At 60.9% G+C, this 55,685-nt stretch carries 54 protein-coding genes (2 of these 54 only partly in view); 20 read left to right on the forward strand and 34 right to left on the reverse strand.

Annotated features, from left to right (window positions below; all coding sequences use genetic code 11):
* The 15 genes from ACE3SE_RS02595 to gatC form a co-directional block, all read right to left on the reverse strand.
* Positions 1-708: the 5' portion of a D-alanine--D-alanine ligase gene (locus ACE3SE_RS02595; protein WP_045846488.1), read on the reverse strand. Its footprint begins 204 nt before the window's first position; the window shows 708 of its 912 coding nt (coding positions 1-708); it begins with the start codon at positions 706-708; its stop codon lies beyond the left edge, outside the window.
* Between the two features lie 53 nt (positions 709-761).
* Entirely contained in the window at positions 762-2,156 is a 1,395-nt protein-coding gene (gene murC / locus ACE3SE_RS02600) for a UDP-N-acetylmuramate--L-alanine ligase (RefSeq protein ID WP_131356402.1), read from the reverse strand.
* A gap of 39 nt (positions 2,157-2,195) precedes the next feature.
* A complete protein-coding gene (gene murG, locus ACE3SE_RS02605; RefSeq protein ID WP_374553733.1) occupies positions 2,196-3,284 on the reverse strand; it encodes an undecaprenyldiphospho-muramoylpentapeptide beta-N-acetylglucosaminyltransferase in 1,089 nt (362 codons plus the stop codon).
* 120 nt (positions 3,285-3,404) lie between these two features.
* Positions 3,405-4,562 carry a putative lipid II flippase FtsW gene (ftsW, locus tag ACE3SE_RS02610; protein ID WP_045846490.1) on the reverse strand — a complete coding sequence of 386 codons (1,158 nt, stop codon included), beginning with the start codon at positions 4,560-4,562 and terminating at the stop codon, positions 3,405-3,407.
* Positions 4,559-5,935, reverse strand: a complete 1,377-nt coding sequence (murD, locus tag ACE3SE_RS02615) for a UDP-N-acetylmuramoyl-L-alanine--D-glutamate ligase (RefSeq protein ID WP_374553736.1) — start codon at positions 5,933-5,935, stop codon at positions 4,559-4,561. Before murD ends, ftsW begins: the two co-directional genes overlap by 4 nt.
* A 12-nt stretch (positions 5,936-5,947) precedes the next feature.
* A complete protein-coding gene (mraY, locus tag ACE3SE_RS02620) occupies positions 5,948-7,033 on the reverse strand; it encodes a phospho-N-acetylmuramoyl-pentapeptide-transferase (protein ID WP_045846492.1) in 1,086 nt (361 codons plus the stop codon).
* A 1-nt stretch (position 7,034) separates the two neighbouring features.
* The gene (locus tag ACE3SE_RS02625) at positions 7,035-8,411 is read right to left on the reverse strand and encodes a UDP-N-acetylmuramoyl-tripeptide--D-alanyl-D-alanine ligase (RefSeq protein WP_062788746.1); all 1,377 of its coding nucleotides are present in this window, start codon (positions 8,409-8,411) and stop codon (positions 7,035-7,037) included.
* Positions 8,408-9,886: a UDP-N-acetylmuramoyl-L-alanyl-D-glutamate--2,6-diaminopimelate ligase gene (locus ACE3SE_RS02630; RefSeq protein ID WP_374553738.1), complete on the reverse strand. Its 1,479-nt coding sequence runs from the start codon at positions 9,884-9,886 to the stop codon at positions 8,408-8,410. The genes ACE3SE_RS02625 and ACE3SE_RS02630 overlap by 4 nt, the downstream gene beginning before the upstream one ends.
* A gap of 11 nt (positions 9,887-9,897) precedes the next feature.
* Complete coding sequence (locus tag ACE3SE_RS02635; protein WP_374553740.1) at positions 9,898-11,649, reverse strand: peptidoglycan D,D-transpeptidase FtsI family protein; 1,752 nt, start codon at positions 11,647-11,649, stop codon at positions 9,898-9,900.
* Entirely contained in the window at positions 11,649-11,921 is a 273-nt protein-coding gene (gene ftsL, locus ACE3SE_RS02640) for a cell division protein FtsL (protein WP_045846495.1), read from the reverse strand. The genes ACE3SE_RS02635 and ftsL overlap by 1 nt, the downstream gene beginning before the upstream one ends.
* On the reverse strand, positions 11,918-12,880 hold the full coding sequence (gene rsmH / locus ACE3SE_RS02645) for a 16S rRNA (cytosine(1402)-N(4))-methyltransferase RsmH (protein WP_045846496.1): 963 nt from the start codon (positions 12,878-12,880) through the stop codon (positions 11,918-11,920). The genes ftsL and rsmH overlap by 4 nt, the downstream gene beginning before the upstream one ends.
* The gene (gene mraZ, locus ACE3SE_RS02650) at positions 12,877-13,323 is read right to left on the reverse strand and encodes a division/cell wall cluster transcriptional repressor MraZ (protein WP_374553743.1); all 447 of its coding nucleotides are present in this window, start codon (positions 13,321-13,323) and stop codon (positions 12,877-12,879) included. Before mraZ ends, rsmH begins: the two co-directional genes overlap by 4 nt.
* A 371-nt stretch (positions 13,324-13,694) precedes the next feature.
* Positions 13,695-15,122 (reverse strand): Asp-tRNA(Asn)/Glu-tRNA(Gln) amidotransferase subunit GatB, encoded by a 1,428-nt coding sequence (gatB, locus tag ACE3SE_RS02655; protein ID WP_374553744.1) that lies wholly within the window; start codon positions 15,120-15,122, stop codon positions 13,695-13,697.
* Between the two features lie 64 nt (positions 15,123-15,186).
* On the reverse strand, positions 15,187-16,638 hold the full coding sequence (gene gatA, locus ACE3SE_RS02660) for an Asp-tRNA(Asn)/Glu-tRNA(Gln) amidotransferase subunit GatA (RefSeq protein ID WP_374553745.1): 1,452 nt from the start codon (positions 16,636-16,638) through the stop codon (positions 15,187-15,189).
* Positions 16,639-16,764: 126 nt separating this feature from the next.
* The gene (gatC, locus tag ACE3SE_RS02665) at positions 16,765-17,052 is read right to left on the reverse strand and encodes an Asp-tRNA(Asn)/Glu-tRNA(Gln) amidotransferase subunit GatC (protein ID WP_045846500.1); all 288 of its coding nucleotides are present in this window, start codon (positions 17,050-17,052) and stop codon (positions 16,765-16,767) included.
* A gap of 296 nt (positions 17,053-17,348) precedes the next feature.
* On the opposite strand from gatC, the gene ACE3SE_RS02670 reads away from it, so the two are divergent.
* The 5 genes from ACE3SE_RS02670 to rodA are packed head-to-tail and all read left to right on the forward strand — an operon-like array spanning position 17,349 to position 22,876.
* Positions 17,349-18,392: a rod shape-determining protein gene (locus ACE3SE_RS02670; RefSeq protein WP_374553747.1), complete on the forward strand. Its 1,044-nt coding sequence runs from the start codon at positions 17,349-17,351 to the stop codon at positions 18,390-18,392.
* Between the two features lie 53 nt (positions 18,393-18,445).
* Positions 18,446-19,351, forward strand: a complete 906-nt coding sequence (gene mreC / locus ACE3SE_RS02675; RefSeq protein WP_062788758.1) for a rod shape-determining protein MreC — start codon at positions 18,446-18,448, stop codon at positions 19,349-19,351.
* A 2-nt stretch (positions 19,352-19,353) separates the two neighbouring features.
* Positions 19,354-19,857: a rod shape-determining protein MreD gene (mreD, locus tag ACE3SE_RS02680; protein WP_045846502.1), complete on the forward strand. Its 504-nt coding sequence runs from the start codon at positions 19,354-19,356 to the stop codon at positions 19,855-19,857.
* 3 nt (positions 19,858-19,860) lie between these two features.
* Positions 19,861-21,801: a penicillin-binding protein 2 gene (mrdA, locus tag ACE3SE_RS02685; protein WP_374553749.1), complete on the forward strand. Its 1,941-nt coding sequence runs from the start codon at positions 19,861-19,863 to the stop codon at positions 21,799-21,801.
* Positions 21,776-22,876: a rod shape-determining protein RodA gene (rodA, locus tag ACE3SE_RS02690; RefSeq protein ID WP_197077158.1), complete on the forward strand. Its 1,101-nt coding sequence runs from the start codon at positions 21,776-21,778 to the stop codon at positions 22,874-22,876. Before mrdA ends, rodA begins: the two co-directional genes overlap by 26 nt.
* Positions 22,877-23,008: 132 nt before the next feature.
* Here rodA and ACE3SE_RS02695 read toward each other — a convergent pair whose 3' ends face one another.
* From ACE3SE_RS02695 to ACE3SE_RS02715, 5 genes are all read right to left on the reverse strand, one after another.
* Positions 23,009-23,329, reverse strand: coding sequence for an AzlD domain-containing protein (locus tag ACE3SE_RS02695; RefSeq protein ID WP_045846504.1), 321 nt, complete (start codon positions 23,327-23,329; stop codon positions 23,009-23,011).
* On the reverse strand, positions 23,326-24,042 hold the full coding sequence (locus ACE3SE_RS02700; RefSeq protein WP_374553750.1) for an AzlC family ABC transporter permease: 717 nt from the start codon (positions 24,040-24,042) through the stop codon (positions 23,326-23,328). Before ACE3SE_RS02700 ends, ACE3SE_RS02695 begins: the two co-directional genes overlap by 4 nt.
* The gene (locus tag ACE3SE_RS02705; RefSeq protein ID WP_045846506.1) at positions 24,039-24,434 is read right to left on the reverse strand and encodes a GFA family protein; all 396 of its coding nucleotides are present in this window, start codon (positions 24,432-24,434) and stop codon (positions 24,039-24,041) included. Before ACE3SE_RS02705 ends, ACE3SE_RS02700 begins: the two co-directional genes overlap by 4 nt.
* Before the next feature lie 73 nt (positions 24,435-24,507).
* Complete coding sequence (locus ACE3SE_RS02710) at positions 24,508-25,335, reverse strand: AraC family transcriptional regulator (RefSeq protein ID WP_131356433.1); 828 nt, start codon at positions 25,333-25,335, stop codon at positions 24,508-24,510.
* Positions 25,336-25,407: 72 nt separating this feature from the next.
* Positions 25,408-26,052 carry a MarC family NAAT transporter gene (locus ACE3SE_RS02715; RefSeq protein WP_045846508.1) on the reverse strand — a complete coding sequence of 215 codons (645 nt, stop codon included), beginning with the start codon at positions 26,050-26,052 and terminating at the stop codon, positions 25,408-25,410.
* A 182-nt stretch (positions 26,053-26,234) separates the two neighbouring features.
* Between ACE3SE_RS02715 and ACE3SE_RS02720 the strand changes: the two genes are divergently transcribed.
* The 3 genes from ACE3SE_RS02720 to dinB all read left to right on the forward strand — a co-directional run bounded on the left by ACE3SE_RS02720 (position 26,235) and on the right by dinB (position 28,490).
* On the forward strand, positions 26,235-26,708 hold the full coding sequence (locus ACE3SE_RS02720; protein WP_131356436.1) for a copper chaperone PCu(A)C: 474 nt from the start codon (positions 26,235-26,237) through the stop codon (positions 26,706-26,708).
* A gap of 398 nt (positions 26,709-27,106) precedes the next feature.
* Positions 27,107-27,415, forward strand: a complete 309-nt coding sequence (locus ACE3SE_RS02725) for a SelT/SelW/SelH family protein (protein WP_374553752.1) — start codon at positions 27,107-27,109, stop codon at positions 27,413-27,415.
* 10 nt (positions 27,416-27,425) lie between these two features.
* Entirely contained in the window at positions 27,426-28,490 is a 1,065-nt protein-coding gene (dinB, locus tag ACE3SE_RS02730; protein WP_374553754.1) for a DNA polymerase IV, read from the forward strand.
* A gap of 12 nt (positions 28,491-28,502) precedes the next feature.
* On the opposite strand, the gene ACE3SE_RS02735 is transcribed toward dinB, so the two are convergent.
* The 7 genes from ACE3SE_RS02735 to bioB all read right to left on the reverse strand — a co-directional run bounded on the left by ACE3SE_RS02735 (position 28,503) and on the right by bioB (position 37,260).
* Positions 28,503-29,156, reverse strand: a complete 654-nt coding sequence (locus ACE3SE_RS02735) for a glutathione S-transferase family protein (protein ID WP_374553756.1) — start codon at positions 29,154-29,156, stop codon at positions 28,503-28,505.
* 153 nt (positions 29,157-29,309) lie between these two features.
* Entirely contained in the window at positions 29,310-30,200 is an 891-nt protein-coding gene (locus ACE3SE_RS02740) for a patatin-like phospholipase family protein (protein ID WP_199103609.1), read from the reverse strand.
* A gap of 152 nt (positions 30,201-30,352) precedes the next feature.
* Entirely contained in the window at positions 30,353-31,267 is a 915-nt protein-coding gene (gene bioC, locus ACE3SE_RS02745) for a malonyl-ACP O-methyltransferase BioC (RefSeq protein ID WP_199103608.1), read from the reverse strand.
* The gene (gene bioH / locus ACE3SE_RS02750) at positions 31,264-32,028 is read right to left on the reverse strand and encodes a pimeloyl-ACP methyl ester esterase BioH (RefSeq protein ID WP_045846516.1); all 765 of its coding nucleotides are present in this window, start codon (positions 32,026-32,028) and stop codon (positions 31,264-31,266) included. The genes bioC and bioH overlap by 4 nt, the downstream gene beginning before the upstream one ends.
* A 74-nt stretch (positions 32,029-32,102) precedes the next feature.
* The gene (locus ACE3SE_RS02755) at positions 32,103-34,949 is read right to left on the reverse strand and encodes a putative bifunctional diguanylate cyclase/phosphodiesterase (RefSeq protein WP_374553759.1); all 2,847 of its coding nucleotides are present in this window, start codon (positions 34,947-34,949) and stop codon (positions 32,103-32,105) included.
* Positions 34,950-35,013: 64 nt separating this feature from the next.
* Positions 35,014-36,168 carry an 8-amino-7-oxononanoate synthase gene (bioF, locus tag ACE3SE_RS02760; protein ID WP_374553761.1) on the reverse strand — a complete coding sequence of 385 codons (1,155 nt, stop codon included), beginning with the start codon at positions 36,166-36,168 and terminating at the stop codon, positions 35,014-35,016.
* Positions 36,169-36,276: 108 nt separating this feature from the next.
* Positions 36,277-37,260, reverse strand: coding sequence for a biotin synthase BioB (bioB, locus tag ACE3SE_RS02765; RefSeq protein ID WP_045846519.1), 984 nt, complete (start codon positions 37,258-37,260; stop codon positions 36,277-36,279).
* Positions 37,261-37,388: 128 nt separating this feature from the next.
* Between bioB and ACE3SE_RS02770 the strand changes: the two genes are divergently transcribed.
* The 3 genes from ACE3SE_RS02770 (at position 37,389) to ACE3SE_RS02780 (ending at position 39,666) form a co-directional block, all read left to right on the forward strand.
* Positions 37,389-38,099 (forward strand): ComF family protein, encoded by a 711-nt coding sequence (locus ACE3SE_RS02770; protein WP_374553763.1) that lies wholly within the window; start codon positions 37,389-37,391, stop codon positions 38,097-38,099.
* 40 nt (positions 38,100-38,139) lie between these two features.
* Positions 38,140-38,604: a tRNA (cytidine(34)-2'-O)-methyltransferase gene (locus ACE3SE_RS02775; RefSeq protein ID WP_045846520.1), complete on the forward strand. Its 465-nt coding sequence runs from the start codon at positions 38,140-38,142 to the stop codon at positions 38,602-38,604.
* Between the two features lie 264 nt (positions 38,605-38,868).
* The gene (locus ACE3SE_RS02780) at positions 38,869-39,666 is read left to right on the forward strand and encodes a septal ring lytic transglycosylase RlpA family protein (protein WP_231588850.1); all 798 of its coding nucleotides are present in this window, start codon (positions 38,869-38,871) and stop codon (positions 39,664-39,666) included.
* A gap of 225 nt (positions 39,667-39,891) precedes the next feature.
* Here the strand turns inward: ACE3SE_RS02780 and yihA are convergent, their stop codons facing one another.
* Positions 39,892-40,515 carry a ribosome biogenesis GTP-binding protein YihA/YsxC gene (gene yihA / locus ACE3SE_RS02785; RefSeq protein WP_374553765.1) on the reverse strand — a complete coding sequence of 208 codons (624 nt, stop codon included), beginning with the start codon at positions 40,513-40,515 and terminating at the stop codon, positions 39,892-39,894.
* A gap of 90 nt (positions 40,516-40,605) precedes the next feature.
* On the opposite strand from yihA, the gene ACE3SE_RS02790 reads away from it, so the two are divergent.
* From ACE3SE_RS02790 to ACE3SE_RS02810, 5 genes are all read left to right on the forward strand, one after another.
* On the forward strand, positions 40,606-41,217 hold the full coding sequence (locus tag ACE3SE_RS02790) for a c-type cytochrome (protein ID WP_045846523.1): 612 nt from the start codon (positions 40,606-40,608) through the stop codon (positions 41,215-41,217).
* A 73-nt stretch (positions 41,218-41,290) separates the two neighbouring features.
* On the forward strand, positions 41,291-43,315 hold the full coding sequence (locus ACE3SE_RS02795; protein ID WP_374553767.1) for a cytochrome c biogenesis protein ResB: 2,025 nt from the start codon (positions 41,291-41,293) through the stop codon (positions 43,313-43,315).
* Positions 43,315-44,457 (forward strand): c-type cytochrome biogenesis protein CcsB, encoded by a 1,143-nt coding sequence (gene ccsB / locus ACE3SE_RS02800; RefSeq protein WP_374553769.1) that lies wholly within the window; start codon positions 43,315-43,317, stop codon positions 44,455-44,457. Before ACE3SE_RS02795 ends, ccsB begins: the two co-directional genes overlap by 1 nt.
* Positions 44,458-44,577: 120 nt before the next feature.
* Positions 44,578-46,164 carry a TerC family protein gene (locus ACE3SE_RS02805; protein ID WP_374553771.1) on the forward strand — a complete coding sequence of 529 codons (1,587 nt, stop codon included), beginning with the start codon at positions 44,578-44,580 and terminating at the stop codon, positions 46,162-46,164.
* Complete coding sequence (locus ACE3SE_RS02810; protein WP_374553773.1) at positions 46,151-46,477, forward strand: GIY-YIG nuclease family protein; 327 nt, start codon at positions 46,151-46,153, stop codon at positions 46,475-46,477. The genes ACE3SE_RS02805 and ACE3SE_RS02810 overlap by 14 nt, the downstream gene beginning before the upstream one ends.
* On the opposite strand, the gene ACE3SE_RS02815 is transcribed toward ACE3SE_RS02810, so the two are convergent.
* On the reverse strand, positions 46,471-47,292 hold the full coding sequence (locus ACE3SE_RS02815; RefSeq protein ID WP_131360880.1) for a class I SAM-dependent methyltransferase: 822 nt from the start codon (positions 47,290-47,292) through the stop codon (positions 46,471-46,473). The genes ACE3SE_RS02810 and ACE3SE_RS02815 overlap by 7 nt on opposite strands.
* A gap of 123 nt (positions 47,293-47,415) precedes the next feature.
* Here ACE3SE_RS02815 and ACE3SE_RS02820 point away from each other — a divergent pair, with 123 nt between their 5' ends.
* From ACE3SE_RS02820 to ACE3SE_RS02830, 3 genes are all read left to right on the forward strand, one after another.
* Positions 47,416-48,066, forward strand: a complete 651-nt coding sequence (locus ACE3SE_RS02820; RefSeq protein ID WP_374553776.1) for an MBL fold metallo-hydrolase — start codon at positions 47,416-47,418, stop codon at positions 48,064-48,066.
* Positions 48,066-48,401, forward strand: a complete 336-nt coding sequence (locus ACE3SE_RS02825) for an MGMT family protein (RefSeq protein ID WP_045846528.1) — start codon at positions 48,066-48,068, stop codon at positions 48,399-48,401. The genes ACE3SE_RS02820 and ACE3SE_RS02825 overlap by 1 nt, the downstream gene beginning before the upstream one ends.
* A 178-nt stretch (positions 48,402-48,579) precedes the next feature.
* Positions 48,580-49,329 carry an outer membrane protein OmpK gene (locus ACE3SE_RS02830; protein WP_374553778.1) on the forward strand — a complete coding sequence of 250 codons (750 nt, stop codon included), beginning with the start codon at positions 48,580-48,582 and terminating at the stop codon, positions 49,327-49,329.
* 81 nt (positions 49,330-49,410) lie between these two features.
* Here the strand turns inward: ACE3SE_RS02830 and pgi are convergent, their stop codons facing one another.
* The 5 genes from pgi to zwf form a co-directional block, all read right to left on the reverse strand.
* On the reverse strand, positions 49,411-51,060 hold the full coding sequence (pgi, locus tag ACE3SE_RS02835) for a glucose-6-phosphate isomerase (RefSeq protein WP_374553780.1): 1,650 nt from the start codon (positions 51,058-51,060) through the stop codon (positions 49,411-49,413).
* Between the two features lie 5 nt (positions 51,061-51,065).
* Positions 51,066-51,917: a transcriptional regulator HexR gene (gene hexR, locus ACE3SE_RS02840; protein WP_045846531.1), complete on the reverse strand. Its 852-nt coding sequence runs from the start codon at positions 51,915-51,917 to the stop codon at positions 51,066-51,068.
* A 3-nt stretch (positions 51,918-51,920) separates the two neighbouring features.
* On the reverse strand, positions 51,921-52,898 hold the full coding sequence (locus ACE3SE_RS02845; protein WP_045846532.1) for a glucokinase: 978 nt from the start codon (positions 52,896-52,898) through the stop codon (positions 51,921-51,923).
* Positions 52,879-53,556: a 6-phosphogluconolactonase gene (gene pgl, locus ACE3SE_RS02850; RefSeq protein WP_131356482.1), complete on the reverse strand. Its 678-nt coding sequence runs from the start codon at positions 53,554-53,556 to the stop codon at positions 52,879-52,881. The genes ACE3SE_RS02845 and pgl overlap by 20 nt, the downstream gene beginning before the upstream one ends.
* Positions 53,557-53,688: 132 nt before the next feature.
* The gene (gene zwf, locus ACE3SE_RS02855) at positions 53,689-55,167 is read right to left on the reverse strand and encodes a glucose-6-phosphate dehydrogenase (RefSeq protein WP_045846534.1); all 1,479 of its coding nucleotides are present in this window, start codon (positions 55,165-55,167) and stop codon (positions 53,689-53,691) included.
* A 249-nt stretch (positions 55,168-55,416) separates the two neighbouring features.
* On the opposite strand from zwf, the gene edd reads away from it, so the two are divergent.
* Positions 55,417-55,685 carry the beginning of a phosphogluconate dehydratase gene (gene edd, locus ACE3SE_RS02860; RefSeq protein WP_045846535.1) on the forward strand. The gene runs 1,567 nt beyond the window's last position, so only the first 269 of its 1,836 coding nucleotides appear in the window; it begins with the start codon at positions 55,417-55,419; its stop codon lies off the right edge, out of view.

Consider the following 55,685-nt stretch of genomic DNA (forward strand, 5'->3'; position numbering starts at 1 on the left):
GCACAGTGCGCGGGCGCGCTGTTCCACTTCTTCACTCAGGCCGGACGGGCAGCGGTATACCGTGTCGTCGCGGAAATACTTGGCCTGGTAGTCGTAATACTCGGTGGCCGGTTCGATCTTGATGGTGGGATAGGCCTGACCATCAATCACGGCACAGGTGTATTCGCCACCACCGACAAAACGCTCGGCCAGCACCAGCGGGTCGTACTTGCGGGCTTCCTCAAACGCTGCTTTCAGTTCGCCCGGCTGCTTGACCTTGGTCACGCCAATGCTGGAGCCTTCGGTCGCCGGCTTCACGAACAGCGGCAGGCCCAGTCGTGCTTCCACGGCGGCAAAGTCGCTGTTTTCGTCCAGCAGTTCGAATTCCGGAATCGGCAGGCCGGCACCGCGCCACAACAGCTTGGTACGCCATTTGTCCATGCAGATGGCCGAAGCCATCACACCGCAGCCGGTATACGGAATACCCAGTGTTTCCAGTGCACCTTGCAGAGTGCCGTCTTCGCCAAACGGGCCGTGCAGGATGATGAACACACGCTCGAAGCCTTCTTCTTTCAGCGCTGCCAGCGGTTTTTCGGCCGGGTCGAAGGCATGGGCGTCCACACCGCGCGAACGCAGCGCGTTCAATACGCCGTTGCCGCTCATCAGCGAGATTTCACGCTCGGCGGAGCTGCCGCCCATCATCACTGCCACTTTGCCGTACTGCTTCATTTCTCTTCCTTACTGGGAGGGCCTGTCCCCTCCCGCCAAAATTCGCCTGCCGCTTACAGCTTGCCGGCCACCAGCTTGCCCGGCACCGCACCGATGGAACCCGCACCCATGGTGATCACCACATCGCCATCGCGGGCGATGTCCATGATGGTGCGCGGCATGTCGGCAATCTGCTCGACAAACAGCGGCTCCACCTTGCCCGACACGCGCACCGCGCGGGCCAGTGCACGGCCATCGGCGGCCACGATGGGCGCTTCACCGGCGGCATACACTTCGGACAGCAGCAGCGCATCCACACCGTTCAGCACTTTGACAAAATCTTCAAACAGATCGCGGGTACGGCTGTAACGGTGCGGCTGGAAAGCCAGCACCAGCCGTTTGTCCGGGAAGGCACCGCGTACTGCGGACAGCGTGGCGGCCATTTCCACCGGATGGTGGCCGTAGTCGTCCACCAGGGTGAAGCTGCCACCGGCAGGCAGGGCGACTTCGCCATAACGCTGGAAGCGACGGCCCACGCCGGCAAACTCGGCCAGACCACGCTGGATGGACGGAATATCCGCACCGCATTCCAGACCGATGGCAATGGCCGACAAGGCATTCAGCACGTTGTGACGGCCCGGCAGGTTGAGCACCACCGGGAAACGCTGTTGGCTGCCGTTGTTGACCACCACGTCAAAATGCATCTGGCCACCGGCCGCAACCACGTTGTCGGCATAGATGTCGGCAGAGTCATCCAGACCGTAAGTGGTGACCGGCTTGGTGATGCGGCTGCGGATTTCACGCACGTTCGGGTCATCCACGCACAGCACGGCACGGCCATAGAACGGCAGGCGGTGCAGGAAGTCGACAAAAGCCTGTTTGAGCTTGTCGAAGCTGTGGTCGTAGGTGTCCATGTGGTCGGCGTCGATATTGGTGACCACCGCCATCACTGGCGTCAGGTGCAGGAAGGATGCGTCCGATTCGTCGGCCTCGGCCACCAGGAACTCACCGGAACCCAGCTTGGCATTGGTGCCAGCCGCGGTCAGCTTGCCGCCGATCACGAAAGTCGGGTCCAGCCCGGCTGCCGCCAGCACCGATGCCGTCAGGCTGGTGGTGGTGGTTTTGCCGTGGGTACCAGCAATGGCAATACCCTGCTTGAAGCGCATCAGCTCGGCCAGCATCATGGCGCGCGGAATCACCGGGATGCGGCGCTCGCGGGCGCGCAGGACTTCCGGGTTGTCTGCCTTCACTGCGGTGGAAGTCACCACCACATCGGCACCTTCCATATAGGTTGCATCATGGCCAAAGAACACGCGTGCGCCCTGGCTTGCCAGGCGCTGGGTGGCGGCACCATCGGCCATGTCCGAACCGGACACGGTGTAGCCCAGGTTCAGCAGAACCTCGGCGATGCCGCACATGCCGACACCACCGATGCCGACGAAGTGAATGTGTTTGACCCTGTGTTTCATGTTCTTTCTCGTTGCTTCCGGCCGCTTGTGGCTGCCGTATTACTGTTCGTCCGCCAGCGCCTGGCACAAATCGGCCACCCGGGCAGCTGCGCCGGGCCGGGCCAATGCATGGGCATGGCTGGCAAGTTCCAGCAGACGGGGCCGGTCAAGACCAGCCAGAACGTCTGCCAGCTTTTGTGCTGTCATTTCCTGCTGCGGCAAATGGATGGCCGCGCCTTCCGCTGCCATCCACTTGGCGTTGTCACGCTGGTGCGCGGTGGTGGACACCACCAACGGCACCAGAATGCTGGCCACGCCAGCTGCGCACAGCTCGCTTACCGTAATGGCACCGGCGCGGCAGATGATCAGGTCGCAGTCGGCCAGGCGGCTGGGCATGTCATCGATAAACGGCAACAGCGTCACATCCTGTTCCAGACCGGCTGCACGATAAGCTGCCTGCACCTCGGCAAAGTTGGCCTCACCGGTCTGGTGGGTCAGCTGCGGCCGCTTGTCCTCTGGCAGCAGTGCCAGCGCCTGCGGCAGGGTCTGGTTCAGCACCCGCGCACCCAGGCTGCCACCCACTACCAGCACGCGCAGCGGGCCGCTACGACCGGCCATGCGCTGTGCCGGAGCCGGCAGGGCTTCGATTTCCTGGCGTACCGGGTTACCCGTTACCAGCGCCTTGGACCCGCTCTTGGCGGCGCTGCCGTCAAAACCGCACACCAGCTTGCGGGCAAACGGCAGCAAGGCCTTGTTGCTCAACAGCAGGCTGGCATCGGCATTCACCAGTACCAGCGGCTTCCACAGCAGGCCGCTCATCACGCCACCGGGCAGGCAGACATAGCCGCCCATGCCCAATACCACATCCGGGCGATGACGCAGCAACAGCTGCGCCGAACGCACGAACGCGCCGCACAGCTGCAGCACGCCCTTGAGCGAGCCGATCAGGCCCTTGCCGCGCACACCATGGAATGCAAGGCGCTCCAGCGGGATACCGGTGGGCGGCACCAGCTTGTTTTCCATGCCGCGCTCGGTACCCAGCCACACCACTTTCCAGCCGCGCGCTTGCAGCGCTTTGGCCACGGCAAGGCCGGGGACAATGTGTCCGCCCGTACCTGCTGCCATTACCATGACCGTTCTGTTCGTCATCTTCATCAAACCTTGTAACCGCGCATGATGCGCTGATTTTTGCTTCGTCCTGCAGCCTCGCAGAAACCGCCACCACCCGGCTTGCGCCCTTACGCGCCTGTCGGCGCTTATCCTGCGCGACTACACTTTGTAGCCGCGCATGATGCGGCGGTTTTCATAATCAACCCGCAGCAGCACGGCCATGGCGATGAGGTTCATCAGCATGGCCGAACCACCAAACGACATCAGCGGCAGGGTCAGGCCCTTGGTGGGCAGCAAGCCCATGTTCACGCCGATGTTGAAAAACACCTGAATACCCAGCCAGATGCCCATGCCCTGCGCCACCAGCGCCTGGAAGAACCGTTCCAGCTTTTTCGATTCCACGCCGATGTGAAACGCACGCCGCACCACCCAGGCATACAGGCCGATCACCACGCAGATGCCGACAAAGCCGAACTCTTCCGAAATCACCGCCATGATGAAGTCGGTATGGGCCTCGGGCAGGTAGAACAGCTTTTCAATGCTGGAGCCCAGTCCCACGCCATACCACTCACCCCGGCCAATGGCGATCAGCGAGTGCGACAGCTGGTAACCCTTGCCATACGGGTCGTCCCACGGGTCCATGAAACCCAGTACCCGCTTGAGCCGGTATGGCGAGGAGATGATCAGCAGCACGATGGCCACCGCCGCCATCACCGCGAGGCCCGAGAAAATGCGCATATTGATGCCGCCGAGGAACAGCACGCCCATGGCAATGGACATCACCACCATCAAGGCACCGAAGTCCGGCTCGCGCAGCAACAGGAAGGCCACCATCACCATGGCGGCAAACATCGGGGCAAAGCCTTCTTTCAGGCTGTGCAGCTTGTGGGTTTTGCGCACGGTGTAATCGGCGGCGTAAATCACAGTGGCGAACTTCATGATTTCCGACGGCTGCAGGTTGAGCACGAACAGGTTGATCCAGCGGCGCGAACCGTTCACCACCCGGCCGATACCGGGAATCAGCACCAGCACCAGCAGCACGATGCCCAGCAGGAACAACTTGCCGGCGTATTTCTGCCAGATGCGGGTAGGTACCTGGAACATCACGTAGGATGCGGAAAGGCCGATCACCATGAAAATGATGTGGCGGATCAGGTAGAAATAACGGTTCTGCGTGGCAACATCGGCCTCGGCATAGGCAATCGACGCCGAATACACCATCACCAGGCTGATGGACAGCAGCAGGGCCAGGGCCCAGGCCAATGCCTCGTCAAACGGTTTGATGGCGGTGTAGCGGCGCGCCGAGTGCACGATCATGGCTGCCCCTTTCCGGTTGCGGCCTTGATCTGTGCCACGGTGTCGATAAACACCTGGGCGCGATGGGCGTAGTTGCGGAACATGTCCAGACTGGCGCAGGCGGGCGACAGCAGCACCACATCACCCGGCTGAGCCAGTTCAGCTGCGGCGCGGGTGGCTTCTTCCAGCGTGGCGTAGTCGTGCAGCGCAACGCCGCTGTCGGCCAGTGCGGCACGGATGCGACCAGCATCGCGGCCAATCAGCAATACGGCGCGGGCAATGCGCTGGCAAGCCGGTGCCAGCGGGCTGAAATCCTGGCCCTTGCCATCGCCACCGGCAATCAGCACCACCTTGCGAGTCATGCCATTGAGGGCGGCCTCGGTAGCACCGACATTGGTGCCTTTGGAATCGTCAATCCAGGCGATGCCGTCAAATTCGTCCACCAGCTCCACGCGGTGGGCCAGGCCCTCAAAGCTTTGCAAGCCTTGCAGCAGGGCAGTGCGGTCCAGTCCGATGCTGTCGCACAAGGCCAGCGCGGCCAGGGCGTTGGCGGCATTGTGCAGGCCTTGCAGTTGCAGGCTGGCTTGCGGCAACACGGCCTCGCCCTGTGCGCTGAGCCAGTATTGACCGTCCTGCTGGGTGAGGCTGTATTCCACCGGCTGCTTGAGCGAGAACCACTTGACCACATGGCCGGGGCGCACCATGGCCGGGGCCAGGATGTCGTCACGGTTCAGCACCTGCACACCCTGGCCGTTAAACACGGCGGTCTTGGCGTGAGCGTAGTCCAGCAGGTCGTTGTAGCGGTCCAGATGGTCTTCGGAAATATTCAGCACGGTGGCGGCATCGGCCGCGAGGCTGTACGTGGTTTCCAGCTGGAAGCTGGACAGCTCCAGCACCCACACGTCCGGCTGCTTGCCGGACTGTTCGCGTTCCAGCAGGGCTTCCAGTACCGCCAGTCCGATATTGCCGGCCACGATGGTATCCAGTCCGGCCTGCTGGCACAGATGGCCGACCAGGCTGGTGACGGTGGTCTTGCCATTGGAACCGGTAATGGCAATTACCTTGCTGCCATTACCCTTGATGGCGCGGGCCAGCAATTCCACATCGCCCACCACTTCGCCACCGGCGCGACGGAAAGCATCCACCGCCGGGTTTTTCAGCGGCACGCCGGGGCTGAGCACCAGCATGTCGACACCGGCAAAGGTGCTGGCATCGAATGCGCCGGCGCGCAGTTCGGCATCCGGCACATGGCGCTGCAGTGCGGCCACGCGCTCGGGCGCGGGCTTGCTGTCGGCCACCACCACGCGTGCGCCGTGGGCAGCCAGATAGCGCGCGGCAGCCAGCCCCGAGCCTCCCAGCCCCACTACCGCGATGTGTCGATCAGCAAAGTTCATGAGCCCTTGTCCTTAACGCAATTTCAGTGAAGCCAGGCCAGCGAGCACCAGCATCATGGTGACAATCCAGAAGCGCACCACCACCTGGGTTTCCTTCCAGCCCTTCAATTCGTAGTGGTGATGCAGCGGTGCCATGCGGAACACGCGCTTGCCGGTCAGCTTGAACGAAGCCACCTGGATCATCACCGACAGTGCCTCCATCACGAACAGACCGCCCATGATGAACAGCACGATTTCCTGACGCACGATCACCGCCACGGTGCCCAGTGCCGCTCCCAGCGCCAGTGCGCCGACATCGCCCATGAACACCTGTGCCGGATAGGCGTTGAACCACAAGAAGCCCAGGCAAGCCCCGCAGATGGCGGCACAGAACACAACGACCTCATGCGCGCCGGGAATGAAGGGCAAGCCCAGATATTTGGAAAACACCACGTGGCCGGCCACGTAAGCGAAGATGGACAGGCCGGAGGCCACCATCACCACCGGCAACGCTGCCAGGCCATCGAGACCATCGGTCAGGTTGACCGCATTGGAGGTGCCGACAATCACCAGATAGGTCAGCACGCAGAAGCCCACCACGCCCAGCGGGTAGGCCACGGTCTTGAAGAAGGGCACGATGAACTCGGTGGAGGCCGGCAGCTTGGCGGTGGCAATCAGGAAAATACCCGCCGCAATGGCGATGGTGGATTGCCATACCATCTTGAATTTGGCCGACACGCCTTTCGGGTCCTTGTACACCACCTTGCGCCAGTCGTCGTAAAAGCCCAGCGCACCGGTACCCAGCATCACACCCAGCAGCAGCCAGACATATTTGTTGGACAGGTCAGCCCACAACAGGGTGGTGATGGTGATGGACAGCATGATCAGCGAACCGCCCATGGTCGGCGTACCGGCCTTGACCAGATGGCTTTGCGGACCGTCGTTGCGCACGGCCTGGCCGACTTTCAGCTCGGTCAGTTTGCGGATGACCCACGGCCCCATCATCAGCGAGATGGTCAGCGAGGTGAGCGCAGCCATCACCGCACGCAGGGTGACGTAGTAGACAACGTTGAAAGTCCGGATATGAGAACCCAGCAGATCGGCTAGCCAGAGCAGCACCTTACACTCCCTCTTCTTGTTGTTTTGCGGTCGTCAGGTGTTCCACCACCCGTTCCATACGCATGAAGCGCGAGCCTTTCACCAGCACGGAAGCTCCCGCTTGCAAATTGGCGTCCAGCCAGCTGGCCAACGCCGTGAAATCATCAAAACTGTGTGCGCCGTCGCCAAAGGCGGCGGCAGCGTGATGGCTGAGTTCGCCCAGCGTCACCAGCTGTGCAATGCCGCGCAGGCGGGCGTGCTCGCCCACCTCGGCATGCATTTGCGCTGCAGTCTCGCCCAGCTCGCCGATGTCACCCATGACAAAGCAGTGCGGTGCGGGCAAACCGGCCAGCACGTCGATACCGGCTTTCATCGAATCCGGATTGGCGTTGTAGCTGTCGTCAATCACCACGCCGCCGTGACGGCCGGTTTTCTGTTGCAGACGGCCCTTGGCATTACCGAACACCGCCAGACCGGCAGCAATGGCCGCCAGCGGCACGTCCAGCGCCAGGGCCATGGCCGCTGCGGCCAGCGCATTGCGCACATTGTGTTCGCCCGGTGCCGGCAGGCTGATGGCCTGCTCGCCTTGCGGGCTGCACAGGGTAAAGCGGCTGCCCAGTGCCTGCAGGCTGATGTCACGCGCGCTGATGTCCGCCTGCTGCTGCAGGCCGAAGCTGCAGATACGGTGCGTACCGGCGGCAGCACGGAACAGCGCAATATTGGCGTCATCGGCATTGACGATGGCCACGCCGTCCGCGGGCAGGCCGGAGAAGATTTCCGCCTTGGCACGGGCGATGTCGGCGGTATCGGCAAAATGGCCGATGTGGGCACGCATGGCATTGTTGACCAGTGCCACTTGCGGACGGGCCAGGCTGCTCAGATAAGTCAGCTCGCCGTGGTGGTTCATGCCCATTTCCAGCACCGCATAACGGTGGGCGGCAGTCAGCCCCAGCAAGGTCAGCGGCAGGCCGATGTCGTTGTTGAAGTTGCCGGCGGTAGCGTGCACCGCCTGCTCTCCGGCATGGGCCTTGAGAATGGCGCTGAGCATTTCCTTGACCGTGGTCTTGCCGTTGGAGCCGGTAATGCCCACGCGCAGTGCCGGCAGGGCGGCGGCCCAGCCTGCGGCCAGACGACCCAGCGCCAGCCGGGTGTCGTCCACCTTGATCAGGCTGGCGTTGTCGAGCGCAAAGTCCTCTGCCACCAGTGCAGCGACGGCACCGCGCGCCAGTACATCGGCCACAAAGTCATGTGCATCAAAACGCTCGCCCTTGAGCGCGACAAACAAATCGCCCGGCTGTACGGCACGGCTGTCGGTCACCACGCGGCTCAAACGGGCTTGCCCGTCTGCGCCCGACAGGGTGCCAACTGCCCAATGCGCAGCCTGCTGCAAGGTCATCATGCCTTGTCTCCCCAGGCCGTCAGCGCTTCTTCGGCAATGCGGAAATCGGAGAACGGGTGTTTCACACCGCCGATATCCTGGTATTCCTCGTGCCCCTTGCCGGCAATCAGCACGATATCGCCCGCCTGCGCCTGACTCACCGCCCAATGAATGGCGGCGGCGCGATCGGCTTCAACATGACCGGGATGGCTCATGCCGGCCAGAATGTGGTCGATGATGGTTTGCGGATTTTCGGTACGCGGATTGTCGCTGGTCACCACCGCCACATCGGCGATGCGCTCGGCGATTTCGCCCATCATCGGGCGCTTGCCCGGATCGCGGTCGCCACCGCAACCAAACACGCAATACAGCTTGCTGCCTGCGGGGCGGATATCGGCCAGCGTGGCCAGTGCCTTTTCCAGCGCATCCGGGGTATGAGCGTAATCAATCACCACCAGTGGTTCGTGACTGCCGCCAATGCTCTGCATGCGGCCACGGGCCGGCTGGATGCGCGCCATCACGGCCGCAGCATCAGTCAGGCTGATGCCGTTGACACACAGGGTGGCGAGACAGGCCAGCAGGTTGCTGGCATTGAACCGGCCTACCAGACCGGTGCGTACCTCTACCTCGCCCCATGGCGTGGTGACCCGCAGTTGCAGGCCATCCAGATTTGCCGTCAGGCTGAGCGGGCGCACATCGCCCTGGGTCAGGCCGTAGCTGACTACCTGGGTAGCGCTGGCATCGATGTCCTGCGCCAGCTGACGACCAAACGGGTCGTCCACATTGATGACCGCATGCTTGAGGCCTTCCCAGTGGAACAGCTTGGCCTTGGCCGCGCCGTAGGCTTCCATGCTACCGTGGTAGTCCAGATGGTCGCGGGTCAGATTGGTGAACACCGCGGTGGCAAAACTCACACCGTTCACCCGTGCCTGGTCCAGGCCATGGCTGGATACTTCCATGGTCACCACATGCGCGCCCTGACGACGGTATTCGGCCAGTTTTTGCTGTACGGTGACCGGGTCCGGTGTGGTGTGCGTGGTTTGGGTCAGTTCGCCATAAAAACCGTTACCCACGGTGCCGATCAAGGCGGCTTTCTGGCCCAGCAAGGAAAACGCCTGCGCCAGCCAGTGGGAAATGGAAGTCTTGCCATTGGTGCCGGTAATGCCGATCACCGTCATCGCCTGGCTGGGCTGGCCATAAACATGTGCTGCCACCATGCCGGCCCGCTCGCGCAGGGCGGGGACAGGCAGGTTGGGGATTTGCCAGTCCGGATTCCAGCTGAATCCGTCGGCGGCATCCCACAGTACGGCAGCCGCACCTTTTTCCAGCGCGGCAGGGATGAAGTCGCGGCCATCGGTGTATTCACCGCGGCAGGCCAGGAAGACATCGCCGGGCAATACACGGCGGCTGTCCGCTTCTACCCGTTTGATGGGGAAGCCCAGCTGGTTCAGTTCTGCCGGATCCCAGTCCGGCAAGCTTGTCAGGCGACTTTTCATGTTCTGTTTCTTCAAAAATCCGCAGGGACCGGAGTGGAATCCGGCAGCAAGCTGTTATTGGACGGCTCGTCCGGCTGCACATTCAGCACGCGCAGCGCGCCGCCAGCCACCTGGGAAAACACCGGTGCGGAAATGGCACCGCCGTAGTATTTGCCGGCCGTGGGTTCGTCAATCATCACGGCCACGATCAGTTTGGGGTTCTTGCCCGGGGCAAAGCCGATGAACAGTGCGCGGTGCTTGTTGGCCACATAGGTGCGGCCTTCCAGCTTGCGCGCGGTACCGCTCTTGCCGCCGATGCTGTAACCGATGATGCGGCCACCAACAGCACCGCCACCCGGTTCGCTGTTGGCAACCAGCAGGTCATGCATTTCGTGGGCGGTTTTTTCGCTCAGCACCCGCTTGCCCGGCATCGGGTTGTTGGTCTTGTACAGCGAGATGGGCAGCATCACGCCATCATTGGTAAAGATGGTGTAGGCACGGGCCATCTGGATCAGGCTGACCGATACGCCATAGCCAAAGGACATGGTGGCCTGTTCGATGGGCCGCCAGTTCTTCCAGTCGCGCAGGCGTCCAGCCGCCTCGCCAGGAAAGCCGGTATTGGGGGCACGGCCAAAGCCCAGCGAGTCGTAGTAGGTCCAGAAATCCTGCGGGCTGCTCAACAGCGCCAGCTTGCTGGTACCCACGTTGGACGACTTCTGGATGATGCCCAGGATGTTCAGGCTGGCTTGTGGCGACACATCACGGATGGTGGCCGGGCCAATCATGTAGGTGTGGGTATCCAGCACCGAGTTGACTGTGGTCTTGCCGTGTTCCAGCGCCAGCGAGATCGACAGCGGCTTCATGGTGGAACCCGGCTCGAACAAGTCGATCACCGCGCGGTTGCGCAGCATTTCCGGCGTGGTGCCAACCCGGTTATTGGGGTTGAACGAAGGGTAATTGGCCAATGCCAGCAGCTCGCCGGACTTGGCATCCAGCACCACCACACTGCCGGCCTTGGCCTTGTTCTCTTCCACGGCTGCCTTGATTTCGCGGTAAGCCAGGTACTGGATGCGGTGATCCACCGCCAGAGCCAGGGTCTGCCCGTCCTTGGGCGGTTCAATGGCGGCGACATCTTCAATGATGTGGCCACGGCGATCCTTGATCACCACGCGGCGACCATCCTTGCCAGCCAGCATTTTTTCGCGTGCCAGCTCTACCCCTTCCTGGCCTTTGCCATCCACCCCGGTGAAACCGATGATGTGGGAGATGATTTCGCCAGCCGGGTAAAAACGGCGGTATTCCTGTTGTTTGGCAATGCCGGGAATGCCCAGCGCCATCACCTTGTCAGCCAGCTCCGGGCTGATCTGGCGCTTGATGTAGACGAATTCCTTCTTGCGGTCGGACAGTTTGGTAGCCAGCTCTTCCGGGCTGATGTCCAGCATGCTGCCCAGCTCGCGCAGCTTGGCCGGGGGGATGGGCTCCATGTCGGCCGGGCTGGCCCAGATGGTTTGCACCGGCGAGCTGATGGCCAAGGGTTCGCCATTGCGGTCGGTAATCACCCCGCGGTTGGCTTCCAGCGTCATCGCGCGGCGGAAACGGGCCTCGCCCTGGCCTTGCAGGAAGTCCTGCTGCACCACTTGCAGGTAAATGGCGCGGCCGATCAGCGCCAGAAACAGCATGCCAAGCATCAGCAATACAAAACGCACACGCCCTGCCGTCATTTTCAGGGCAGGGCTGGCATCCGCAATGCGTTCACGCTGGTGGGCCGAGTAGCTGGTGCGCATCAGGCTCCTCCCCGCGGGGTAATGACCTGGATCTGGCGCGGGTCTGGCGTGTGCATGCCCAGACGGGTGCTGGCGGCTTTTTCAATCACCGCATGGGCACCCCAGGTACTTTGCTCCAGTTGCAACTGGCCATACTCCACTTCCAGCTGCTGGGCGGATTTCTGCTCTTTCTGCAGGTCGCTGTACAGCCTGCGCGACACGTGCTGGGACGTGACCACCGACCAGGCGGACACCACCACAAGAGTCAGGAGAATCGCGCACAGACGGTTCATGCATCCCCCTCACGCCACGGCGCAGCCGTGCGTTGGGCAACACGCATGATGGCACTGCGCGAACGGGGGTTTTCACGGATCTCTTCTTCGCTGGCGCGCACGGCCTTGCCTACGCTGTTGAGTGGGGGCTGGGCCATGTCTTCGGCCCGCACCATCACCCAGCTGGGCAGCTTTTCCACACTGCTGGCATCGCGCAGGTATTGCTTGACGATGCGGTCTTCCAGCGAGTGGAAGCTGATGATGGCCAGACGGCCGTCTTCAGCCAGATGGCGCGCCGCCTGCGGCAGGACGGCCTTGAGCTCGTCCAGCTCGCGGTTCACAAAGATCCGGATCGCCTGGAAGGTACGCGTGGCTGGGTCCTGACCCGGTTCCCGAGTACGGACGTTTTTCCCAACGAGCAAGGCGAGCTCACGCGTGGTCTGGATGGGAGCGAGCTCCCGTTGCGCAACAATGGCTGCTGCGATCTTGCGAGCAAACCGCTCTTCACCATAAGTCTTGATGACCTCTTTGATTTCGTCTTCTTCCGCACTGGCCAGCCACTGGGCGGCGGTAATGCCGCGGGTGGTGTCCATGCGCATGTCCAGCGGCGCGTCGAAACGGAAACTGAATCCGCGACGGCCATCGTCGATCTGTGGCGAGGACACGCCCAGATCCATCAATACACCATTCACCGTGGCCACACCCAGGCGGGCCAGTTCCTGACCCAGGGTCTCGAAACCGTTGTGGACAATGGTGAAACGGCTGTCTTCTGCCGCCAGCCGTTCGGCTTCGGCGATGGCTTCCGGATCCTTGTCAAAGGCAATCAGCCGGCCTTCGGGGCCCAGCCGTGACAGGATCAAGCGGCTATGACCACCTCGGCCAAAGGTGCAGTCGACGTACACGCCATCAGGCTTGATGGCGAGTGCTTCGACAGCCTCGGCAAGCAGCACCGTGCGATGCACGAACGGGGTGGGGTTCACAGCGTAAAGTCTCCAAGATGTTGTGCCAGGTCGGCTTGGTCTATTGCCAGGGCGTCATTGGTCTGGCTGTCCCATTCCTCGGCATTCCACAGCTCGAAGCGGTTACCCATGCCCACCAGTGCCACGTCCTTGTCGAGGCCGACCAGATCGCGCAGGCGGGAGGGAAGCAGGATGCGTCCGGCGCTGTCCATTTCCAGCGTTTCTGCGTGGCCAAGCACGAGGCGCTGGTAGCGTTTCAGCGTGGGATTGCCGGTGGGAAGGGCGAGAAGGCGGGCTTCGACCGGACGCCAGTTGGGTTCGGGGTAAATCAGCAGATGATCGGGAGATTCGAGGGTCACCACCAGCTTGTGGCCAAACGCGGACAGCAGTGTCTCACGGTGTTTGGCCGGAATGGCCAAACGACCCTTGCTATCAAGAGAGACAATGCTGACGCCACCAATCATGAGCTGGAAACCACCGCTGAAAGTTGAGGGGCCGTCGCCCCACTTTTACCCACTTCACCCCACTTTCCGCCACTATAAGAAAGAACTGCACTACGGTCAACATCACTTGGTGCTAATTCACCTTTTGCGACAATGACTTAGCGGCACGGTGAAAATGTGCTTTCCGTGTCAAATCAGTGAGTTAATAAGCACTGTCAAAGTGAGCTATGAACTGGAATGGTGCAGGAAGGCAACACAATGATTTTTAATGACAAGAACATCAGACAGCGTGCGATGATTGCGCAGCACCTGAAAGAAATGATTGAAAAAGAAAAAACGGAACGGCATGCACTGTACATGCCGTTCCGCTTGCTGAAGCTCAAAGGCCCGGATCAGGCCAGTTTCTGCTTCAGGATTTCCTGCACCTGGGCCGGGTTGGCCTTGCCCTTGGAAGCTTTCATCACCTGACCGGCCAAGGCATTCAGTGCCTTTTCCTTGCCGGCGCGGAATTCCTCCACCGCCTTGGGGTTGGCGGCAATGGCTTCTTCCACCATCTTCTCGATGGCACCCACGTCAGACACCTGTTTCAGGCCGTCACGCTCGATGATGGCATCGGCAGACAGATCGCTATCCCACAAGGCATCGAACACTTGCTTGGCCAGCTTGCTGGACAGGGTGTTGTCGGCAATGCGCTGGATCAGGCCGGTCAGGCGTTCGGCCGAGATCGGGCAATCGCCAATGTCCTTGCCTTCGCGGTTCAGGCGGGCGGCGATTTCACCATTCACCCAGTTGGCGGCCAGCTTGCCCTGACTGGAGGCCTGGGCAACGGCTTCGAAATATTCTGCCGTGGCGCGGTTGCCGGTCAGCAGGGCCGCGTCGTAGGCTGATACGCCGAAGGCTTCGACAAAGCGGGCCTTCATGGCGCTGGGCAGTTCCGGCATTTCGCTGCGGATGCGGGCGATCTGCTCGTCGCTGATGCGTACCGGCAGCAAGTCCGGATCGGGGAAGTAGCGGTAGTCGTGCGCGTCTTCCTTGCTACGCATCATGCGGGTTTCGCCGCTGTCCGGGTCGAACAGCACGGTTGCCTGCTCCACGCGGCCGCCATCTTCCAGGGTGTCGATCTGCCACTGGATTTCATACTTGATGGCCTGCTCCAGGAAGCGGAAGGAGTTCAGGTTCTTGATTTCACGGCGGGTGCCGAATTCCTGCTGACCGAACGGGCGCACCGAAACGTTGGCGTCCACACGGAAGCTGCCTTCCTGCATGTTGCCGTCGCAAATGCCCAGCCACATCACCAGACTGTGCAGGGCGCGGGCATAGGCCACGGCTTCTTCCGGCGAGCGCATGTCCGGCTCGGATACCACTTCCAGGAGCGGGGTGCCGGCGCGGTTGAGGTCGATGCCGGTCATGCCGCTGAAGTCTTCATGCAGCGATTTGCCGGCATCTTCTTCCATGTGGGCACGGGTCAGCTTGACCAGCTTTTCTTCCTCGCCCACCAGAATCGGCAATACGCCGCCTTCGACGATAGGCAGCTCCATCTGGCTGATCTGGTAGCCCTTGGGCAGGTCGGGGTAGAAGTAGTTTTTGCGCGCAAATACGTTCTTCTGGTTGATCTTGGAACCCAGTGCCAGGCCCAGGCGGATGGCTTTTTCCACCACGGCCTTGTTCATCACCGGCAGCACGCCGGGAAAGGCCAGTTCCACGGCCGAGGCCTGGGTGTTCGGCTCGGCACCAAAGGCGGTGCTGGTGCCGGAAAAAATCTTGGTAGCGGTGTTGAGCTGCACATGCACCTCAAGACCGATGACGACTTCCCATTTCATCGCGGAGAAATCCTTTTGCTATGCCGACAGGGGCGGACGCTGCGCCGCCCCGCTACGGTCTTGATTACAGGGCGGGAGCGCGGGTGTGCCAGTCGGTAGCCAACTGGAACTGGTGCGCCACATTCAGCATTTTTGCTTCGCCAAAATAATTGCCGATGATCTGCAAACCCACCGGGCGGCCCTGACGGTCGAAACCGGCCGGCACGCTCATGCCGGGCAGGCCGGCCAGGTTGACCGACAGGGTGTAGATGTCGGACAGGTACATCTGCACCGGATCGCCGGATTTCTCGCCGATATTGAAAGCGGCAGTCGGTGCCACCGGCCCCAGGATCACGTCACACTGCGCAAATGCGGCGGTGAAGTCGTTGGCAATCAGGCGGCGGATTTTCTGCGCTTTCAGGTAGTAAGCATCGTAATAGCCGTGCGACAGCACATAGCTGCCCACCAGAATGCGGCGCTTGACCTCGGCGCCGAAACCTTCGGCGCGGGTCTTCTCATACATGTCCACCAGATCTTTGTAATCCGCCGCACGGTGGCCGTAACGCACGCCATCGTAACGCGACAGGTTGGTGGAGGCCTCGGCCGGGGCAATCACGTAGTAGGCCGGGATGGACAGCTCGGTATTGGGCAAGCTGATGTCCACCACCTGTGCGCCCTGCTTTTTCAGCTCGGCCACCGCGTCTTCAATCACCTTGGCCACATCGGCATCCAGGCCGTCGGCAAAGTACTCGCGCGGCAGACCCACGCGCAAACCGGCCAGCGGCTGGTTCAGGTCGCGGGTGTAGTCTTCGCGGGCACGTTCCAGGCTGGTGGAGTCACGCTCGTCGAAACCGGCCATCACGTTCAGCATCAGCGCGCAGTCTTCGGCGGTCTGGGCAATCGGGCCGCCCTGATCCAGCGAGGAGGCATAAGCCACCATGCCGTAGCGCGATACCACACCATAAGTGGGCTTGATGCCGGTGACGCCACAGTGGCTGGCCGGCTGGCGGATAGAACCGCCAGTGTCGGTGGCGGTGGCCACCGGCGTCAGGCGTGCAGCAACAGCAGCGGCGGAACCACCGGACGAGCCGCCAGGAATGGCGTTCAGGTCCCACGGGTTTTTCACGGCACCGTAGTAGCTGTTTTCATTGGACGAGCCCATGGCGAATTCGTCCATATTGGCGCGGCCCAGCGTCACCAGCCCGGCGGCATTGCACTGTTCCACCACATGCGCACTATAGGGCGAGATGAAGTTGTCCAGCATTCTGGAGCCACAGCTGGTTTTCCAGCCCTGCTGGCAGAAGATGTCCTTGTGGACCATGGGCACACCGGTGAGCAGGCCGGCATTGCCAGCCGCACGGGCAGCGTCGGCCGCCGCGGCATCGGCCAGGGTGCGGGCGCGGTCCACGGTGATGAAGGCGTTCAGCTGCGGGTTCAGCGCCTCGATGCGGTCCAGGTATTGCGTGGCCAATTCCACGCTCGACACCGCACCCGCCGCCAGTTGTTGCGACAGTTGCTTGAGGGTGGCGTTCGTCATTTTGTCTTGATATCCGGTTAAGCTGGGATCAGTGAGCAGAAGCACCCGGCCTGCAGGACGGGTTTCGCACTTCGGAAAAAAGCGATTCCCAGGCGGGAACCATCCGAACAGCGATTGCTCTGAAACTCACTCGATTACCTTGGGAACGAGGAACAAACCCTTTTCCACCTGCGGGGCAATGGCCTGAAAAGCCTCCCGCTGATTGGTCTGGGTCACGATGTCTTCACGCAGGCGCAGGCTGACATCCTGCGGATGCGCCATCGGTTCGATGCCATCGGTGTTGACGGCCTGCATCTTCTCGATCAGGCCAAAAATATTGTTAAGCTGGTTGCCAACCGCGACGATTTCTTCGTCGCTTACGTTGATGCGGGCAAGCTTGGCAATCCGCGCGACATCCTGGTGCGTCAGAGACATGGCGTCCTCGTTAAAACCTTTAATATTTCAAGCTTTATAGGGTATCATAAGGGGTTTGATTCTCCCAAGATCGACATCACACATCGCAGCAGGAAAAACGCAGCTGACAACAGGGTTTTCTGTCTGTCATGCCTGTTGTTCATTTCCGTGTTGCAATGCAACAATGATGTCCCCGGAATGCCGCCGTCCGCTGCCTCAGGCCTGCGCCGCGACGGGCCCGGGAAGCCAAGCCCATGCTAAGAATTTGCCGGACGCGCATCGCGCCCGACTGACGGAAACTGAACCAGGACCGCCCAATGTTTCGTTCGCTCACCGGATACTTCTCCAACGACCTTGCCATCGACCTTGGCACGGCCAACACCCTCATTTACATGCGTGGCAAGGGCATCGTGCTTGACGAGCCGTCGGTGGTCGCCATTCACAGCGACGCGCCCACCAACAAGAAATCCATCCTGGCCGTCGGCCTGGAAGCCAAGAAGATGCTGGGCCGCACGCCCGGTTCCATCCAGGCCATCCGCCCGATGAAGGACGGCGTGATTGCCGACTTCACCGTGACCGAGCAGATGCTCAAGCAGTTCATCCGCATGGTCCACCCGCGCAGCACCTTCCGCCCCAGCCCGCGCATCATCATCTGCGTGCCCTGCGGCTCCACCCAGGTCGAGCGCCGCGCGATCCGCGAATCCGCGCTTGGAGCGGGCGCTTCCGAGGTGTACCTGATCGAGGAACCCATGGCCGCCGCCATCGGTGCAGGCCTGCCGGTGTCCGAGGCCTCGGGCTCCATGGTCGTTGACATCGGCGGCGGCACCACCGAAGTGGGCGTGATCTCTCTGGGTGGCATGGTCTACAAGGGCAGTGTGCGCGTGGGTGGCGACAAGTTCGACGAAGCCATCATCAATTACATCCGCCGCAACTACGGCATGCTGATTGGCGAAACCACTGCCGAAGAAATCAAGAAGACCATCGGCTCGGCCTTCCCCGGTGCCGAAGTACGCGAAATGGAAGTCAAGGGCCGCAACCTGGCTGAAGGCATTCCGCGCGCTTTCACCGTGTCGTCCAATGAAATCCTGGAAGCACTGACCGAACCCCTGAACCAGATCGTTTCCGCCGTGAAGATCGCGCTGGAACAGACTCCGCCGGAACTGGGTGCCGACATTGCCGACAAGGGCATGGTACTGACCGGTGGCGGTGCACTGCTGAAGGATATCGACCGCTTGCTGGCCGAAGAAACCGGCCTGCCGGTATTCGTGGCCGAAGAGCCGCTGACCTGCGTGGTTCGCGGTTCGGGCAAGGCGCTGGAAAAAATGGACAAGATCGGCACCATTTTCACCAACGTACCCTGATTGTTGCCTAAACGGAGTTGCTGCCGCCCCGTCAAGGGGTGGCATACCGCCTGATGGACTTCGCCAACACCCCCAGCTTTTTCCGCTCCGGGCCCAAGCCCGGCACGCGCCTGTTCCTGTGCGCGCTGGCCTCCATCGCGCTTCTGGTGGGCGACAGCCGTTACGGACTGATGGAGCAGGCCCGCGATGGCATGTCCCTGGTGCTCTATCCCTTGCAGCGGGTGGTCAACATGCCGCTGGGCATGGTGCGCCATTTCGGTGACTACTTCACCGTCCAGGCCGATCTCAAAAACGAAAACGACCAGCTGCGTACCCGCCAGCTGGAAATGTCCGCCCGGCTGGCCAGGCTGGAAACGGTGGAACGGGAGCTGAACGAGTTGCGTCAGCTCAACAGCATCAAGGCCACGCGCACTGATGCACCGCAGCTGGCCGAGACGTTGTACACCGGCCGCGACCCCTTCTCTTACAAGATCATCATCGACAAGGGTGCCGATGCCAATTTGCAGCCGGGACAACCGGTGGTGGATGCACGCGGCCTGCTGGGCCAGATTACCCGCGTACAGCCGCTGACAGCGGAAGTCACGCTGATCATCGACAAGAACCAGATGGTGCCGGTGATGATTGCCCGTACCGGCGAGCGTGCCATCCTGTACGGTTATGGCGGCGGCGTGGAAATCCGCTACCTGCCCTTGCATGCCGACGTGCGTGAAGGCGACAGCATTGTCACTTCCGGCATTGACGGCCTGTATCAGGAAGGAACCCCGGTGGCGCGAGTCAGCAAGGTAGAACGCAATGCCGGCGCGGCATTCAGCCGTATCACCACCGAGCCGCTGGCCGGGGTGCAGCAAACCCGCTATGTGCTGGTATTGCAGCAAAAGGGCCAGACACCGCCACGCCCGGCCGAACCGGTCGTGCCTGTGAAAAAGACCAAGGGCAAGAAGCCCGCCGATTCGGAGTAAGCATGTCGTTCGACCGCCCCAAGGAATTGCTCAAGCCGGTCAAGCGCCGCTTCATTTTCATGACCTTTCTGCTGGCAGTGCTGGTGGAAATGGTGCCGCTGCCGCATGGCTCCACCCGCTGGCTGCCGGACTTCATCAGCCTGGTGCTGCTGTACTGGGTGATCAACCAGCCGCGCCGGGTGAATGTAGGCCTGGCCTTCCTGATGGGGCTGGTGGCCGACATTGCCACCGCCGGCATGCTGGGCCAGCACGCGCTGGCCTATTCGGTCACCGCCTATCTGGCACTGAGCCGTCAACGCCAGCTGATCATGTTCAACCTTGGCCAGCAGGCCTTGAGCGTGCTGGCGCTGATGCTGTGCAACCAGAGCATCATGGTGGTGGCGCGCATGCTGACCGGCTCGGCCTTTGTCGGCTGGAGCTATTTCCTGCCGCCGCTGATCGGTGCCCTGTTGTGGCCGCTGCTGACCAAGCTGCTGCTGTTGCCCTACCGTCATCATTCGGTGTAAGTCGTGCGCCCTACCCGCTTCAAGAACCCGCAGGCTGAAGATGGCCAGTTCCAGCTTCGGCTGGTTGTGGCTTATGTCTTCATGCTGCTGATGTTCTGCCTGCTGATTGCCCGTTTTGTCTGGCTGCAGGTGTACCAGTACGAGCACTTTTCCACGCTGGCGCAGAACAACCGCATCTCGCTGCTGCCCATCCTGCCCAACCGCGGCCTGATCATGGACCGCAACGGCGTCATCCTGGCGCAGAACTATTCGGCTTACACGCTGGAGCTGGTGCCCAGCAAGATGCCGGACATGAATGCCACCATTGCCGAACTGGCCAAACTGGTGAACATCACCCCGCGTGACGAAAAGCTGTTCAAGAAGCTGCTGGGCGAATCCAAGGATTTCGAATCCATCCCGCTCAAGGTGAAGCTGACCGAGGAAGAAGCCGCCCGCGTGGCCGCGAATGCCTGGCGCTTTCCCGGCGTACAGGTGAAGGCGCGGCTGTTCCGCGACTACCCGTACAAGGAACTCACCAGCCATGTGCTGGGTTATATCGGCCGCATCAACCAGAAAGACCAGGAGCGGCTGGACGACGAAGACAAGAGCACCAATTACAAGGGCACCAATTACATCGGCAAGACCGGCCTGGAAGCGGTGTACGAGGATGATCTGCACGGTCAGGTGGGCTTTGAAGAAGTGGAAACCGACTCCGGTGGCCGCGCCATCCGCAGCCTGCGCCGCACGCCGCCGGTCAACGGCAACAACCTGAAGCTGGCGCTGGACATCCGCCTGCAGGAAGTTGCCGACAAGCTGTTCGGCAACCGCCGTGGCGCGTTGGTGGCCATCGACCCGCAAACCGGCGGTGTGCTGGCCTTCCTGTCCAAGCCGGGTTTCGACCCCAATCTGTTCATCGACGGCATCGACAGCCAAAGCTGGGCGGCGCTGAACAACGACTGGCAAAAGCCGATGATCAACCGTGCGCTGCGCGGTACCTATCCGCCCGGCTCCACCTTCAAGCCCTTCATGGCCATGGCGGCGCTGGAAACCCACTCCATCGGCATGCATGATGTACGCCCGGCACCGGCCTTCTTCACCCTGCCCGGCTCCAGCCACCAGTTCCGCGACAGTAACAAGAACGGCAATGGCTCGGCCAACCTGGCCAAGGCCATCCAGGTGTCCAGTGATACCTTCTTCTACAAGCTGGCCTGGGACATGGGCATCGACAAGATTGCACCCACCGTCGGCCAGTTCGGCCTTGGCCGTCCCACCGGCATCGACCTGGATGGCGAAGCCAGTGGCGTACTGCCTACCAAGGAATGGAAAGCCAAGCGTTTTGCCCGCTACAAGGAAGAATTCCGCCGCTGGTACCCGGCTGACGTGGTGAGTATCGGCATCGGCCAGGGTTTCAACTCCTACACCCCGCTGCAAATGGCGAATGGCATCGCCACGCTGGCCAATGACGGCGTGGCCTACAAGCCGCACCTGGTACAGGAAGTGGTGGATGCGCGCAGCGGCAAGAGCCGGCTGATTGCCCCCAAGCCCGACCATGTACTGCCCTTCAAGCAGGAAAACTTCGAGTACGTGAAAGCCGCCATGCAGTCGGTGCTCAAGCCCGGCGGCACCGCCTGGCGGCTGGGTGTGGGCCTGCCGTATACCATGGCGGGCAAAACCGGTACCGCCCAGGTGGTGGCCATCAAGCAGGGTGCCAAATACAACGCCTCGGCCCTGGCCGAGCAATACCGCGACCATTCCTGGTTTGTCGCCTTTGCCCCGGTGGAAAAACCACGTATTGCCGTGGCCATCATCGTGGAAAACGCGGGCTTTGGTGCCGCTGCTGCCGCGCCGATTGCCCGCGGCCTGTTCGACTACTACATCACCGGCAAGGTGCCGGGTTCCATCAGTGGGGACCTGAAAACCGTGCCCATGGATACTGCCGATGACGCTGCAGCCGCATCTGATTAAACGCCTGTGGCTGGCCATCAAGGCCCCGCTGGACGGCCCGCTGATGATCATTCTGGGCCTGATCTTCGCCCTGAGTCTGGTGGTGCTGTATTCGGCCAACAACCAGGGCCTGGACAAGATCGACAACAAGCTGGTCTACACCCTGCTGTCACTCAGCATCATGTGGCTGCTGGCACGCAGCCGGCCACAAAGCATCATGAACTTTGCCCCGCCCATTTACGGCATCGGGGTGGTATTGCTGCTGGCCGTGCATTTCAAGGGCGTGACGGTGAACGGTTCCACCCGCTGGCTGGAGCTGGGCATCACCCGCATCCAGCCGTCGGAAATCATGAAGATTGCCCTGCCGATGATGCTGGCCTGGTTCTTCCAGAAATACGAACTGTCGATGCGCTGGTGGCATTACCTGGTGGCGGCGGTGATGATTGCCATTCCCTGCGCGCTGGTGCTGAAGCAGCCCGACCTTGGCACCACCATGCTGATTGCGGCTTCCGGCTTTTTTGTGTTGTTCTTTGTCGGCCTGCCGTGGAAAGTGATTCTGGGCGGGATGATTGCCGCCGGTGCCAGCATGCCGGTGGTGTGGAACATGTTGCATGACTACCAGCGCCGCCGGGTAATGACCATGATAGACCCGATGGAAGACCCGCTGGGCGCGGGTTACCACATCATCCAGTCCATGATTGCCATCGGTTCCGGCGGTCCCTGGGGCAAGGGCTGGCTCAATGGCACCCAGACCCATCTGGACTACATTCCGGAACGCACCACCGACTTCATCTTTGCCGTGTATTCCGAGGAATTCGGCCTGGTGGGCAATATCGTACTGGTGATTCTTTATACTCTGGTGCTCAGCCGCGCCATGATGATCACAGCCGGGGCGCAAACCCTGTACGGCCGCGCCATGGCCGGTGCCATCACCCTGTCCTTCTTTGTCTATGCCTTTGTCAACATGGGCATGGTGGCGGGTATCCTGCCGGTGGTGGGCGTGCCGCTGCCCTTTGTTTCCTATGGCGGCACCGCCACCGTCACCCTGTTTGTCGGCATGGGCATGCTGATGAGCATAGGCAATGCCCGACGCTAAGCGGTCGCCAGACCGTCCACACCGGTCTGGCCATCACACGTTACCTGACCCTACTGACCAAACCGCGTAGACCATCCGCGCCAAGGTGCGCCGATGCAGACTGTGCGGCTAGCAAGGCTATGTCAGCCGGTCTTACAGCCCCAGCCCCCAGCGCCACACCCCGTACACCACAAAGCTGATCACAATCGCCAGCAGGGTCTTGCCGCTTTTCCATGCCACCAGTGCCGCCACGATGATGCCCGGCAAATAGGCATTGTGCAGGCTGATGTCCACCGTGCCGGCCGGTGCCAGCGCCATCGGCACCACCAGTGCCGACAATACGGCAGCCGGCACATAATGCAGCGCACGGTTCAGCCAGTCGGGAAATGCCAGTCGCTGGCCGAACACCAGAAAACTGGCACGAATCAATACAGTCAGCAGCATCATGCCGCCGATGGCAAGCCAGTGATTCATGCTGTCTGCTCCTTGCCCTTGTGCCACTGCTCCAGCAGCAGGCCGGTGGCCACGCCCACCACCGCCGCCAGCATCAGGTCCAGCTTGTAGGGCAGGCCACGCGCCAGCATGGCCACGGCACTGGCGGCCAGTGCCGCACCCAGTGCCGGGCGGCGTTTGAGCTGCGGAGCCACGATGGCGGCAAAGGTCGCTCCCATGGCAAAGTCCAGCCCCAGCATGGCCAGACCTGGCAAGGACTGACCCAGGCTCACCCCCACCATGGTCCAGAACAACCAGTTGCCATACATGGCGAGTGACGAGGCCAGCCAGTACCACTGGCCTCCATCCGTACCCTTGGTGCGAAAGCGGTGCTCCACCACGGCAAAGGTTTCATCGGTCAGCCAGAAAGCCAGCGGCCAGCGCCAGCGCAAGGGCCAGTCACGGGCATAGGGCAGCAAGGTGGCGCTGTACAGCGCATGACGCAGGTTTACGACAAAGGTGGTGAGCCACAACACCGGCAAGGCAGTGCCGGCACCGATCAGGCTGACGCCGATGAACTGGGAAGAACCGGCAAACACCAGCACCGACATGCCAAGCGCAGTGGCCGGGGACAAGCCGGCCGCAATGGCAAGCGTGCCGAAAATCACCCCGAACGGGGCTGCCCCCACCAGCATGGGCACGGTATCGCGCGCGCCTTCCAGCAGCAGCGCGCGACGGTTGACGGCATGCATCATGATGCCTCCCGCGGGCCTGGCCATACCGCACGCAGGCTGTCGCCATGCAGGCTCATGCTGGCCCCTTCTGTAGCACGCACCGGCAAGTGGCGGTGATCGAAATCATCCAGACAATGAATGTTCACGCCGTAGTGATCCGGCATCGCCCGCTTGCGATGGAAGGTGTAGATACCGCAGTGCTGGCAAAAGAAATGGCGGGCAATGCCGGTATTCCAGCGGTACTCGCTCAGTGCATCGCTACCGGACAGGATCTCCAGCTGGCTTTCATGCACCCGTGTCATCAGCGCATTCTTTTTCACGCACAGCGAACAATCACAGGTAGTCAGTTCTTCGGGTTCGGCATGCAGGCGAAAGCGCACTGCGCCGCAATGACAGGAGCCGGTATAAGACATGGGCAGGGAATCATGATTGGGAACAGTCCTACCCTACCATGCCAATTGCTTGCCAGCTTGAACGATATTGCGCTCAGCGCCGGAGGCTGCGCTGGTAGGCCGCCGGGGTGATGCCCAGCGCCTGACGGAAAATACGGGTGAGGTGTGGCTGGTCGGCAAAGCCCAGTGCCTGCGCCGCAGCCGCCGGACTATGACCGCCAGCCAGCATTTGCCTGGCACGTACCACGCGCAACTGATTGCGCCAGGCTACCGGTGGCAAACCCAGATGCCGGGAGAACTGCCGGTTGAGCTGCCAGGGCGACAGGCCCACGGCCGCTGCCAGCGTGGCCAGCGACAGATTGTCCGCCACACAGTCGGCCAGCATCTGCCGGGCCCGCTCCACCGCCTGTGGCCATGGCCGTTGCGGACGCTCGGCAATCTGCATATGGCGTAATACCACCTGACTGAACACGGCATACAGGGCAGATTCGCGCTGCAAGGTGTCCCGGCTGTCACGCAGCAGGGCATGCAGCTGGTTCAGCTGCGCGGCCAGCTGCGGGTCCAGCACCACGGTGTCGCGAAAATAGGGCGTAGCAGCCGGCTGGCCGCTGATTTCGGCCGCCAGCTGGCAGATCAGGCTGGCTGACGGATAAAAGCCGCGATAGGCCCAGCCTTGCTGGTGCGCACACTCGCCGGTGTGGACTTCGCCGGGGTTCATCAACACCAGCGCACCCACCCCGGCAATATGATTGCCCCCGCGGTGGCGGTAAGCCTGTGCCCCGGCCAGCAGGGCATTCACCACATATTCTTCGTGAAAATGCGGTGCAAATACCTGTTCGCGGTAAAAGGCATCCAGGCATTCCAGCGGCGCGATGTCATCGGCGCGGAAGAAACGTGAAAATTCGTGCTCGGATTGGGGCATGGCAGGGGGCGGGACAAACAATGTCCCTTGCATTCTGGCATAGCCCCGGACAGAAAACTTGAACGATCTTGCTCAGGAACCGGCCATGAAGGTACGGATGCCGGAACCGACAAACTGCACGCCAACGCAGATCAGCAAGAAGCCCATCAGCCGGGTGGTGACTTCCCGGCCACCGCGCCCTAGCCGGGCGGAAATCATGGCCGAGGAGCGCAACACCAGCCACATGCCCAGGCTGGTAGCGGCAATGGCGACAAAGGTCATGCCGAAGGCCAGTGTCTTGGCCGTCCAGCCCGACAATTCGGCGATTTCGGTGGAAATGCCGATCACCACCGCAATGGTCCCCGGCCCGCTGATGCCGGGCATGGCCAGCGGGAAAAAGGCATAGTCTTCCCGCTCGCCGGTTTTGGGTGCCATGCCCGGATCCTGCGACAAGAACAGCATGCGGTAACCCAGCACCGCCACCACCAGCCCGCCGGCAATGCGCAGCGCGCCATAGGAAATGCCGAAGGCCGCCATGATGAGGTTACCGGCCAGCAGGCTGACCAGCATGATGGCTGCGGCAAACAGGCAGGCACGACGCGCCTGGTTGGCCCGCCCGGCTTCGCTCATGTCCTGGGTCAGGGAAATGAACAGCGGAATCTTGGACAGCGGGTTGGTAATGGTGATCAGGCTGAGCAGACCACCAAACAGGAATTTCAACGACAGGGTTTCCAGCATGATGCCAATACCATTAAATATAAGCCGACGATTATAGTCATCTGCCCGGCAAATGATAGCCCGGCGTCGTGTCTGTGCCTGTGCCGTGTCGCATCCTCTTTGCACCCGCCTGCGGCACTTTGTCGCAGCCTGTGCGGTCTGAACTGTGCTAATTTGCCCGCAACCCAATTCAGGAGAAGCTCATGTCCCTTTCCCGTCTGTTCGCCTTGCTGGCCGGCCTCATGCTGGCGGCAACCGTTTCTGCCCACGGTTTCAAACTGGGTGCACTGGAACTGGGTCATCCCTGGAGCCGGGCCATGCCGGAAGCCAGCCCCACCGGCGCGGCCTACCTGAGCATCAAGAACACCGGCAAACAGGCCGACACGCTGATTTCTGCCAGCACACCACGGGCGGACAAAGCCGAGCTGCATGTGCACATCAACGACAATGGCGTAATGCGCATGCGTGAAGTCAGCGGCGGTGTTGCTGTTGCCGCTGGCAGCGAGGTGAAATTTGCCCCCGGTGGCTATCACATCATGCTGATGGGCCTGAAGCAGCCGCTCAAGGCCGGCGACCATTTTCCGCTGACGCTGAAGTTTGCCAAGGCAGGCAGCATCACCGTGGAAGTTCAGGTTGAAAAGGATGCGCCGATGGAGATGGAACACAGCAGCCACTAAGGCCTTGGCCAGTGAAATTCACTGCCGGAGTAGCGAATTTCACTGACCAAATCAGCCACTTGCCCGCGAAAGCGGGCATTTTTCTGCCCAACGTTGCGCCAATGTGACATCGTGCAATGCAGCATCCGCTACTTGTTAGAGTATTCGCTTTACCGTTGCACCAAGCTTGGGCAAACTGGCGTCCGGAAATTGAGTTGAACAACGCTCTGTACTGCTCAGTCCGCCGGTTACCCTACACAGTAGTAAGCGCCAAGTCTGCACCAAGGAAGAGTCAACACGATGGAGGAGCGGACCTTGCTCAGCGAGGCCCGTCAAATAAATAGATCGACTCAGGGAACCGGCGGATTTTTCCTCATTCTGCGTTATGCTATCCGGCATTGTTCCATTGCCAGCCTGCCATGACCGCCACCACGCACTCCCCCTCTGCATTGTCCCGTATCAGCATCGAATACTGCACCGGTTGCCGCTGGATGCTGCGCGCCGCCTGGATGGCGCAGGAACTGCTCACCACCTTTGAAAAAGAACTGGCCGAAGTGGCGCTGCGCCCCGGCAGCGGTGGCGTATTCCGTGTTTGTGTCGATGGCGAGCAAATCTGGGACCGCAAGCAGGACGGCGGCTTTCCCGACATCAAGCAACTGAAGCAGCTGGTACGCGACCGGGTGGCACCGGACAAGTCACTGGGCCACAGCGAGCGCGCTGCCGACTGATAGCCGCTGCATGACCGGCCAACGCAAGATCATCCACGTCGATTGCGACTGCTTTTATGCCGCCATCGAAATGCGCGACAACCCGGCGCTGCGTGATATTCCGCTGGCGGTGGGCGGGCAGCCGGACAGCCGCGGGGTGATTGCCACCTGCAACTACATCGCCCGTCGCTTTGGCGTGCACAGCGCCATGTCTTCGGCACGCGCACTGCGCCTGTGCCCGCAATTGCTGATCCTGCCGCCGGACATGGCCCGCTACCGCGCGGCCAGCCAGCAGATCATGGCCATCTATGAACGCTACACCCCGCTGATCGAACCGCTGTCGCTGGATGAGGCCTATCTGGATGTCAGCACCCAGCCGCACGAGCAAGGCAGCGCCACCCTGATGGCCGCAGCCATCCGCCGCCAGATCCAGGCCGAAGTCGGCATTACCGCCTCGGCCGGCATTGCCCCCAACAAGTTTCTGGCCAAGATTGCCAGTGACTGGAACAAGCCGGACGGTCAATTCGTGATCCGCCCGCAGGATGTCGACGCCTTTGTGCTGCAACTGCCGGTAGAGAAGATTCATGGCGTGGGCAGGGTGACGGCGGCGCATCTGAAAAAGCTGGGCATTCACCGCTGCAGCGAGCTGCGCCAATGGGAAATGAGCGACCTGATGCGGCATTTCGGCCGCTTTGGCGAGCGGCTGTACGAGTTGGCACGCGGCCGTGACGAGCGGCCGGTCAGTACCGACCGCAGCCGCAAATCCATCAGCGTGGAAGAAACCTATGCGCAGGACCTGCCGGACCTCACCGCCTGCCTGGACAAGCTGCCAGCGCTGATGGCCAAGTTGCAGGGCCGCATTCAACGGGCGGGCAATCCGCCATTCAAGGGTTTGAGTGTGAAGCTGAAGTTTGCCGATTTCAGCCAGACCACCGCCGAGCATGTCGGCCAGCAGTTGAGCAGCGCCGCCTACACCGACTTGCTGGGCGTGGCATTTGCCCGCGGCAACAAGCCGGTCCGGCTGGTGGGGGTGGGGGTCAGGCTGGCCGACGAGGCCGACCAGCCACAGCAATTACCGCTGTTTGAGGAAATGTAGACAGCCTTCAGCCTACTGCTTGCTGGCTTCCAGATAGGCTGCGCGGGCGGCGGCACTGTCCTGCCACATGCGGGCCACGCTGGCACGCTTGCCCAGCAAGGCCAGGTATTCTTCAATGCCCGGAATGATGGTGGTGAGGTCCTCGCCATACACTTCGCGGGTAGACCAGGCCACCAGCGGCAATACACAGGCTGCGGAAATATCGGCGAAGCTGAAATACTCGCCTGCCAGCCATGGGCCATACTGCACCAGACGCGACACGGCCAAGAGGCTGCGCTCGATGGCGGCCTTGGCCGTCGCCTTGCCGGCTTCATCCAGCGCGGCACCAAACAGCAGGTGGCGGTACAAGGGCGCGGTGGCCGGCATCAGGTACAAGTCCAGCATGGTCATCAGCTCGCGCGCACTGGCCCGGCCATTCGGCGTCGGCGGCAGCAAGGCGGCGGTCGGGTAGGCATCTTCCAGCCATTCCAGAATCACTGTCGATTCCGACAAGGCATGGCCGTTGATATCGACATAGGGAATCTTGCCCATCGGGCTTTGTTCCAGCATGGCCGGTTCCTGCGAGGGACGGGTCGGCACTTCCTGGAAGTTGACGCCCTTTTCCAGCAAGGCAACCTTTACCTTGTTGTAGTAGGCAGACAGCTGCACGCCGTAGAGCTTGATCATGCGGATTTCCTTGCGGGCCTGGCCCTGAAGTGAACATGGATGCTTTGCCTTGCAACGCACGCGGCACAAGGCAAAACAGGCGCTGACAAGCCTCATGGCCGGACAACGCCTGCATTATGCCAGTTTTCGGCCGGACAGCCAGCCGGGCCGGATTTAACGGGCCAGCGCCTGCGCCTTTTGCTGCAAACGGCTGCGAATCAGCGGAATCAGCTGCTGCGCGGCTTTTTCGCCTTCCAGAATGGCCTGATGGCGGGCTTCGAAATCGGCCGAGCCGATATTCAGCACATTGGGCCGCACCACGACATCAGCCTGTTTCAGTTCGGCGGCCAGCGTGGGGCCGCTCATGATGTTGAAGCTCTGGTCCAGCATGGAGAACAGGCCGGTGGCCTTGCCCGGCTTGGGCTTGGCGGAAATATCCACCGCAATGACAAAGTCGGCCCCCATCTCGCGCGCGGCCGATACCGGCACCGGGCTGACCAGCCCGCCATCTACATAGCGTTTGCCGCCAATCACCACCGGCAGGAAGACATTGGGAATGCTGGCCGAAGCCCGCACGGCCTGACCGGTGTTACCCATGCGGAATACCACTTTCTGGCCGGAGTCCAGTTCGGTGGCGACAATGCCCAGTTTGCGCGGCAGTTTTTCGATGGGCCGGTTGCCCAGCTGGGTGTTGATGTAGTTTTCCAGCTTCTCACCCTTGAGGAAGCCCTTGGTGGACAGCGTCCAGTCGGTCAGTTCGGATTCGTCCAGCTGCATGGCCTTGGCTTGCAGCTGCATGCCATTCAGGCCGGAAGCATACAGGCTGCCCACCACGCTGCCGGCGCTGGTGCCGGTGATGATGTCCGGCACGATGCCGTTGGCTTCCAGCACCTTGATGACGCCAATATGGGCAAAGCCCTTGGCGGCACCACCACCCAGGGCCAGCGCAACACGCGGCTTGACCGGGGTTTTGGGAATGCTGATTTCGGTTGGAGCTTGGGTAATGGTACAGGCGGCCAGCAGGACCAGCAGGCTGGCCGGCATCAGGCGGCGAAGAAGCGTCATGATAGCGGGTACGGGTAGTGACGGGGTTGAATGCGTAATGGGCTCATTCGATTATTGCGGCGCAACATGGTTCCCGGCAACGCTCAGAAATCTGCCTGCCGGTGCAGGAAGTGGCTTCCCTGACCGGCCTGGCAACCAAGCATCCTTAACAGCTAAACCTTGCCCGGCCAGCTGCCCGGTTTGACGAATTCAATCACCTGACGGCCATCCGGCAGGGTATTGCCCTTTTTCTTCAGCGTGCTTTTCCAGGCATGGCCATACACCACTTCATAAGTGGCAGGCAGCTTGCCATCGCGGCGGCGGGTTTCATAAGCCGCTTCCACCCGTTGCCAGGCCTGCTTGCCCATCAGGCCGCGGCTGCGGTCACGCGTGGCATTGTGCGCGCCGATGGCCTTGAGGTCGTGCATCACGTCGCGCACCTTGTCGTAGGTCAGCACGATCTTGTCCATGTCCATCACCGGCTCGGCAAAGCCTACCCGCATCAGCGCATCGCCCAGGTCGTGCATGTCGATGAACTGGTTGACGTGGGTAGCCTTGTCCACGCCGCCAAAGGCCTCGCGCAGCTCGAACAGGGTATCGGGGCCGAGGGTGGAAAACATCAGCATGCCGTCCGGCTTGAGCACGCGCTCGAATTCGCTGAACACGCTGTCCGGAATGTTCACCCATTGAATGGTGAGGTTGGACCAGATCATGTCCACGCTGTTATCGGCCAAGGGCAGTCTTTCCACATCGGCACACACTTGCCAGGGCTGGCTGCGCTTGAACAGCTTTTTCAGCAGGCCGTCACCGGCGCGCTGACGCTCGCGCGAGGCACACAGCATGGCGTGGGCCAGGTCCAGCTCGACAATCTGGGCATCCGGGTATTGGGCGCGCAGCTGGGCGGCACCATAGCCGGTGCCGGTGCCGGCATCCAGAATCACTTGCGGCTGGTGCTTGATGTAGGACAGGCGCTCGGCCATGCGGTCGGAGACTTCACGCTGCAACACGGCGGCAGCGTCATAACTGGCGGCCGCGCGCTCAAAAGAGGCACGGATTCGGTCTTTGTCGGTATAAAACGCTTCGCTCATGCAGAGGCTTCCAGATGCGGGGCCAGCTTGGCGACAAACTCGTCCTGATGGGACAAAAATGGCGCATGCGAAGCCTGGGTGAATTCATGCAGGGTGGCATCGGCCAGCGCGGCTTGCAGCCAGCGGCCTGCGCCTATCGGGGTAATGGCATCGCGCACGCCGTAAAACAGCGCCACCGGACAGCGGATCTGCCCGGCCAGTGCACGGGCGTCGGCGTCCAGCAGCAATTGCAGCGCAGGCAACAAGCCTTGCGGACGGCCATGGGCAAACAATTGCTCGCGCACGGCTTTGACCGTGTCGCGTGCCGCCGGGGCTCCCATCATCTGCAAGGCCAGAAAGCGCTCCAGCGTTTGCTCGAAGGCACCATCCAGGCTGGCACCCACCGCTTCGATGGCGGCACGTTGCTGGGCATGCGGCCAGGAGTCGTCACGCACAAAGCGCGGGCTGGTGGCCACCAGCGCCAGGCTCTTTACCTTGTCCGGGTGACGGGCTGCCCAGTGCTGGGCAATCAGCCCGCCCAGCGACCAGCCGACAACTTGTACCGGAAAGGGGAATTGGGCATCGACCAGGTCGGCCACTTCGTCAGCATCAAAGCGCGCCAAGGGGGCGGATGCACCATGGCCGGGCAGGTCGACCAGATGGACGCAGTAATGGTCGGCCAGCTGGCTGGCGACGCGGTCGAACACTCCGCCATGCAGGCCCCAGCCATGCAGCATGACCACATCCGGGCCACGGCCACGGCTTTCAACAAACAGATTCATGGGCATTTAAATGGGGGAACAGGGCCTGTTTCGCAAGCCCTGCCGGTAAAAGAAAAGCCACTGCCTGGCAAAACTCAGGCAGCACGGCGGAATTCCTGCACAAAGCGCGCCAGCCGTTCCCAGTCGATGGCTTCTGCCGGGCTGGGGGTGGCAAAGTAATAGCCCTGCAATTTGGCGCAGCCCATTTCCTGCAGGCGGGCCAGCTGGGCGGCGGTTTCCACGCCCTCGGCCACCACATCCAGCCCCAGCGCCTGGGCCAGCGCCAGAATGGCACGCACGATGGCGACGGATTCTTCCTTGCGGTCCAGATCAAACACAAAGCTCTGGTCGATCTTGAGGACATCAAAGCGGTAACGATGCAGGTAGGACAGCGCAGAATAACCGGTGCCAAAGTCATCCAGTGCCAGCTTGACCCCCAGCTGATGCAGCGCGTGCATCACCGTGGCGGCAATTTCCGGCACGTCGATCAGCGCACTTTCGGTGATTTCCAGATGCAGGATGGCTGCGGGCAACTGATAGCCCTCGATGATGCTGCGCACCCAGCTCACCAGTTCCGGGTCGTGGAAATTGGCCGACGACAGATTGAGGTGCAGTGCAATGTCGCTACCCACCAGGCCGGCATCCAGCCATTGGCGCAACTGGCGGCAGGCGGCATTGATCATGTAGCGGTCCACCCGGGTGATCAGCCCGCTTTCTTCGGCAACCGGCAGGAACAATGCCGGTGAAATCAGGCCGCGTTGCGGGTGCCGCCAGCGGACCAGCGACTCAAACCCCACCAGCTCGCCACTGCGCGCGTCGATGAAGGGCTGGAAGAAGGGTTGCAACTGGTCTTCCGCATCCAGCGCGCGGCGCAGCTCGCTTTCCAGCGCCAGCTGGTCGGCCTGGTTGATGCGCAGCTGGTGATTGAACACGGTATAACCTTGCCGCCCCTGCTGCTTGGTGCAGTACATGGCATGGTCGGCATCGCGCAGCAGTTCTTCGGCCTTGTGGTAGTGGTCGCGGTCTGCCAGCACCACCCCGACGCTGGCGGTGGAGAACACTTCGCGGCCTGCCAGAATCACCGGCCGTTCGAACTCGCTGACGATGCGCCGCGCAATCATCTCGCAGCCATCCAGCGTTTCGGTGCCAAACAGCAGGATGGCAAATTCGTCGCCACCCAGCCGGGCGAGGAAGTCATAGTGCCGCAGGCAGGAGCGGATACGGGCACCGGCTTCAAACAAAAGATGGTCGCCAGCCAGGTGGCCCAGGGTATCGTTCACCAGCTTGAAGCGGTCCAGGTCGATGAAAATGACGCTGAAGCGGGCACCGTTGCCGGACAGATAACTGTCCCACGCCCGGCGCAGCGTCTTGGCAAAGTAGTTGCGGTTGGGCAGCTTGGTCAGCGGATCGTGCAGACTGTCGAACTCCAGCTGGGCGTTCACCGCATCCAGTTCGCTGGTGCGCTCGCGCACGCGCTCTTCCAGCTCGGCATAGGCATTTTGCAGATCGTGCATGGCGCGGACACGGGCCAGTGCGGTGCCGATATTGTTGGCAACGAACTCCAGCACTTCCTGATCGCGATAGCTGTAAATCACGTCGTTCTGGTAGCTGTGTACCGACAACACCCCCAGCAGCTCGTGCCCGCAATACAGTGGTACGCCCAGCCAGCTGCACATGGGAGGGGCCGTGCTTTCTTCCGTCGGGTTCAGCTGTGCAGGGGTACGGTCCAGCAATAATGGCCGACCACTATGCAATACCTGCTCTACCAGTCCCCTGCCGGGACGACGGGTCTGGCTGACCTGCTGGAAGTCATCGGCACAATAGGGAAAGCTCAGCATGTCGCTGTTCATGTCGTACAGGGCAACCTGGCAGTTGCGCCCTGCCACCAGTTCCATCAGCAAGCGATGCACGCCCGCCAGGAAGGCTTCCAGCGACAGGCTGGTATTGGACAGGTCGGCAATGCGGAACAGCACGTCCTGAAAACGCTCGGCACGTTGCCGGTCGGAAATCTCCGAACGCAAACGCGCATTCACACCTTCAAGTTCGCAAGTACGCAACCAGACCTGGCGCTCCAGCTGGCTGCGATACAGCATGCGGTCCAGCGCATAGGCAATATGCCGGGTGACAAACAGGAACAAGGCCTGTTCGGCCGAAGTGCAAGGCGCCTGGTTGGCATAGAACTGCAATACGGCAGCACCGATCACCGCATTGCTGACATTGGTCAGCGGCACCCCCATCCACAACTCGGGCAGCGGACCTTCCAGTACCAGCTGTTCTTGCTCGCAGACTTCCAGCAGGCGTTGCCGGGTCAATACCAGCGGTTTGCCCATGCGCATCAGCCAGGCTGTCAGCGAGCGGGTGGTCTGTTCCTTGCTGAAGACGGCTTCGGGTGAGGGCGGGGCCGGGTCTTGCTGATCGGCATAAAAGGGGTAGTACAGCTGGCCGCCTTGCTCGTCAAACAGCGCAATGTAGAAATTGCTGGCGTCCATCAGCCGCATCAAGAGCCGGTGCAGCTTGGGCAGCATTTCATCCAGCGTATTGCACTCGCCCGGTAGCTGGCTGATTTCCAGCAGGGTTTCATTCATCACCCGGGACTGGGACTGGGCAGAATGCAGGCTGGCACTGTGCAAGTGCCCCACCAGCAAGGCAAGTACCGCATCGGCGTTATCGGCAATCTTGCCGCGCCACACCAGCCAGCCCAGGGTAGTGCCATGCAGGTCCAGCGGCAGGGCAGCGCCGTCCGGTCCAGGCAAGCGCCCTGCCGACAAGGCCTGGGCACTGGGCAGGCTGGATGCCGCACCGAGTGTTGCCAGACATTGCCAACTGGAGCCCACCAGTGCCCATAGCGCAGCAGCCGTTGTTTCGCCCTGCCGCTGGATCAGTTCCAGCGCAGTGCGGGCAGCTTCTTGCTGCGTGGACAGGTAATCCGCCGTACTCTTCATGTCGTTATCGTAGTATGAGTTAGCCGGGAAATCCGGTCATGCTACGAACAGACACAGTCATCCCCTATGACTGTATTGCTGACACCACGCTGTCCAGCAAGCCCTCCAGCTGGTCCGGCGTATGGGCTGCGGACAAGGTCAGACGCAAACGGGCTGTCCCCTCGGGAACAGTGGGGGGGCGTATCGCCGGCACCCAGTACCCACGCTCTTTCAATTGTGCAGCCAGCAACATTGCCTGCTCGTTCCTGCCTATGATAATCGGCTGTATCGGCGTACGGGATGACATCAGCTGAAAATTTACATCAGCCAACCTTTCCCTCACCCTGCTGATGTGTTGCTGCAGGCGTTCCCTGCGCCAGGGTTCACTGGCAATCAGCTGCAAGCTGGCCAGTACGGCTGCTGCCAGTGCAGGTGGTTGCGCGGTGGTATAGATGTAGGTGCGGGCACTGTTCACCAGCCATTGCACCAGCTGGGCAGTACCGGCGACAAAGGCACCAGCCACACCGGCAGCCTTGCCCAGTGTCGCCATGTAAACCAGCCGCTCACCACTGATACCCTGTTCCACCGCCGAGCCATGTCCATTGCCAAGCACACCAAAACCGTGCGCATCGTCGATATAAAGCCAGGCATCGTATTTATCGGCCAGTTGCAGCAGTTTCTTTAGCGGTGCTTCGTCACCATCCATGCTGTACACCGCATCCACTGCAATCAGCCGGGTCCGGGCCGGCGTGCTGGCCAGCAGTTCTTCCAGATGTTGCAGATCGTTATGGCGGAAACGGCGGAAGCTGGCGCGCGACAACAAGCAGGCATCGTTCAGGGAAGCATGATTGAGCTTGTCGGCAAAAACGGCGTCCCCCCGTCCCACCAGACTGGTAATCACCGCCTGATTGGCCGCATAGCCCGAGCTGAACAACAGCGCGGCCTCGCTACCGCAAAAATCGGCCAGGGCCTGTTCGGCCTGTTCGTGAATGGCAAAATGCCCGGCCACCAGATGCGAAGCACCACCCCCCACCCCCCATTGCTGCAATGCCGCCCGCGTGGCTTCGATCAAGGCCGGGTGATTGGCCAGGCCCAGGTAGTCGTTGCTGGCAAATGCGATGTAGTTTTTACCATCGATCACCACCTGGCTGGACTGCGGTGTTTCCAGCAAATGACGCTGTCGCAAACGGTGCTGTTGCTGCAATTGCAGCAAGGCAGTGGAGAGGTCTTGGGCGCGCATGGCTCTTTCAGAAAAAAAACGTCAAAATCGGTCGGATTTTCACAAAAGTATTCCTTATATATACATTGCAAAAATCCGACCGATCCGGGCAGTAAAAATCAGGCTGATTTACAGCGGCGACAGGTCCAGTTTTTCCATCAGTACCCGATCGGCATCCACCTCAGGATTCCCGGTGGTCAACAGCTTGTCACCATAGAAAATCGAGTTGGCACCCGCCAGGAAGCAAAGGGCTTGCATGGCCTCCGGCATCTCGCGCCGACCGGCAGAAAGACGCACATAACTTCTGGGCATGGTGATGCGGGTAACCGCAATGGTACGCACGAATTCGGTCCAGTCCAGCGGGTCTGCCCCTTCCAGCGGCGTGCCACCCACTTTCACCAGATTATTGATCGGCACCGACTCCGGCTGCGGCTCCAGATTGGCCAGTTGGGCAATCAGCCCGGCACGGTCCGCACGGGTTTCATTCATGCCGACAATACCGCCACAGCACACCGACAAACCGGCACCGCGCACCTTGCCCAGCGTGTCCAGCCGGTCTTCATATTCACGGGTATGGATGATGTCACCATACTTTTCCGGCGCGGTATCCAGATTATGGTTGTAGTAATCCAGACCGGCCTGTTTCAGCTTTTCTGCCTGGCCATCCTTCAGCAAGCCAAAGGTGGCACAGGTCTCCAGCCCCAGCGACTTCACTTCGCTGACCATGCGCAGGGTCTGTTCCAGATCGGCATCCTTCGGGCCACGCCAGGCGGCACCCATGCAGAAGCGACCGGCACCATTGGCCTTGGCGGTACGCGCAGCCTCAATCACCTCGTCCACCGTCATCATCGGCTGGTTTTCCACCGGCGTATCGTGATGTACCGATTGCGGGCAATAGCCGCAATCCTCCGGACAGCCGCCGGTCTTGATGGAAATCAGCGTCGACAGCTGCACCTTGGTCGGGTCAAAAAACTGGCGATGAATCTCCGCCGCACGGAAAACCAGCTCCATGAAGGGCAGTGCCAGCAGTGCTTCGATTTCTGCCACCGACCAGACATTGCTTTCTGGATGCGGTGTTGCCGGACGGGAAAACTGAATGGTTTGCGTGGTCATGATGCGCTTTCATTGCAACAAAAATGCCAATTGTATTTATTGCCAAATTACAACTGAACAAATGGATAATTTAAGAAAAAAACGGCATGGCTGAGAGTGTCTGGCCGCAGTCTTGCAGAGGGCTTCCCATGCTGTCAAATATCAAAAGAAAATTTATTGACAATTGCTCAATATTTAATCAGAACTGTCTGTTGTGTAATCGTCGAAACTGCCCGGACGGGCTGTGTAACAGCTGCAAAGCCAGCTTGCCGGCCCTGCCATCCATGCACTGCCCCATTTGCGCAGAACCAGCATTGACGGGGGATATTTGCGGCTTTTGCCTGCGACGGCCACCGGCATTCGACGCCATACACACTCCATACCTGTTTGGCTACCCCCTGAATGCAATTATTTATGCAGTGAAGTATGGAAAACGGCTGGAAATGACCGGTGCACTGGCCGCGCTGATGGCCGAATTTGCCCGAAAACAGGCTGTTTCAAGCGACCTGGTCATTCCCGTTCCCTTGTCAAAAGAACGACTTGCAGAGCGCAGCTTCAACCAGAGCATTCCACTGGCCCAGGCAATCGCTGCTACAATGCAAAGCCGTTTTTCCACCACACTGTGTTGGCGAAAACGCAACACTGTGCCGCAAGCCTCTCTTGGCCGTGCCGAAAGAAGCCGAAATGTCCGTCATGCATTTGGCGTAAAACAACGCATTGACGGGCTTTCCGTCGCCATTGTCGACGATGTGGCCACTAGTGGAGCGACCCTGTCTGCCCTGGCTGAAATACTCAAAAAACAGGGGGCAAAACGGGTCGATGCGTGGGTGCTCTGCAGGGCATCTTTCCCAAAAACTTGACCAAGATTTTGATTCTTTGGAACAATCCAGCCAGCCAACGATGTTCACCGTTGTTCTTTTTCAGCCGGAAATCCCGCCCAATACGGGCAATGTGATTCGTTTATGTGCCAACACCGGCTGTGAACTGCATCTGGTCAAACCCATGGGTTTTCCCATGGAGGATGCCAAGTTGCGACGAGCGGGCCTCGACTACCACGAATACGCCCGTGTCGTTGTCCATGAAAACTGGGCTGCCTGCCAGCAGGCCCTGCAAGGACGGCGGATTTTCGCTGCAACAACCAAGGGCGCTACGCGCCACGACCAGATTTCTTTCCAACCTGGGGACGTTTTGCTGTTCGGTCCCGAATCCCGCGGCTTGCCGCCAGAAGTGCTGGAGGAATTTCCCTCCACACAGAGGATTCGTTTGCCCATGCGTCCCGAATCGAGAAGCCTGAACCTTTCCAACGCCGTTGCAATCACGGTGTTTGAAGCGTGGCGGCAGCTGGATTTCGCAGGAGGAAGCTGACAGTTCACAGGCCGGCCAACACTAACGGGCCAGCAAGAAATGTTGATGCCTGAAGTGAAACGGATGGCATGCCGGACCTGAGCCAGTCATGGCACAGGACACAGGCAGCCGTCCACTGTCGCGAAGGCAGGGGAGAACACCCGCAAGGGCAGTATCCGCCGACGTTTTTTGATGTGCCCAACAGCATAAGGGAGGTCTATGCAATCAGTACTCCGATGGCTGTGGCTTGTTTTTGTCAGTCTCGTACTTGTGGCTTGCTCCACCGTGAAGACGGCCAGCGCCACCAACCAGTCGGCAAAGCCGACCAATAAGCCCACCGTAGCCAACAACAAGGGCGGCGCCTATTTTCAGAAAGACGGCCCCGCCGACCATATCCCGGTCAACCTGAATCTGGTACCGGATGCAGTACCCCAGACGGAACCGCTGATCAAGTCAGCCAACCAGCCTTACACCGCGATGGGCATGAGCTTCCGTCCGGACACCAGTGAAAAACCGTTCAAGGCCACCGGCGTGGCCTCCTGGTACGGCAAGCAGTTTCAAGGCAGAAAAACCACCTCGGGTGAGCGCTACGACATGTTTGCCATGACTGCGGCGCACCCGACCCTGCCGATTCCCAGCTACGTGCGGGTAACCAATGCGGCCAACGGCAAGTCGGTGATTGTCCGCATCAATGATCGCGGCCCTTTCCACCGCAACCGTGCGATGGATCTGTCCTATGCGGCGGCCTACAAGCTGGGCTTCGTCAAGCAAGGCAGTGCCAAGGTCAGCATCGAGCGGGTATGGCCCGTAGCCGGTGGCGAGGCTGTGGCCAGCAATGGCCCGGATATCCGCAGCGAGGACAACCCGAAGTATTTGCAGCTCGGTTCTTTCAACAAGCTGGCCAATGCCGAAGCACTGTTGAAGAAAATGCTGGATGAAGTGGACGACCGTTACGATGGCAAGCTGGGCATCATCAACCAGCAGGGCAACTACAAGGTACGCCTTGGACCCTTCACTTCCGATGCGGCAGTACGCAGTGCTGCTGAAAGCCTGAAGGTGACCAATGTGGTGATGAACAACTGACAAGGCAAACCATCCGGATGCCATGGCAGTGGACAAAAAAAGCGAGAGCAAATGCTCTCGCTTTTTTCATGTCTGTTGCATCAGACGGCAGGCAATAAAAAACCCGGCGCACATTGCGCCGGGGTAAAGGCCTTAATTGTCAGCGTAAGGCTCCCGCTCAGGGAGGCAAGCGGGAGGTGCCGGAGCACCTGCACGGTTAGTAGCTCTCCCGCCGACAAAGTTCCGTCATTCGCTATCTGGCAGCGAATCCTGTTCTTTCAGTACAGCATCAAACCAGGCTTCCACCACTTCTTCCACCTGCTCCACGCCGGTTTTCTTCAGGCTGGAAAACAACTGGATTGACACCGCGGGGTAATCTGCCAGCTCGCGCCTGACCATGGTCAAGGTCTTTTGCTGGTCGCTGCGCGATAATTTGTCGGATTTGGACAGCAGAATATGCACCGGACGGTCGGTATCGCGGAAGAAAGCCAGCATCTTGCGGTCCAGTTCCAGCAGTGGACGGCGCGAATCCATGATCAGGATCAGCCCGACCAGGCTGTCACGGGTTTGCAGGTAACGGCCCAGCAGCTGTACCCAGTGGGCGCGCACCGCCTCTGGCACTTCGGCATAACCGTAACCGGGCAAGTCCACCATGAAGCGTTCCTGGCCCAGGTCAAAGAAGTTGATATGCTGGGTACGGCCGGGTGTCTTGGAGACATACGCCAGCCGGGTCCGGTTGGCCAGCGTATTGATGGCGCTGGACTTGCCGGCATTGGACCGACCCACGAAGGCGACCTCGGCCCGGGTGGGCGGCAGGTCCTTCAAATGGTTGACGGTGGTATAAAAAGTGGCGCTTTTAAAAATCGACATAGTAGTAAGGTTGATTTCAGTTGGTATAGAATAACAGGTTTGAAATTGCCACTTTTACAGATATTTAAGAATTCCTCACAAGGAGCGATCATGAAACGGATGATGCTGTTGGCTGTAGCTGCGGCAACCCTGGCTGGAAGTGCATGGGCAGAAGGCATTGCCAAGGGAGACCCGGTAAAGGGCAAGCAGATCGTTGACACGGTATGTGCCGCCTGTCACGGTGCTGATGGCAACAGCGTAGCGTCGGCAAACCCGACCTTGGCCGGCCAGCATGAGGTGTATATCTACAACCAGCTGCAAGCCTTCAAGAAGGGTGAGCGCAAGAATCCGATCATGCTGGGCATGGCCTCTGCACTGTCCGATGCTGACATGCGCAATGTCGCTTCCTACTTCAGCCAGCAAAAGCCCAAGGCCCGTGAAGCGGCCAACAAGGAGCTGATGCCGCTGGGTGCCAAGATCTACCGCGTTGGCAACCCGACCAGCCACCTGCCGGCCTGTATGGCCTGCCACGGCCCGGCCGGCAAGGGTATCCCGGACCAGTTCCCGCGTGTTGGCAGCCAGCATGCTGCCTACGTAGCCAAGCAACTGGCTGACTTCAAGGCTGGCACCGATCGCAAGAACGTCACCATGACCGATGTTGCTTCCCGCATGACTGATGCCGAAATGAAGGCTGTGGCCGAATACATTTCGGGTCTGCGCTAATCGCAACTTTTGCGGATAGCCTTGTTCAAAAGGGAAGCCTTAACCGGCTTCCCTTTTTGTGTTCGGCACCAAGATGACAAAAAACTCCCGCCACACCGCTGTATACAAGCTGTACGAACTGTTCAGTTCCATGCGCTTTGCCATTGGTCTGCTGACCATTCTGGCCATTGCCTCGATCATCGGTACCGTACTGAAGCAGAACGAGCCCTACCCCAACTATGCCTTTGAATTCGGCCAGTACTGGTTTGCCGTGTTCGAACAGCTGGGGCTGTACGATGTTTACCATTCCGGCTGGTTCCTGACCATCCTGGCCTTTCTGGTGCTGTCCACCACCTTGTGCATCGTGCGCAACGGCCCGGGCTTCATCAAGGACATGAAGGCCTATCGCGAGAAAGCCTCGGACAACTCACTGGCAGCCATGAAGCACAGTGTCGTGTTTGATGGCGCGGCAGCAGACCCGGAAACGCTGCGTGCCTATCTGCGCGGCCAGGGTTGGCGCTGGCGCGAACACCAGCGGGCAGACGGCAGCCTGGTGCTGGCGGCCAAAAAAGGTGCAGCCAGCAAGCTGGGCTACTTTTTTGCCCATATTGCACTGGTCGTCATCTGCATTGGCGGGCTGATGGATGGCAACCTGCCGCTGAAACTGGCGGAAATGGTGGGCAGCGTGGTGCCGGAAACCCGTGATATTCCGCAAAGCCAGATTCCGCCCCAAAGCCGGCTGTCCACTTCCAACCTGTCCTTCCGCGGCAATGTCACCGTGGCAGAGGGCAAAAGCGCCGATGTGGTGTTCCTGAACTCCGGCAACGGCTATCTGGTGCAGGACCTGCCCTTTACCGTGACGCTGAAGAAGTTCTATGTCGATTACTACAGCAACGGCATGCCCAAGCTGTTTGCCAGCGACATTGCCGTCACCGACAAGGCCACCGGCAAGGTGACCGAAGCCCAGGTGAAGGTGAACCATCCGCTGATCGTGGATGGTGTGGCCATCTACCAGGCCAGCTTTGGCGACGGTGGCTCGCCGCTGACCTTCAAGGCATGGAATCTGGACCAGCCGCAAATGCAGCCGGTGGCCATCAATGGTGTATCGATGGCCGCCCAGCCGCTGCGCGCCAATGGCAAGGATTACAACCTGGAGTTTGGCGATCTACGCGTGTTCAACATCGAGAACATGGGCAACAAGAATGCCGATGCCAGTGGCAAGAGCCTGAGCGAGCGCATGCAGGATGCCCGCGAGGTAAAGCACGAGAAGCAACTGAAGAACATCGGCCCGTCTGTCACCTTCAAGCTGCGTGACAAACAGGGCCAGGCGATGGAATTCCATCATTACATGGCCCCCATCCAGCAAGATGGCGTCAGCTATCTGGTGGCCGGTGTGCGCAGCAAGGTGTCGGAACCCTTCCAGTACCTGCGCCTGCCGCTGGATGATCAACTGTCGCTGGACAGCTTCATGCGCCTGCGCACCGCCTTCATGAACCCGGCCCTGTACGACGAAATTGCCAAGCGCACCACGGCCAAGGCCATGCAGGGTTCGGCCATCAGCCCGGCCATGCAGCAACAGTTTGCCAATAGCGTGAAATGGATTCTCGGACGCTTTGCCCAGGGTGGCTTTGTGGCGCTGGAGCAGTTCCTGGACGAAAAAGTCCCGCAGGACAAACGCCAGGCCGTGGCACAAACCTATGTGAAGATCCTGCAAGGCGCGGTGGTGGACGTGATGGATGTGGCCGATGCCAAGGCCGGTCTCAAGCCGGTGGCCATGGATGGCAAGCGCTACCGCTTCCTGCTGGACAGCCTGGTGGGCATCAGTGCGCTGCACGATTACAACGCCCCGGTGTTCCTGCAACTGCAAGGCTTTAACCAGGTTCAGGCATCCGGCCTGCAACTGACCCGCTCGCCCGGCAAGAACCTGGTGTATCTTGGCTCGCTGATGCTGGTGATCGGCATCGTGCTGATGTTCTATATCCGGGAAATCCGGCTGTGGATCTGCTGCATGCCCGGCAGCGTGCGGCTGGCCATGAGCTCCAACCGTCACAACCGTGACCTGGATGCAGATTTCCGCCGTCATGGCGAAGCAATTCAACAGTTAGTACGAGGTAAGTGATGGAACTTGCACAATCCTTTGTCGCACAGCCGATGTACAAGCGGCTGAAACTGGCTGACTGGCTGTATGCCGTGCTGCTTGTGGTCGCTGCAGTGCAGGCCTGGCGTCTGTACAACCCCTATATGGATGGTTACGAGCAAGCCATTCTGGCGGGCTCGGCCGTCGGGCTGGTGGCACTGGGCTGGTTCTGGAAGTCCTGGCGCTGGTTTTTCCCCTTGTCGGCCACGGTGGCGCTGCTGGGCATCAGCCTGTACCACGGCGAGCTGGCACGCGGTCAGAGCGCGTTCTGGCTGAAGTTCCTGCTGTCCAGCCAGTCCTCCATCATGTGGATGTGCACCCTGTTCTTCCTGGCCACCCTGGTGTACTGGGCGGGCCTGCTCACCCGCTCGGCCATGCTGTCGCGCATGGGCAGCGGTCTGACCTGGGCTGCGGCCGTCATGGGTGCCGCCGGCCTGTTCGTGCGCTGGTACGAGAGCTACCTGATTGGCAGCGATGTTGGCCACATTCCGGTATCCAATCTGTATGAAGTCTTCATCCTGTTCACCCTGATCACCTCGCTGATGTACCTGTACTACGAAGCCCGCTTCGCCACCCGCCAGGCCGGTGCCTTCGTGCTGATGGTGATCAGTGCCGCGGTCGGCTTCATCCTGTGGTACAGCTTCGACCGTCAGGCGCATGAAATCCAGCCGCTGATCCCGGCCTTGCAGTCGTGGTGGATGAAGATTCATGTTCCTGCAAACTTTGTCGGCTATGGTGCGTTTGCCATGTCGGCCATGCTGGGTGTGGCCGAGCTGCTGGTGCTCAAGGGCGTGCTGAAAGACCGGCTGCCCAGCGCGGAAGTGCTGGACGAAATGATGTACAAAGCCATTTCCATCGGTTTCCTGTTTTTCACCATTGCCACCATTCTGGGTGCCATGTGGGCGGCCGATGCCTGGGGTGGCTACTGGAGCTGGGACCCGAAGGAAACCTGGGCACTGATCGTGTGGCTGAACTACGCCGCCTGGCTGCATATCCGGCTGGTGAAGGGCTGGCGGGGCAAGCCGCTGGCCTGGTGGGCGGTCATCGGCCTCTTGGTCACCACCTTTGCCTTCCTCGGGGTGAACATGTATCTGACCGGCCTGCACTCTTACGGCGGCCTGTAACCCTCCTCCAGCCCCGGCCTGCAGCACTGCCGGGGCTTTGCTTTGCCTGCACCACGGACAAGAAGGCCGTGGTTTGTTATTGTGTTGACTGTTTCTTTTCAAGGACCCTGTTTTTACATCATGGATTTATCCTGGCTGTCTGACCCTTATGCCCTGCTCGGCCTCCTCACCCTGATCGTGCTGGAGGTGGTGCTCGGCGTCGACAACCTGATTTTCGTGGCCATCCTGGCCGAAAAGCTCCCACCTCATCAGCGCGACCGCGCCCGTGTGCTTGGCCTGTCACTGGCGCTGATCATGCGTCTGTTCATGCTGGCGGGCATCAGCTGGCTGGTAAAACTCACCGCTCCCCTGTTTTCCGTGCAGGGACAGAGCTTTTCCGGCCGCGACCTGATCATGCTGGGCGGCGGCCTGTTCCTGCTGTTCAAGGCCACCATGGAGCTGCACGAGCGGCTGGAAGGGGTGGAGCACAGTGAAGGCAATGGCCAGAAGGCCTATGCCGCCTTTGCCACCGTGGTGGTGCAGATTCTGGTGCTGGATGCCGTGTTCTCCATCGACTCGGTGGTCACCGCCATCGGTATGGCCGAGCACCTGAGCATCATGATGCTGGCCGTAGTGATTGCCATGAGCATGATGATCATGGCCAGCAAGCCGCTCACCCGCTTCGTCAACGCCCACCCCACCGTGGTGATGCTGTGTCTGGGCTTCTTGCTGATGATCGGCTTCAGCCTGATTGCCGACGGCTTCGGTTTCCATATTCCCAAGGGCTATCTGTACGCCGCCATTGGTTTCTCGGTGCTGATCGAGGTGTTCAACCAGATTGCCAACGTCAACCGTCAGCGCTTTCTCAATAGCCGTAACAGTTTCCGCTCCCGTACCGCCGACACCGTACTGCGCCTGCTGGGCAATGCGCCGCTGCAACACGGCGGCCATCACGAGCAGGAACACGAGGAAGGCCCCCACGAGGACGCGGAAGAAGCCTTTGCCCACAATGAGCGGGCGATGATACACAGTGTACTGACCCTGGCCGAACGACCGATCCGGGTGATTGCCACCCCGCGTTCCGACATCCACCGTCTGGACATCAGCCAGGATGCCGAGCAGCAACGCAAGGTGCTGCGTGACAGCCCCTACTCCCGCCTGCTGGTAGTGGGTGCCGGCCGCATCGACGAGCCGCTGGGCATCGTGGCACGCAAGGACTTGCTGGCCCAGTTGCTGGACGGCCAGACGCTGGACGTGATGGCCGCACTGCGCCAGCCGCTGGTATTGCCGGAAGGCATGACGGTACTGAAAGCGATGGAGGCCTTCCGTCAGCAAGCTGCCGACATGGCTTTTGTGGTGAACGAATTTGGCAGTCTGGAAGGCATCGTCACCCAGAAGGACCTGATGGAAGCCATTGCCGGGGACTTCCCGGAAGAACACGAACGCCATGAACAACCGGCGCTGGTACAGGGCGAAGATGGCAGTCTGGATGTGGAAGGCAGCACCGAACTGGTGACGCTGGAACAGTACATCGAGCTGGGCAACTACGAGGAAGAGGACTTCCACACCGTGGCCGGCCTGTTGATGCACCGGCTGGAGCGCATTCCGCGCCAGGGCGACAGCATTCGCGAAGCGGGCTGGGAAATCGTGGTGACCGAGCAAAAAGGCAATCGTACCGAACGGGTGAGCATCCGCCCGCTGCCCAAGCTGGACGATGAACAAGGCTGATACCACCAGCCCCGCCGGCCAGTGGCATCTGTACGTGCTGGAGTGCCGTGACGGCGCGCTGTACACCGGCATCAGCAATGACGTGGCGCGGCGCTATGCCGCGCATCTGGCCGGCAAAGGCGCACGTTATACCCGGCTCAACCCGCCACAGCGCATTGCGCTGGTTTATCCCTTTGCTGACAAATCGCAGGCGCTGAAGGCCGAATACGCTTTCAAGCGCCTGTCGGCCGCCGCCAAGCGCCAGCTGGTGGCAAGCGGCGATCTGAGCGACTGGCTGGCGGCACGTACCGCCCCGCCAGAGCCTGCTCAGTAAACAAAGCGTTCGCGCAAGTCTTCCAGGTTCAGCTCGCGCAGAATGGCTTCCTGCCGCTCACGCGCACTCTGCTTGCCCTTGCCGGTTTTCTTGGCAATGATCAGCTCGTTCTTCATCGAATGTTCCCAGCCCACCAGCTCGGTCACCGTCAGCTGGTAACCGCGGGCTTCCAGTTGCAGGCAACGCAGCACATTGGTCAGCTGGCTGCCGAACTCGCGGGTATGGATGGGATGACGCCACAGTTCGGATAGCGGCGTCTTGCCAAAGGTCTCGTTCTTCTTCTGACGCAGCACGGCGGCCACTTCGGCCTGGCAGCACGGCACCAGCACGATGTATTTGGCGTCCTTGGCCAGCGCAAAGCGGATGGCGTCGTCGGTGGCGGTGTTGCAGGCATGCAGCGCAGTAATGATGTCCACCTGGGCCGGCAACTGCTCGGAGGTGATGGACTGCTCCACCGTCAGGTTGAGAAAACCCATGCGGTCGAAGCCCAGCCGCGCGGCCAGTTCTTCCGAGCGGCTGACCAGCTCGGGCCGGGTTTCGATGCCGAATACCCGGCCGGCCTCCTTGTCCTTGAGGAACAGGTCGTACAGGATGAAACCCAGGTAGGACTTGCCCGCGCCGTGGTCGGCCAGGCTGACGTCCCCCTTGCTTTGCAGCACGTCCTGCATCAGGGGTTCGATGAACTGGTAGAGGTGATACACCTGCTTGAGCTTGCGGCGGGTGTCCTGGTTGATCTTGCCGTCGCGGGTAAGGATATGCAGTTCTTTGAGCAACTCCAGCGACTGCTGCGGTTTGATTTCGGGAATCAGGCTCATCATGGCCTCCGGTAAAGCGGGAATGGCGCGATTTTACCAGTTTCGGCCGCCCCGCCCCGACAAGCTTGGCCGCAGCGGCCTGCCATGCCACAATTTGCCATCCCAATTGCACCGAGCACCGCCATGTCCCTGCAGTATCACCTGATTCCGGTTACCCCCTTTGCCCAGAACTGCAGCGTGCTGTGGTGCGATGTCACGCGCGAAGCCGCCATCGTCGATGCCGGTGGCGATATCGACCGCATCCGCGCCTGGGTCGCGCAACAAGGACTCAGCGTCACCAAGCTGCTGCTGACTCACGGCCATATCGACCACGCCGGTGGTGCCGGTGAACTGGCCGCCCAACTGGGCGTGCAGATTGAAGGCCCGGAACAGAGCGAAAGCTTCTGGCTGGACCAGCTGCCCAATCAGGGCCGCATGTTCGGTTTTCCCTCCAGCCCGGCCCTCACCCCGGAACGCTGGCTGAACGAGGGCGATACCATCAGCATCGGCCAGGAAACGCTGCAGGTGATCCACTGCCCCGGCCACACGCCCGGCCATGTGGTGTTCTACAGCGCCGCCGCCGGTGTGCTGGTGGCCGGTGACGTACTGTTCCAGGGCTCCATCGGCCGTACCGACTTCCCCATGGGTAATCACCAGCAGCTGATCGATGCCATCCAGCAAAAGCTGTTCCTGTTGCCGGACGACACCGTGGTGATTCCCGGCCACGGCCCGCTCACCACCATTGGCGATGAAAAGCGCCACAATCCCTTCGTGGCGGACGCCCGCTTCCGCTGATGTCACCCGCCTTCGAACTGGCGGTGCTGGCGCTGGTGCGGCAGATACCGCCCGGCCGGGTCAGCAGCTACGGCGTGCTGGCGGCGGAGGCTGGCTTTCCACGCCACGCCCGTCATGTCGGCAAGCTGCTGGGCAGCCTGCCGGACGGCCACGGTCTGCCCTGGCACCGGGTGGTGAACAGTGCCGGCCGCCTGTCCCGCCCCGGCAGTGAGCAGGCCGACTGGCAGCGCGTGTTGCTGGAACAAGAGGGCGTCGAATTTTCTGCCAGCGGCAGCATCAGCCTGCTGCGCTATGGCTGGCCAGATAGCGCCTACTTGCCAGCCAATGTCCGCTGATGACGACATTTGCTGCATATTGTCCAACAGCAATACAGCCCGTTTTCATAATGTTGCTGAAATGTTACGTCGCTTGAACTGAAACTTTTCAATGTAGAGACTTGTGCGCTACCCTGCGCGCCCCCGTATGGTCTGTCCTGCGGGTTTTACATAAAAAAAGTTCACTTAGGCGGAAAAAATGAAAGCTCGCAAACTGCTGCTGGCCCTGTCTCTGATCAGCGGCTCCACCCTGGCGCATGCCGACAACTGGTCCTTTGCCAATGTCAGTGCCAACTACCTCGACTGGTCTTCCCGTACCACGGAGCAAAGTGGCAAGAAAGACTTCGGCTACCTGGAAGCCGAAGGCGGCATGGGTGGCAACTGGGGTGATGTCTACGGCTTCTTCGACCTGGAAAACCCGGGCAAGAGTGGCGACGGCCTGAACGGCTATGACCGCCGCTACACCACCAAGGCCATTGGCCGCTTCAACCTGACCCAGGTGGGCAACGTACCGGTACAGCTGTACGCACACGTTTACGACACCCGTGGCAACAACTTCTTCAGCCAGAACCGCGTACTGGGCCTGAGCACCGAACTGAAGTACGGCAACCTGACCATCAAGCCGTTCATTGGCGCGCACAACGAGCTGGACTCCTTCGGCATCGGTTCCGGTTACAACGGCTGGATGGCCGGCTATGTGCTGCTCTACCCGTTCAGCGCCTTTGGTCAGTCCTTCCTGGTGACCCAGTGGCATGAAACCGAATTCGCCCGCAAGCACGAATTCGTGGCCAACTACAAGCACAACACCGGCGAAAACGGTGCCATCGCCCTGTGGTGGAATGTGAACAAGCGCTTCACCACCGGCGTGCAATACCGCTATGCCGACCAGAAGCTGGGCTCGTCCGAGTACCAGAACGCGGTGATCTACAGCGCCAGGTACAATTTCTGATCTTCGCTGCCAGTCCCATGCAAAACGCCTCCATCCGGAGGCGTTTTTCTTTGAGGGTGGCCCTTGGCTCAGCCAGTGCGCTTACTTGCTCTTGTTGGCCTGACGGTACAGCTGGATCAGGCGGCGGGTGGAGCTGTCGTGCTCGGCCGTTTTCAGCTTGCCGGTGAGTTCAGCGTGGATGGTCTTGGCCAGTTGCTTGCCCAGTTCCACCCCCCACTGGTCGAAGCTGTTGATGCCCCAGATCACGCCTTGCACAAAGATCTTGTGCTCGTACAGCGCAATCAGCGAACCCAGGTTGCGCGGGTCGAGGAAGCTCATCAGCAAGGTATTGGTGGGACGGTTGCCGGCAAACACCTTGTGCGGCACCAGTGCTTCCAGTGCATCGCCCTTCATGCCTTGCGCGGCCAGTTCTTCGCGTACTTCGTCGGCGGTCTTGCCGCGCATGAAGGCCTCGGCCTGGGCAAACACGTTGGCCAGCAGGATTTCATGGTGACCCGGCAGGCTGCCACGGCTTTCCAGCGAGGCAATCAGGTCGATCGGCGAAATATGCGTGCCCTGATGCAGCAGCTGGAAGAAGGCATGCTGGCCGTTGATGCCGGTTTCACCCCAGATAATGGGCGCGGTTTCAAAATTGACCGGGTTGCCATTGAGCTGGGTCTGCTTGCCGTTGGACTCCATGTCCAGTTGCTGGATGAAGGCCGGCAAGCGATGCAGGTACTGGTCGTACGGCGCAATCACGTGGCTGCCACCACCAAAGTAGTTGATGTACCAGATGCCTATCATGGCCAGCAACACCGGCATGTTCTGCTCGAACGGTGCATTGCGGAAATGCTGGTCCATGATGTGCGCGCCGTTGAGCAGCTCGGTAAAGTTTTCCTCGCCCAGATACAGCATGATGGGCAGGCCGATGGCCGACCACAGGCTGTAACGGCCACCCACCCAGTCCCAGAATTCGAACATGTTGGACGGGTCGATGCCGAAATCCGCCACGGCTTTCTGGTTGGTGGATACGGCGACAAAGTGCTTGGCCACCGCTTTTTCGTCCCGCGCACGCTGTAGGAACCAGTCACGCGCGGTCAGTGCATTGGTAAGGGTTTCCTGGGTGGTGAAGGTTTTGGATTCCACCACGAACAAGGTGGTTTCCGAATGCACCTTCTTCAGGGTTTCCTTCAGCTGGGCACCATCCACATTGGAGACAAAGTGCATGTTCATGCGCGGGTGGCCAAACGGGCGCAGCGCACTGCATACCATCAGCGGGCCCAGGTCCGAGCCGCCAATGCCGATGTTGACGATGTCGGTGATGGGCTGGTTGGTATAACCCAGCCACTCGCCGGAGCGCACGGCGTGGGCAAACTTTCCCATGCGTTCCAGCACGGAATTCACCTTGGGCATCACGTCTTCGCCATCAACGAAAATGGGCGAATTGGTGCGGTTGCGCAGGGCAACGTGCAGCACGGCGCGGTTTTCCGTGCTGTTGATCTTTTCGCCCTTGAACATGGCCTTGATGCGTTCCGGCAGCCCGGCTTCGCGCGCCAGCTGCATCAGGCCCTTCAGGGTTTCGTCGGTGATGCGGTTCTTGGAGTAATCGAGGAACAGGCCCCCCACTTCCAGGCCATAACGTTCGGCCCGCTCCGGGTCGTTTTGGAACAGCTCGCGCATGTGCAGCTGCTTGGCATCGGCAAAGTGGTCCCACAGGGTTTGCCAGGCGGGAAGTTGGGTCAGTTCGCTCATGATGATTAATCCTCTTCTGTCCGTTCGGCCAGTCTCTTTGCTTTGAGACTGTGCTTGGTTTTTTCTAGTTGTCCGATCACGCCGGGGCCGCGGCGCAAGGCCACGCCCACAGCCAGCACGTCGATGAGCACCAGGTGGATGATGCGGGAAATCATCGGGCTGTAAGTTTCATTGTCTTCCTGGGTGTCCGCCATCAGGGCGATGGTGGCGGCACGTGCCAGGGGAGAACCACTGGCGGTGATGGCCACCACGGTGGCACCGGAAGCAGTGGCTTCTTCCACCGCATCCAGCAGCTCGCGCGAGCGGCCAGAGCTGGAAATGGCCACCAGCACGTCGTCCGGCCCCAATACCGAGGCCGCCATCATCTGGATGTGGGTATCGGCATAGGCCACGGTGGAAATGCCGAAGCGGAAGAACTTGTGCTGGGCATCGGCGGCGGTGATGCCGGAGTTGCCCAGACCGTAGAACTCCACCCGCCGGGCGCGGGAAATGGCCTCGATGGCCGCTTCGATGGCCTGCGGGTTGACGTCGTTACGGCTTTTGAGCAGCGCGGTGACGGTGTTGTCGAACACCTTGGCCACGATTTCCGAGGTGGGGTCTTCCGGCCGGACGCTGGAATGCACATAAGGCACGCCGGTGACCAGGCTGCCGGCCAGTTTCAGCTTGAAATCGGGCAGGCCCGAGCAGCCCATGGAGCGGCAGAAGCGAATCACCGTGGGCTGGCTGACGCCGGCATTGCGGGCGATATCCGCCACTGCGGCCTGCATCATGGTGTAGGGCTGCTCCAGCACCAGTTCGGCCACCTTGCGTTCGGCCGAAGACAGGGCTTCTAGCTGAGACTTGATTCTTTCCAGCATGGGTCAGTGCTCCAGGTGCGCCGCCAGCGCTGCCGACGCGCCGATCAGCGCAGGGTAACGGCTGTTGATGACAAACACCGGAATTCCCGCCAGATAAGCGGAAAAACGGCCCTTGTCCTCGAAGCGTGGGCGGAATGGCGACGTTTTGAAGTAGTCGATCAAACGTGGAACGATACCACCGCCAAGGTATACCCCGCCACGGGCGCCGAGCGTCAGCGCCAGATTGGCCGCCGCCGTACCCAGCATGGCGCAGAAGGCATCCAGCGTTTCGCGGCAGCGCGGACAGTCGCCCGAGAGGCCACGGGCGGTGATGTCGGCAGCGGACAGGTCCTGCTCCGGTTCACCGGCCAGTGCCGCCAGCGCATGGTAAATCAGCACCAGCCCCGGGCCGGACAGCAGGCGCTCGGCCGATACATGGCCGTGGCGATCGCGCGCATAGCGCCAGATGGCAGCCTCGCGCTCGTCAAACGGGGCAAAGCTGACGTGGCCACCTTCACCGGCCAGCGGCATATAGCCACCCGGCGACGGAATCAGGGCCGACACGCCAAGACCGGTGCCGGGGCCAATCAGCGCCAGCGGGCTGCCAGCAACCGCTTCACCGCCCCCCACCTGTACCAGTTCCTGACGTGGCAGGTGCGGCAGCGACAGCGCCAGCGCGGTGAAATCGTTGATGACGATCAGCGAGGTCAGACCCAGTGCCTGACGGGTGGCTTCAATGGAAAACGCCCAGTGGTGATTGGTCATCTGCACCCAGTCACCCGTCACCGGGTTGGCAATGCCGATGGCGGCATGGGCCACCGCACGGGTGCCCACCTCGGCCAGATAGCTGCGCATGGCCGCTTCCAGCGTGGGGTGGCTGGCACAGGGCAGCACCAGGATGTCTTCCAGCACGCCAGGCGCGGTTTCCAGGGCGAAACGGGCATTGGTGCCGCCGATATCGGCCAGCAGCCGCGGCCAGGTATTAGGCAGTCCAGTAGACATCGATGGGGCACTCCGTCTGCAACAGGAAATGGCTGATGGGCAGGCTGTCATTGATACCTTGCGCAGCCTGATCGAACACCTGGCGTTTGCCCGCCCCCTGAATGGACAGGATGAGGCTGTCGCAGGCGAGCAAAGCGGCCTTGCTCATGCTGAAGCGCAGGTGCGGCGCGGTGAGCGGCTGTACGGCAAGCAAGGGCAGGCTGCGGGCCATGTCCAGCCCGTCAGCGAGCGCGTCAGCACCGGGAAACAGCGAAGCGGTATGGCCGTCCTCACCCATGCCCAATACGGCGACAGTCGGTTGTTGGTAGGCGGCATTGGCGGCGGCCAGTTCGGCGACGTCATCACGGGCATCGCCCACCAGCGGCAGAAAACGGGCGGCAGCGGCGGCATCCTGTAACAGATGTTCGCGCACCAGCGCGGCATTGCTGTCCGGGTGATCCGGCGGGACGAAGCGTTCGTCCACCAGCGTGATCAGCACGCGCGACCAGTCCAGCGGCTGGCTGCGCAGCGCGTGAAAGAAGGGAACCGGCGATTTGCCACCGGAAACAGCCAGCACGGCGCGACCATCGCGCGCCAGAGCGGCCGACAAGCGTTGTGCCACGGTAGCGGCCAGGGCGGCGGCGCTGGCCGGTGCATCGGGAAATTCAAACCATTGCATGCATGTCATCCTCACCTTGCACCCGGCCCCTGATATCCATGACACCGGGTGATTGCCGCTCTTGCTGGCCGGCTTGTTATGAATTGCCCTGCCCGGGCAGGCCAGTGCGGCGGCCCGGACGGGTCAGGTCGGTCAGCTTTCTTCGTGCCAGCTGATGCCGTCGCGGCTGAGCAGGGCGCTGGAAGCCGCCGGGCCCCAGGTGCCTGCCGTGTATTGTTTGGGCGGGGTGTTGCTGCTGTTCTGCCAGCATTCCATGATGGGCATCACCCAGCGCCAGGCTTCCACCAGCTCGTCACGACGCATGAACAAGGCCAGCTTGCCGCGGATCACATCCAGCAGCAGGCGTTCGTAGGCGTCGGCACGGCGCACCTTGAAGGCCTTGTAGAAGTCCAGGTCCAGGTAGGCCGGTTGCAGGCGCATGGTATCGCCCGGTTCCTTGGCCAGGAAGTACAGGCGGATGCTTTCTTCCGGCTGCAACTGGATCACCAGGCGGTTGGCGGTGTGACTGCCGCTCAAGGGGCCGGAGAACAACTGGTGCGGCACGTCGCGGAAGTTGATGACGATTTCCGCCAGCCGCTCCTGCATGCGCTTGCCGGTACGCAGGAAGAAAGGCACACCGGCCCAGCGCCAGTTGTCGATCTCCGCCTTGAGGGCGACAAAGGTTTCGGTCTGGCTATCAGCCGGAATGCCTTGCTCTTGCAAGTAGCCCACCACCGGCTGACCGGCCACCGCACCGGCCTTGTACTGGCCGCGCACGGTCTTGTTGGCCACATCCTGCTCGCTGAACGGGCGCAGTGCCTTCAGCACCTTGAGTTTTTCGTCCCGCACCGCGTCGGCTTCCATATTGGCCGGCGGCTCCATGGCGACGATACACAGCAGTTGCAGCAGGTGGTTCTGCACCATGTCGCGCAGCGCGCCGGTGCCATCGTAGAAGTCACCACGGGTGCCGACACCCAGGTCTTCGGAAATGGTGATCTGTACATCGTGAATCCACTCGCGACGCCACAGCGGCTCGAACAGCGCGTTGGCAAAGCGGATGGCCATCAGGTTCTGTACCGATTCCTTGCCCAGATAGTGGTCGATGCGGTACAGCTGGTCTTCCTTGAAGAAATGAGCCACCGCATCGTTGATTTCGTTGGAGGAATCCAGGTCGATACCCAGCGGCTTTTCCAGCACTACCCTCACATTGGGGCGGTTAAGTCCCACGGCAGCCAGGTTTTCGCAAATGCCGGCAAACAGATTGGGCGCAGTGGCCAGATAACAGACCACCACCCGTTCCGGATGCTGGCCCACCGCTTCGGCCAGTGCCGGATAATGCGCAGCTTCACCGGCATCAACCTGCAGATAGTCGATACGAGCACGGAAGGATTCCCAGGCCGCCGCATCGAAGTGTTCCTTGATATGCTGGCGTGCATTCTTTTCCACCAGCGCCAGGTAGTCGTCGCGGCTCATCGCCTTGCGACCCAGCGCCAGCAAACGGCCTTGCTGGTTGAGCAGGCTGGCGGCATGGGCCTGATACAGCGACGGCAACAGCTTGCGCATTACCAGGTCGCCAGTACCACCGAACAGCACCATATCGAAGGCCGGGGTGGGCGTGCTACGGTTATCCATAGTGATCTTCCGTCTTGTGCATTTGCAATGTAGTTATATTACCACCCGATTTTGCCATGTCCATGTGTGTTGCCGGGATAATCCGCAGAAAGCAACACCTGTCCAATCGGGCATAAAACGACACAATCCTTTACTGGAGCGACTTTCGTGCTAATCACCCCCATTTTGCCACGGCAAGGCACTGGCTGAATTCTTGCAATTTAAGTGTAGTAAAACTACCATTTACCCACATTCATCACGGGAATCGCCATGGCCCTGCACCCGGTATTGCACGCCGTTACCCAGCGCATCATAGATCGCAGCCGCGAACGTCGCGCTGCCTATCTGGATCATCTTCAGGCCGCCGCCCAGCAGGGCAAGGTGGAACGCGCCCAGCTGTCCTGCACCAACCAGGCTCACGCCTTTGCGGCAATGCCGGACAATATCAAGATTCACCTGAAAGAGGCCCACCGCCCCAATCTGGCCATCGTGTCTGCCTATAACGACATGCTGTCCGCCCACCAGCCACTGGAAGCCTA

It is taken from the genome of Aquitalea pelogenes (genome assembly GCF_041914625.1).
GTDB lineage: Bacteria > Pseudomonadota > Gammaproteobacteria > Burkholderiales > Chromobacteriaceae > Aquitalea > Aquitalea pelogenes.

What these genes read in the sequence shown, in the direction of transcription:
- murC (WP_131356402.1), bottom strand. Translation starts at nt 2,156, where the DNA reads ATGAAACACAGGGTCAAACACATTCACTTCGTCGGCATCGGTGGTGTC.
- murG (WP_374553733.1), bottom strand. Translation starts at nt 3,284, where the DNA reads ATGACGAACAGAACGGTCATGGTAATGGCAGCAGGTACGGGCGGACAC.
- ftsW (WP_045846490.1), bottom strand. Translation starts at nt 4,562, where the DNA reads ATGATCGTGCACTCGGCGCGCCGCTACACCGCCATCAAACCGTTTGAC.
- murD (WP_374553736.1), bottom strand. Translation starts at nt 5,935, where the DNA reads ATGAACTTTGCTGATCGACACATCGCGGTAGTGGGGCTGGGAGGCTCG.
- ACE3SE_RS02625 (WP_062788746.1), bottom strand. Translation starts at nt 8,411, where the DNA reads ATGATGACCTTGCAGCAGGCTGCGCATTGGGCAGTTGGCACCCTGTCG.
- ACE3SE_RS02630 (WP_374553738.1), bottom strand. Translation starts at nt 9,886, where the DNA reads ATGAAAAGTCGCCTGACAAGCTTGCCGGACTGGGATCCGGCAGAACTG.
- ACE3SE_RS02635 (WP_374553740.1), bottom strand. Translation starts at nt 11,649, where the DNA reads ATGCGCACCAGCTACTCGGCCCACCAGCGTGAACGCATTGCGGATGCC.
- ftsL (WP_045846495.1), bottom strand. Translation starts at nt 11,921, where the DNA reads ATGAACCGTCTGTGCGCGATTCTCCTGACTCTTGTGGTGGTGTCCGCC.
- mraZ (WP_374553743.1), bottom strand. Translation starts at nt 13,323, where the DNA reads ATGATTGGTGGCGTCAGCATTGTCTCTCTTGATAGCAAGGGTCGTTTG.
- gatB (WP_374553744.1), bottom strand. Translation starts at nt 15,122, where the DNA reads ATGAAATGGGAAGTCGTCATCGGTCTTGAGGTGCATGTGCAGCTCAAC.
- gatA (WP_374553745.1), bottom strand. Translation starts at nt 16,638, where the DNA reads ATGACGAACGCCACCCTCAAGCAACTGTCGCAACAACTGGCGGCGGGT.
- gatC (WP_045846500.1), bottom strand. Translation starts at nt 17,052, where the DNA reads ATGTCTCTGACGCACCAGGATGTCGCGCGGATTGCCAAGCTTGCCCGC.
- ACE3SE_RS02670 (WP_374553747.1), top strand. Translation starts at nt 17,349, where the DNA reads ATGTTTCGTTCGCTCACCGGATACTTCTCCAACGACCTTGCCATCGAC.
- mreC (WP_062788758.1), top strand. Translation starts at nt 18,446, where the DNA reads ATGGACTTCGCCAACACCCCCAGCTTTTTCCGCTCCGGGCCCAAGCCC.
- mreD (WP_045846502.1), top strand. Translation starts at nt 19,354, where the DNA reads ATGTCGTTCGACCGCCCCAAGGAATTGCTCAAGCCGGTCAAGCGCCGC.
- rodA (WP_197077158.1), top strand. Translation starts at nt 21,776, where the DNA reads ATGACGCTGCAGCCGCATCTGATTAAACGCCTGTGGCTGGCCATCAAG.
- ACE3SE_RS02695 (WP_045846504.1), bottom strand. Translation starts at nt 23,329, where the DNA reads ATGAATCACTGGCTTGCCATCGGCGGCATGATGCTGCTGACTGTATTG.
- ACE3SE_RS02700 (WP_374553750.1), bottom strand. Translation starts at nt 24,042, where the DNA reads ATGATGCATGCCGTCAACCGTCGCGCGCTGCTGCTGGAAGGCGCGCGC.
- ACE3SE_RS02705 (WP_045846506.1), bottom strand. Translation starts at nt 24,434, where the DNA reads ATGTCTTATACCGGCTCCTGTCATTGCGGCGCAGTGCGCTTTCGCCTG.
- ACE3SE_RS02710 (WP_131356433.1), bottom strand. Translation starts at nt 25,335, where the DNA reads ATGCCCCAATCCGAGCACGAATTTTCACGTTTCTTCCGCGCCGATGAC.
- ACE3SE_RS02715 (WP_045846508.1), bottom strand. Translation starts at nt 26,052, where the DNA reads ATGCTGGAAACCCTGTCGTTGAAATTCCTGTTTGGTGGTCTGCTCAGC.
- ACE3SE_RS02720 (WP_131356436.1), top strand. Translation starts at nt 26,235, where the DNA reads ATGTCCCTTTCCCGTCTGTTCGCCTTGCTGGCCGGCCTCATGCTGGCG.
- ACE3SE_RS02725 (WP_374553752.1), top strand. Translation starts at nt 27,107, where the DNA reads ATGACCGCCACCACGCACTCCCCCTCTGCATTGTCCCGTATCAGCATC.
- dinB (WP_374553754.1), top strand. Translation starts at nt 27,426, where the DNA reads ATGACCGGCCAACGCAAGATCATCCACGTCGATTGCGACTGCTTTTAT.
- ACE3SE_RS02735 (WP_374553756.1), bottom strand. Translation starts at nt 29,156, where the DNA reads ATGATCAAGCTCTACGGCGTGCAGCTGTCTGCCTACTACAACAAGGTA.
- ACE3SE_RS02740 (WP_199103609.1), bottom strand. Translation starts at nt 30,200, where the DNA reads ATGACGCTTCTTCGCCGCCTGATGCCGGCCAGCCTGCTGGTCCTGCTG.
- bioC (WP_199103608.1), bottom strand. Translation starts at nt 31,267, where the DNA reads ATGAGCGAAGCGTTTTATACCGACAAAGACCGAATCCGTGCCTCTTTT.
- bioH (WP_045846516.1), bottom strand. Translation starts at nt 32,028, where the DNA reads ATGAATCTGTTTGTTGAAAGCCGTGGCCGTGGCCCGGATGTGGTCATG.
- ACE3SE_RS02755 (WP_374553759.1), bottom strand. Translation starts at nt 34,949, where the DNA reads ATGAAGAGTACGGCGGATTACCTGTCCACGCAGCAAGAAGCTGCCCGC.
- bioF (WP_374553761.1), bottom strand. Translation starts at nt 36,168, where the DNA reads ATGCGCGCCCAAGACCTCTCCACTGCCTTGCTGCAATTGCAGCAACAG.
- bioB (WP_045846519.1), bottom strand. Translation starts at nt 37,260, where the DNA reads ATGACCACGCAAACCATTCAGTTTTCCCGTCCGGCAACACCGCATCCA.
- ACE3SE_RS02770 (WP_374553763.1), top strand. Translation starts at nt 37,389, where the DNA reads ATGCTGTCAAATATCAAAAGAAAATTTATTGACAATTGCTCAATATTT.
- ACE3SE_RS02775 (WP_045846520.1), top strand. Translation starts at nt 38,140, where the DNA reads ATGTTCACCGTTGTTCTTTTTCAGCCGGAAATCCCGCCCAATACGGGC.
- yihA (WP_374553765.1), bottom strand. Translation starts at nt 40,515, where the DNA reads ATGTCGATTTTTAAAAGCGCCACTTTTTATACCACCGTCAACCATTTG.
- ACE3SE_RS02790 (WP_045846523.1), top strand. Translation starts at nt 40,606, where the DNA reads ATGAAACGGATGATGCTGTTGGCTGTAGCTGCGGCAACCCTGGCTGGA.
- ACE3SE_RS02795 (WP_374553767.1), top strand. Translation starts at nt 41,291, where the DNA reads ATGACAAAAAACTCCCGCCACACCGCTGTATACAAGCTGTACGAACTG.
- ccsB (WP_374553769.1), top strand. Translation starts at nt 43,315, where the DNA reads ATGGAACTTGCACAATCCTTTGTCGCACAGCCGATGTACAAGCGGCTG.
- ACE3SE_RS02805 (WP_374553771.1), top strand. Translation starts at nt 44,578, where the DNA reads ATGGATTTATCCTGGCTGTCTGACCCTTATGCCCTGCTCGGCCTCCTC.
- ACE3SE_RS02810 (WP_374553773.1), top strand. Translation starts at nt 46,151, where the DNA reads ATGAACAAGGCTGATACCACCAGCCCCGCCGGCCAGTGGCATCTGTAC.
- ACE3SE_RS02815 (WP_131360880.1), bottom strand. Translation starts at nt 47,292, where the DNA reads ATGAGCCTGATTCCCGAAATCAAACCGCAGCAGTCGCTGGAGTTGCTC.
- ACE3SE_RS02820 (WP_374553776.1), top strand. Translation starts at nt 47,416, where the DNA reads ATGTCCCTGCAGTATCACCTGATTCCGGTTACCCCCTTTGCCCAGAAC.
- ACE3SE_RS02825 (WP_045846528.1), top strand. Translation starts at nt 48,066, where the DNA reads ATGTCACCCGCCTTCGAACTGGCGGTGCTGGCGCTGGTGCGGCAGATA.
- ACE3SE_RS02830 (WP_374553778.1), top strand. Translation starts at nt 48,580, where the DNA reads ATGAAAGCTCGCAAACTGCTGCTGGCCCTGTCTCTGATCAGCGGCTCC.
- pgi (WP_374553780.1), bottom strand. Translation starts at nt 51,060, where the DNA reads ATGAGCGAACTGACCCAACTTCCCGCCTGGCAAACCCTGTGGGACCAC.
- hexR (WP_045846531.1), bottom strand. Translation starts at nt 51,917, where the DNA reads ATGCTGGAAAGAATCAAGTCTCAGCTAGAAGCCCTGTCTTCGGCCGAA.
- ACE3SE_RS02845 (WP_045846532.1), bottom strand. Translation starts at nt 52,898, where the DNA reads ATGTCTACTGGACTGCCTAATACCTGGCCGCGGCTGCTGGCCGATATC.
- pgl (WP_131356482.1), bottom strand. Translation starts at nt 53,556, where the DNA reads ATGCAATGGTTTGAATTTCCCGATGCACCGGCCAGCGCCGCCGCCCTG.
- zwf (WP_045846534.1), bottom strand. Translation starts at nt 55,167, where the DNA reads ATGGATAACCGTAGCACGCCCACCCCGGCCTTCGATATGGTGCTGTTC.